This is a genomic window from Antrihabitans spumae, from assembly GCF_043944905.1.
GTDB classification, from domain to species: Bacteria; Actinomycetota; Actinomycetes; order Mycobacteriales; family Mycobacteriaceae; genus Antrihabitans; species Antrihabitans spumae.
Window position 1 is genome coordinate 1 of the sequence record NZ_JBIMSN010000052.1, and the last position, 56,527, is coordinate 56,527.

A 56,527-nucleotide genomic window follows, 5' to 3' on the forward strand; every position below is an offset into this window, starting at 1 on the left:
GGCTGCGCCGGGTGCTGTCGCCTGCCCACTCACCTACCCATTTTCGAGCCAGTCCTTTCGGAGCGCCCGCCCACCAAAAGGACTCACGAGCGGCGGAGCCGCCTTCCCCCGAATTGCAGCGGTCACAGCGCTGAAACACTCCCGCCACGTGAGGTTCGTAGAGTTCGTCGATCGGACTCCGCAGCACAGGTGGAGCGTAGAACGTCGGCAAGGGGTAGGAACATGAGTGGAAACGCAGTTCGCCTTCAGGCGATCAAAGACGTCGAGGCCTATGTGCCCCCTGCCGTCAGCTTCATCGATGCGGAGACGCCCGGTGAGGTGTTCGGCGAGAACGTCTTCAACAAGGTTGTGATGCAGAAGCGGCTGCCGAAGTCGGTCTACAAGTCCGTCATCGCAACGATCGAGCACGGCGAACCGCTCGACCCCATGGTCGCCGACGCCGTCGCATCGGCAATGAAGGACTGGGCTCTGGAGAAGGGTGCGACGCACTACGCGCACGTCTTCTACCCGCTGACCGGTCTGACCGCGGAGAAGCACGACAGCTTCCTCGAACCCGTCTCCGACGGTTCCGCGCTGGCAGAGTTCGCAGGTAAGACCCTCATTCAGGGCGAGCCGGACGCATCGAGTTTCCCCAACGGCGGTTTGCGCAACACCTTCGAGGCGCGCGGTTACACCGGTTGGGATGTCACGAGCCCGGCGTACGTCCTCGAAAACCCGAACGGCAACACACTGTGTATCCCGACGGTCTTCGTGTCGATGACCGGCGAAGCGCTCGACCACAAGACGCCGCTACTGCGCTCGCAGCAGTCGATGGGCCTGCACGCGCAGCGCATCTTGAAGTTGTTCGGGCACGAGAATCCCGACAATGTCGTGTCGTTCTGTGGGCCGGAGCAGGAGTACTTCCTCGTCGACCGCCATTTCTTCCTCGCTCGGCCCGACCTGCTGAACTCCGGTCGGACCCTGTTCGGATCGAAGCCGCCGAAGGGCCAGGAGTTCGACGACCACTACTTCGGTGCCATTCCCGAACGTGTCCTCGGATTTATGATGGACACCGAGCGGGAGCTGTTCAAGCTTGGTATTCCGGCGAAGACGCGACACAACGAGGTCGCCCCCGGTCAGTTCGAAATTGCTCCGATGTTCGAGCGTGGCAACATCGCAGCCGATCACCAGCAACTGCTGATGACGACGTTCAAGACCATCGCCAAGAAGCACGGCATGGAAATCCTGTTCCACGAGAAGCCTTTCGAGGGCGTCAACGGTTCGGGCAAGCACGTCAACTTCTCGCTCGGCAACGCGACTCAGGGCAATCTGCTTCTGCCAGGCGATAATCCGCACGACAACGCGCAGTTCCTTGTGTTCTGCGCAGCTGTCATTCGCGCCGTCCACAAGTACGGCGGGCTGCTGCGTGCGTCGGTCGCGTCGGCGACCAACGATCACCGTCTCGGCGCGAACGAGGCGCCGCCGGCAATCATCTCGATCTTCCTCGGCGATCAGCTTGCCGATGTCTTCGAGCAGATCGCGAAGGGCGCTGCCACCTCGTCGAAGGGCAAGGGCACCATGATCATCGGTGCCGATACGCTGCCGCAGCTGCCGACCGATCCGGGCGACCGCAACAGGACGAGCCCGTTTGCGTTCACCGGCAACCGATTCGAGTTCCGTGCGCCCGGTTCCATGCAGACCGTCAGCGGTCCGATGGTCATCATCAACACGATCATGGCCGAAGCGCTCGACTACATCGCGACCGATCTCGAAGCTGCGGTCGAGGCAGGTACCGAATTCGACACTGCTGTACAGAATTTGCTCACCGAGATCATCACCGAGCACGGTGCTGTCGTGTTCAACGGCGACGGCTACTCCGACAACTGGCAGGTCGAAGCGGCGTCGCGTGGACTGCCGAACCTGCGCACGACCCTCGATGCGCTGCCGGAGTTGGTGTCCGATTCCGCTATGGAGTTGTTCGCCAAGTACAAGGTCTTCAATCATCGAGAAATGCACAGCCGCTACGAAATCGGGCTCGAGCAGTACGCGCTGACGATCGGTGTCGAAGCGAGATTGACGATGGAGATGGGTTCGACGCTCATTCTTCCTGCGGCTGTTCGCTATCAGACCGAGGTTGCGCAGAATATCGGCGCTTTGAAGATCGCCGGCGTCGAGGCGGATCCCGCACCGCTCGAGGAAGTGACGGCTCCGCTCACCGCGCTGCGGACCGCGTTGGCAACCCTCAAGGCTGCCCTCGCGGAGGATGCGGCAGAGGACGCGTACGCCGAGGCGAAGCACGCGAAGGAATCGTTGCTTCCCGCGATGGCTGCAGTGCGTGCGGCGGCAGATGTACTCGAAGACATTGTGGCCGATGACCTTTGGCCGCTCCCCACGTACCAGGAGATGCTCTTCATCCTCTGAGTACATCCGCCGCGGTCGCTGGTCGCGCTGCCCGTCGTCACGCGTTGACGGGCAGTGCGACTACAACCTCGTGTTCGTTCGAGGGTAGGTAGTGCACCGTGACGATCCGGCCGACCTGCACGTGCTGAGCCGCGCCGGGCGGCAGAAACTTCTCGACCCGGGTGGTGAACATCGATCCGTCCGGACGGGTAACCGCAAGGCCGAGTTCGATTTTGGAGCTACCGTTGCGGATTTCGCCGGGGACGTTCAGGCTCTGAACCACCGCGGATGCGACGACTCCACGTGCTGCGATGTCCAGCTTCTCGGGTGTGGTGACACCTTTGCGGATCATGGCCTGATCGATGACGTACTGGGCCTGGGAGCGGTCGGGCGAGCGATCGATTTCGACGCGTTCGGTCCGTTCCGGAAGATAGCGCACCGGAAGTACGACGCCGGGTCGCAGCAGTGCCAATTCGGTGAACGGCACGATCATCTTTGCGTACGAGTCGAAGATCTTGCCGTCTGCGCTTTCGACGTGAAAGTCGATTCGAACTTCGGGCTGATCGTTGAGCCTCATGCCGGTCTGCCTGACCGCCCGGATCGTGCCGATGCCGATCAAGCCGCGTTGGTATGCGGCGCTGTTGCGTCCGGTAAAGGCGGACATGATGCTGTCGCCGGTGAAGGCGAAGGCGAAAATCAGTGCGGTGACCGCGACGATCGGCAGTGCCATCAGTCCGTTCGCCCAGGCGAGGGCGCCGGTGTCGTAGGGCGACGAGGACTGATAGGTCAGGCCGTTCCACAGGTAGTAGCCGACCGCGAGAATCGCGAATCCGACTGCTGAGCCCCGGATGATGTTCTTCATGATGCTTCCTTCGTGTGAGATGTCGGGGGTTTCGCGCCGCACGCGGGTTCGTCTGGTGGACAGACGAACCCGCGTGCTGTGTTGAGGTGGCGGTCGGTCTCGATCAGCCGACGATGGTCGAGCACGCGAAGGTGATGTCGAACTTGATGGTGTTCACCGCTGTCGGATTCGTCAGGTCCGGCGTTCCGACGCCTTCGCCGGTGATGGTGAAGGTGTTGCCGTCCTTCGAGAGCTGTGCCGATCCGCCGGGTGCGCCCTGGCCGTAGCCGACCGCGTAGGGCAGGCCGTTCGATCCACCCTTGTCGCCGGCGATGCCGACTGCCTGGACGGTGTCGCCGTTGAGAGTGGCACTGACCGCGAGGTTGCCGTAGGTGGCGTTGCTCAGGTCGGTCAAAGCGAGTGCCAACGTGTCACCCTGCTTAGCGCAGTTGGTCTCGAACTTCGCGTCGATGGCCTTGCCGTCGACCGACGCGGCGGACGATCCGCCTGCAGGCTTCGTGTCCGACGCCGAGTTCGGCGTGGAGCTGCCGGAGCTCGAGTCGTCGCTGCAGCCTGTGACCAGCAGTGCGACCGCTGCTGCTGCGGCGGCGAGTGCGGTTGTGTATGTGCGTACCGGCGTCTTCTTCATGATTCGTCCTTCACCTTCGTGAGGGGCGCTCGGCGCCCGTTCTCTCATCTGTTCGGCTCGCGGAGTGGAACCGATGAGAGAAACCTACGAAGCCGATTCGCCCTACCGATCCCAGGTTTGTGTGCCGCGACGGCGGCTGACCTCGGTTAACCTGGTCGAATGCGGACGGGAACGGGGCGAGCCGCGGCCGCTCGTCGACCGCGCGGCGCGGTGTTGGACGAGGTCTGGCGGGAGCTGGACGGTGTCGAAGCACTCAGCGGTCCGCAGGGTGGACCGCTGAGCAGGACTGTGAAGCTCATCCTCGACCCACTTGTGATTCGACCTGTTCAGAACCCTTTGTGCGCCGGGCCGATCGTCACCGCTGACGGGGCTGTCCTGCTCGCGACGCGTGTCCACGCGTCCGCGGACGTTCTGCGGGCCTGCGCCGAGTGGTTCACCGTTCTCAAGCAGGTTCGTCGGTCCCTGCGGATCACCGAGGGCAACCCGCAGGACATGTACTTCCAACGGTGTTACGAACTGGCGGTCACAACCGGTCGCCCTGATACTGCAGTTTCGACGGCAACAGCCGAACGCACGTTGCGCGAACTTCACGACGACACCGCTGGACGGACGACGCAGGCGCTCAAGGCTCATGTGAGCGAGCCCGCGAGGGCACGCGAGATTGCGAAGTTGATCGACATCGCCTGGCGACGGCGACCTTTGGCGGGTGGTAGTGATCTTGCGGAGCAGGTCGACGCGTTGCTCGACGTCGCTCCCTCGGGTCGGCTCGGCGCCGGCGGTGCTGCTGCCGACGAAATTTTCGACATACTGCTCGCTGCACACGCGGGAACGGGCTCGGGTATTCGGCTGTGGACGGCGGCGCTCGAGTACTCGGCTGCCGAGCTGGGATTGTCGGCTACGGCAGTACCGCAACGGCCGCAGGTCGGTTCGACAGCATCGACATCGACACTCGCTCTTCCGCTGGACCGCTCCCTGTACGAGCGGATCTTCACCGTCCTGCAGGGGTCGAGCGACCGCGCGGACCTACCGACCATTGCCGAGCTGGTCGATGCCGAGATTGCTCGAAGTTGTTCGCCATGGGCGTTTCTCGACGAATCGCTGCGTGTCGCTGCCACGGTCGGCACTGCGCTCGCGATCGGTTTGGTCGCGATAGGGACGGAAGACGACGGCGGTGCGACGATGGCCCATCAACTGGTGAACGGCCGCTGGCAGCGGGAAGCCTATGTGCTGCAGGCTCGTAGACTCGCTGTCCGTCCAGCGAATGCTTTCGAGGTAGTCAATCCGCTTACGGCACTTGCAGACGAACTCAGAACACCGTGGCGACCGTATCTGCGGCGACTGTGGGTTCGACTGCACGGACGTGATGTTCGTGATTCGGCGATCTACGCTGCCGAGGAGTTGTGGGACGTGCTCGACGGTGTAGCGCGCTCGGTCGTTCTGGACCATCGGATGCGAGTGAAACAGGCGCTTGGCGCCACTGCTGGAACCCTCGACAGCAGCGAATCGAGGGCAAGCTGATGGCCGGAACAGTATTCGTCCAGCGGCCGACCGCGTCGATGTGGGTCGTCGGGCCGTCCGCTGCGCCTGTACGCAACGCCGTCGCGGAGATCGATACCGCGATCCTCGAAGTTCCTGGCGGTCACCTGGAGTGGCGGCTTCTCGAAGAAGAACCAACTCCCACTGCGATATTCGACGATGTCGCACGAGCGCAGCAATGGCTGTGGGCTGTGTTCGGTGAGGAGGTCGCACTCGCGGTCGCCGACCTCTCCGTCGGCCAGGTGGCCAGCGAACCTGCTGTGCCGGAACTGGTTTCGCGTGCCCGCAGACTCGCTTATGCGCTGTGGGCGGCACGATGGTGGCCAGCGTCGATCATCGACGATATTCCGCCGCTGGACGCGGAACTGCTCGGACGCGAGATCGGAACACTTGCGTTGGAGTGTGAATCGATCCTCGACGACGAATTCGATCCGGTGCTACCTCCGCGCACCAGCAAAATAGTCTCCGGCGCCGACGATTACGCGCTGGCCGCTGGTTCTCTTGCGGTGGCAGAGCGGGGAACGCTTGTGCTCGTGTCGGGTATAGGCGGCGCCGACTGGCGGCAGACTCCGCCGGGAGTCGTCGACGCGTCCGAGCGTGCCCTCACGTGGGACCTGTTCCGGGACAACGGAACAACAACGATCAGAGTGGCCGTCGTCGCGGCGCCCGACCTCGATCCTGATTTGCCCGACTATCTGCATCCTCACGCTCGGATCGTCACGGCATCCGGTTCGCTAAACCTGCCACTTCGCCTTCGGGGTGACACGTGGCAGGCTGACGCTGCCGCACCACCCGGTGCGGAAACAGCTGTCACAGTGTCGATCTCGGTGCCAGGATTCGGCACCGAACAGGCCGATGCTTCGGGGGATGCTGTTGTGCGCGAACAGGTTCGGATGCTCGTCCGCGCCAGGCTGCGCCGCGTCACGACCGCGGACCCGTCCGGCACGACGGAGGAACCCCTGCTCGCCGAGGTGGCGGCGGTCGCCTCGGACCTGGACTTCTGACATGGCAGACCCAGGGCAGGACGAGGTCCGAGTGTTGCTCGAATCCGGTGCCGCTGCTTACGGCAACGGTGATATCGCCGGAGCCCTGCGCGCTTTTCAGGAGGCGGCGCGCGTCGCCACCGGCGACTGGAAGATCAGCGCGATGATCAACGCGGCCAGCATGTTCGACGAACTCGGTGACCACACCGGGTCCATCGCAACGCTTCGCGCTGCGCTGGAGGGGATGTCAGATGGGCCGAGCAAGGTGCGCCCCGCAGCGTTGATCAACCTCTCGCAGGCACTGCAGCACGTCGGCGAACTCGACGAAGCGCAAGATGCGCTGGAAGAAGCGCGTACATCGCTGCAGGACCGCGACGACCTCGGTCAGATGCAGGTTGCCTGCCTCCTCTCGCTGACGGCTGTCGCCATTCATCGTCAGGACTGGAGTCGCGCAGCGGAGATCGCAACCGAGTCGTTGGACGCGGCAATCCACTTCGCGCCCGAGTTGGCCGGCCACCCGCTGATGAACCTCGCTGCAATACATTTCGAGACGGGCAGAACTGCCCTTGCCGAGGACTTCGGCTCTCAGGCTCTAGCCGCGTTCGAGACGGCCGGTGACCAGAACGCCGTGGCCGAAACGCAGCAGAACCTCGGCATGATGGCAGCGCGGTCGGAACACTTCGACCTTGCGGAACCACTCCTGCTGCAGAGTCAGAGTTATTTCGAACAGTCGGGCAACGGGTATCGAGCTGGAGTCGGCCGAAAGACGTTGGCGTTCCTCGCCGAGGGGCGCGGTGACCGTGACCGCGCAGCCGAACTGTACGACCTCAGCCTGGAATACTTCGAGGTATCGGGTGCCACGCTGGATGCGGCGGATGTCCGAACCCGCTTGGCCACACTGGCATTCGATCGAGGTGCGGTCGCTGACGGCGAGCGTCTCTTCTCCGACGCCTTCGCCGCCTACTCCGAACGTGGCCTGGGATTGCACTGCGCGCAGATCGACTTCTGGCATGCGAGTCTGTTGGAGAAGCAGCTGGCGACACACCAGACCGATCTCGGGCTCGCGACCACGGCTGCTCAGTTGGCGGTACCTGCGGCTCTGGCGATCGATGCCGTCCGCTATACCCTGCCGAACGGGTATCAGCGGGAGCAGTGGAACCGCCGGATTGCCGATCCTGCGATGAGTCTCGCTTTCCGACTCGGCTATCGGTGTGGTGATGCGCGCTTGGTAGCCGACCTCGTCGAGACTCAGTGCGCCGGCACGACAGTCAAGGCGGAGTCCGGGTTGGCGTCGGGATCGGGATCGGGCGGACGGTCGCTCGACTTTCTGGAACTGCCGCCGAGCAGTTCGCGGGTCGTCGCCGGTTCGCTGCAGCTGGGTTCGGCTCTCGCGGGAGTTGCTGCGGGAGTTGGTCTGTCGGTCGAACAGCCCGCGCGTCTCGCGCTCGACCGCAAGGGACGAATCGCGCTTTCCGAGTACATCGATGCGGCTGAGCAGCGGTACGGCCGCGCAGTTCGCGACGAGAAGGTGTTGCGAGCATGGTGAGCACTCCGACTGCGATCGTGCGGATGGCCGACGCGGGTGATGTCTACATTTCGTGGCGTTGGGCAGACGATGTTCTTGCGGGCGGCGTCGGCGTGGTCCCGGAGGCTGATGTCGTCGAGGCGATTCGGGAACTTGCAGCCGCGTTACCGAACCCCTCTGCACCCGACAGCCTTGAGCAGACGCTAACGCTCGGCGCGCTGAGCAGCTTCGACGCTGAAGCCGAACTGGCCCAGCTACTTTCGCGAACATTCCTGCCCAACGCGCTGGCTACGCAGCTGCACGACCTGATGACCAACGGTGTACGTCCGCATGTCCGAATCCAGCCGTCACCCCGGACGGCGCAGGTGCCGTGGGAGCTCATCGCTCCCGATCCGGACGTGCGTCTCGTCGAGATCGCCGACGTCAGTCTGCTCCCACCCGTCAGCGTGACACAGGCTCCGGGGCGCGAGACCCGGGATTGGGCAAGCACGAAGCACCTGCCGATCGTCACAGTCCTGGATCCCAAGGTCCCAGGTTTTCGGGCAGATTCGATACTGGGTTCTGTTCTCGGGCGGCCTGATTCGGCAATGCCGGTCGCGGTACGGATGGCAACCCATGCGGAGGCGGGAAGACTGCGCCCCGCGGTGACCGATCCTGTTGCCGCCTTTCGGCGATCCGATGTCGACCGCGACTGGCTCGGCGAGGCACTGCGGGCTGGTGCAGGCAGGCTGCTGTACGTCGGACATGTCACTGCCGCCGCACCGGAATCGGGCCAGTCCGAGCTGGCGGAACTACATCTCGCGTGCACGGACTCGACCACCGGGTTTGCGCAGGCAACGCGGTCGCATCGACCCCTGTCCGCGCGTGATCTTCTCCTCGGCACCTACACGATCGAATCGAATCCGGTTGCAGGACAATATCTATGGCCGATGCCGAGCAGAGTTGCGTTGATAGCCTGTGAAAGTGGTGGCGACGGGCGTTTCAGCGAGGCGCTCGGCCTGGTGTCGGCTTTGATTCGCAACGGGTCAGAGCTTGTTACCGCGAGCCGCTGGTCCCTTCCGACTGATCTTGCCTTCACCAAGCTTGCGGGTGCTGCGTCGGGCGCGCGGCCGTTGCAGGAGGCGATCTGCGCGATCGATGCCGCGCACGACGACGATGACCCTGTGCGGTCGCTCGGAAGCTGGCAGCGTGAGCGGCTCGCGGTGTGGCGAGAGCTCAGGACGCCGGACGTGTCGCCGATCCTGTGGGGTGCGTTCGCGACCGTCCTAGCTAATTGACCCATCGGTAATATACCTTCGACTCAGCCGATGAAGGAGTGTGCATGACGTCAGCGAAGACGCGATCGTGGTGGGGTTGGGGCAACGTCGAAGACGCGGTCTCAGGTGAAGAACTCCACGGCCTGACCGCCCGAGCTGCGGCGATGCTTCCCAACGCCGACCTGACGTCACACGAAGCACCAGCCATCACCGACTTGAACCTGCCCGCGTCGCGCCTCAGCGTCCCCGCAACACTCGCGACCCTCTGCTCGGACGACCCCGCGGACCGCGCAGCGCACGCCCACGGGCAGGCGTTTCGCGATGTCGTCCGAAATCTGCAGGGCGACGTGCACCGCGTACCCGATCTGATCGTCCGTCCGACCAGCGAGAGCGACGTTGTCGACCTGCTCGACTGGTGCACACGGAGCAATATCGCCGTGATTGCCTACGGTGGCGGTACTTCGGTGGTCGGTGGCATCGAACCGCGGATCGACGATGACTACGCAGGTGTTGTCACACTGGATCTCGGCGGGCTCGACCACGTGCTCGAGATCGACAAAACCAGCCGCGCGGCACGCATCCAGGCGGGCATCCTCGGCCCGGCACTGGAAAACCGGCTACGACCAGAAGGCCTGTCACTGCGGCACTTTCCGCAGTCCTTCGAGTTCTCCACCCTCGGCGGCTGGCTTGCAACACGTGCAGGCGGCCACTTCGCCACCGTCTACACCCACATCGACGACCTGGTCGAATCGATGCGCGTCGTCACGCCGACGGGTATCAGCGAGTCCAGGCGTCTGCCGGGGTCGGGCGCGGGTCCATCACCGGATCGACTTTTCCTCGGTTCCGAGGGAACTCTCGGTGTCATCACCGAAGCGTGGATGCGACTGCAGGACCGCCCGCGCTGGCGTGCCAACGCATCCGTCGTATTCGACGACTACGCCTCGGCAGTGACGGCAACGAGAGCGATCGCACAGTCCGGGTTGTACCCCACCAACTGCCGTCTGCTCGATCCCGTCGAGGCCTTCATCAACGCAGGAACCTCCTCGCAGGGCGGCGTATTGGTACTCGCCTACGAGTCGGCACACCATCCGGTCGAGCATTCGATGGTCCAGACACTCGAGATCTGCCGAGAGCACGGTGGGCGTCTCCCAGATCCGGCTAGGTACTCCGATTCGGCCGACGCTCGTCCGGGCTCGGGAGCTTCCGACGCCTGGCGATCGTCGTTTCTGCGGATGCCGTATCAGCGCGACGCTCTTGCGTCTCGAGCACTGATCGTCGAAACCTTCGAAACCGCCTGCACCTGGGACCGATTCGACGAATTGCGCGCCGCGGTGACCACGGCTGCGAACGAAGCCATCGCCGCCGTCGGCTCGGTCGGCGTGGTGTCGTGCCGGTTTACCCACGTGTACCCAGACGGCGTCGCACCGTACTTCGGTGTGTACGCAGCGGGTCGGTGGGGGTCGACGGTCCAGCAGTGGGACGACATCAAAGCGGCTGTGTCGGAAGCACTTTCTAATGCAGGCGGAACGATCACCCATCATCACGCGGTCGGGCGCGACCACAGGCCGTGGTACGACAGGCAACGTCCAGATCCGTTCGCCACCGCGCTGACAGCCGCGAAGTCGGCACTCGATCCGTCCGGAATCCTCAATCCAGGAGTCCTGATCGATCCACGGTGACGTTCGCGCCGGATCCTTCTTCGCTATGCTCACGCCAAGCGGGGGAATCGGTACGGGGGAGATCGAATGAGTACACAACGTCGGATCATTGCCGCATGCGCGGGTGTGCTCGCGCTTGCCGGCTGCACCACATCGGTTGCGGGCACGCCTGCCGCGAAGAGCAGTCCGCAGGTGGCATACGCATCGAAACTCTCTCCGAAAGACCAGGCGACGCTGGCTTACTTCGCCGAGCTTCGAAATCTCGACCCCTGTGCCTTTCTGGACGAGGCAACGCTGAAGGATCTCGGCACCGTCCGGGAGTTCTCCGGCGACGCCTATTCGGCAGCGTGTAACGCGAAGGTCGAGGTCGACAGGAACTCGGACAAGTCACTGGATATATCGATCCAACTCGTTTCCAAGGACAACGGGTTCACGACCGGCGCCGAGACGATCACGGTCGGCGACACTGCGGTCGAGCAGAAGGTCGAGTACAAACCGGGAGATTCGTCGGCTTCGATCAACACCTGCCGTAACCAGGTTGCGTTCGACGGCGACTACTCGGTGCTGATCTCGGTGTTTCGCCGCACCAGCGACGCCGCCTGTGCCGAAGCGAATCAGCTGGTCGCACAGGCGATTCCGCTGCTCGATACCCGACCGCAGCGCGCAGATTCCGGTAAGCGCAAGTCCAACATCGCGACTGCGGTGCTGGATCCGTGCGAAGCGCTCGGTCGGCTGTCCGACGAAGCCGATGTTGCGTTGACCGAATCCGCCCAGCCGTGGGGATGCAGATTCACCGTCGACGGTACGGACGGGTCCATCCAGTACTCCGTCAACTCGAAAGACGGGTACGACAAGCCCTACGACGGTGAGCGTATCGACATCGACGGTCACGAGGCGGTCCGCACGCAGTACGGCGACACGTGCTCGGTCGAGGTGTGGGCGGGCTACCCGAAGGGCGACTTCGATCCGGTCGACTCCGACTACATCGCAACAACCGTTCGCGTGTCGTCGGACAACTGCGACAGCGTTCAGAACACCGCAGAGGTTGCGGTCGGCGCCTACCTCGATCGGTAGTCAGGAACTCCAACTACGCGCGGCCGCAACGAAACTGGTCACGAGAGTTCGTTCGTCGTCGTCGAAATCCGTACTGCGTTCTTTCTTGTAGTCCTCGGATTCGTATTCGATCTCGAAGGTGCAGCAGTCAGCCAGGTAGCCGTCGAGCCGCAGGCCCGAAATACTCGACGGCGAGAAGATGGCCGTGCCGTCGTCGATCGACGGCTTCACCTCGTTCTCGGGCGACACTTTCCGTTCGGAGTCGAGCAGTCGCTGCACAAATTTGCCGTCCTCGCGGCGGGCTTCGGTGTTGAGGATCCCCTCGGGGCCAAGGTAATCGCAGTACAGGTTGTCGTCGTCTACGCTTCCGCGGGCAGAGGTGACGTCTCCGACTATGGCGTCGACTCCTGAAATGCCGTCGCATTCGCCTGGCAACACCGACTTCGGCAGGTCGATCGTCTCGGGAAGCTTGTCGGCCACCTTCTGCGCGAGTTCGATCATCTGCTCGGGCGTGACACCCTCGTCGGCATCGTCGAGTAGCGGCTCCCACGCGAGGTAGAACTGCGTATTGCCATGCTGAACAGCGATGATGCTGTCGAACTCGGACTCGACCTGATAGGCCTTGTCGTTGCCGACCTCGGTGTCCCCGCCATCCGAGCCATATGGAGAATGCGCAAGGTCGGCAATATCGGGAGCCGCCTCACCAAGCGGCACACCCAATGTCAGACCGGTAGCGATGGCCGTTCCGAATTCGCAGGCGGCAATGCCACCAGGAACGTAGACGTTCGATGTGATCCGAGTTCGCAGCGAGATCGGCTCGTCCGATCGAACGTAGCTGCGCTCGACGTCGTCGACCGACAGCACCGAGCACAAGTCGAAACCAGCGCTGTCTGCGATCGGCACGGCGGTGCCGCGGACAGAGGAACATCCGGCAGCTGACGCTGCGAGCACCCCGATGCTCAGCACAGCGGTGTAGATCCTGGTGTTGCGCACGTAGTCCGTCCCCTCGGTACAACCCTCGACAGCCCCCGCAGCGAAGGTGAAGCAATTCTAACGGCCAGCACGGACAGCCCGTTATCCTCGAACGAGTACACGCTACTGGCCGTACCGCCTACTGTCGGACGCGACCGTCCTCATACTCATCAAGGTAAACCCGTGCATCGAACGATCCGAACAGCCGCAGCGCTCCTGCAGGCGATCGTGGCGCACCCATCTGTCCTCGTTGAACTTGGCCGCGAAGTGCTCGACGGGCTCACCTACGGCCGTTCCCGAGGAGAAGAGCACGTTCCGCCGGCCGAAGCGAACTTCTCGCGCGAGTTCGCGCGTCACTTCGGCTCGTCAACAGTGGTCTCGGCGTCGCCGGACGAGATCGTAGCTGTGACACTGGATTTCGACCGGTTCGGCGAATGGTTCGGCTTGCACGTCGGCTGGCCAGACGGTGCGCCGAGCCGCGACCAACTAGCCGTCGGTGCCGTCTTCGGCGAAACACTTCGCGTGAAAGGCACGAAAGCCACGCTCGCGTGGACGGTGACGAGGTACGACCCTCCCCACACCCTCGCGATCGAAGGCAGCGGACCACTGGATGCCGCTGTCGCACTGTGGATTTCAGCCACCCAGGAAGGATCGGGTGCACGACTTGTCGTGAGCGGCGGATTTGCTTGCGACGCGCTCAGAGGGCCGATGCTCGCAGTCGTCATGAAGGCTCTGCAGGATGCAGCCGACGAGTCGATGACGCGTGTTGCGGCACTGCTGAATTCGCCTGACGTCGACTCGAATCAGCCTGCCGTGGTGCGCAATCCGGCGGCGCAGTCCTCCTGACCGCAGGTCTGTGCTCGGTCGGCGAGCAACGCGCGTAATTTCTCCGGTATCTCGTCGCGCAATTCGACGAGGGCCGTCCACACCTCGGCTGGGGTTTCCGACGTCAGGGCCGCGACGAACTCGTCGAGGTCGTCCATTCCGTCGATGATGTCGAGAATGCGTTGCCGCCCGGCAACATCCTGGGCGAGCGCGATATCCACGAGGACGGGAATATTGTCGCTTACCGCAGCGGTCTTGACAGCCGAGAGCAGCTGTTCGGTGGTGACGTCGCCGATGCACTGCGCGAGAATAGGTTTGGCCGCATCAGGTAGTGCGTCGACGAGTGGCAGGGTCTCGCTCCACAGGTCGTGGCGCGCGCAAGTTGTGATGACGCCACGTAGCACGTCCTCCTCGCGCATGATGGGCAGGCCGGCCATGCGTCGCCGATTCGCATCGTCCATTGCCATCGCTATGGGGATCATCGCGTCTCACTGATCGGCATCGTCGGCTTGACGAACGAGGTCGCTGAGGCGCTCGTCGCTCTGCTCCGCGACCTGCGCGGCGATGAATGCCCGCTGCGGCGGTGGCAATTGCGCCGCCAGGGGCAGCAGATCGAGCCACAGATCTTTGTTGAGGGCGACGTCCACGATGGCAGACAAGGTCGATTCTGCATGGACGGCCGGATGCTGGGAAAATGTGACGAGGCTGTCGAAACTCATTGCGCGAGTGACCGGAAGCAACGTATCCCAGGCATCGAGGGATTGCGCTGCCGCAATGATTCCGCCGAGCACTTCGTCACTCTGCTGGGCCGTGATGTCACCGAGCCGAGCGCGGTTGTCCGAGTTGACGGTTGCGAGCAGATCTATCGCTTCGGCCCAGAGGTCGTGCTCGTGTGCGGCGGCAATGATGCCGGACAGACGGTCGGCAACGATCTCGAGGAGTCCGTCCATGCCGGATTTGTCCTCGAGCAGAAAGCCGACCGACAGGAGATCTGCGTCGCCCATGATGGGCGCCGCAGCTCGTAGCGACTTGTCCGGCAGGACGCCGACGAAACGTCCCATCGTGATGTGGTCGCCGACCTTCAGTAGCTCGCGACCCGACCTCGGCGACGACCTGTGCGGGCACGGCCCCGATCGTCGCCGCTGCCCGACGTGGATCGAGCTGGATGGAGGTCTCCGCGAGGAACTTGGTCGGCAGCTTCTGCGCGATCGCAACAGCACGCGCGGGTTCGACCGAACCAGCAAGGGCCGCACACAGCAGCGGGCCGAAGGCGAGCTCCGCGGCTTTCGCGCTGATCGCGGCCGGCACGAGCTTCGCTGCCGACGCAACCCGCTTGAGGCGCACCGCGTCGCCGTCGAAGAGTAGGTCGGTGGTGCGTTCTCTGAACTCGCGCAGTGCGCTCGGTGAAAGGTCGGCGAGGAAGGCGAGATCCGCGTCGGCAACGTTGAGCAGGCGGCCGAGCTTGGTGATCTCGGCAGAAGCGAGCAGCTTGTCGCTCACAGTCCGAGTGCCTTTTTCACAGCCGGACGCATCAATCGAGGTGTGTGCTTCAGCGACCCGGCTATCGCGTCGTCGAGAGAGGTGGATCGGTGCTCGACTGCCTTCGTGAGAAAGCCGTGGAGGCGTGCGAGATCGGCATCGGCGACGGTATCGAAGCCCGGCGGCAGCGGTGACTGCAACGTGCGAGCGAGTGCTTGTCCGGCGTCGGACATGAAGTCTCCTGACGGGTCGTTGCCAGCGGCGACGAACTCGCCGTTCGCTCGGACGCGACTCTAACCCGTGCCACCCTCACGTCCGAGGCGCGACACAGGAACGCGCTTCTTTACGGCAGGTCGGTCAGGACAGGTCGCGGAAGGTAAACGCGAAACCGAACACCGCAATAACTGCGGCAATGCCGTAGCCGATGATCGACAACCAGCCAGCGTGCTGATAGGCCGTCAAAGCGACGATGAACATGGCGAGGAAAACCATGAACATGCCGATGATCGGTGTTCTGCTCTTGAGCTCGTTACGTGCCATTCGGAGTCACCTCATCGATGCAGAGAGAGAAGTGCCTACAGCTAATACCGCGCCCCGCGGAATGGCAACCACCTTGGAGTGGGCGTTCAACCTGTGATGTTGGCCGTGAGCAGAAGTGCAAGCTCGTCGGTGACGTCGTCGAGCGGTGTAGTCGATCGCGAAGCTCTGCACAGGATCACGGCACCTTCTATCGATGCGACCGCCATGGTGGCCAAAGGTGCTGCGCGAGAGGGGTCGACGCCGTCGTCGACCAACGCCTGGGTCAGCGCGCTTCGCCACCGGGTGAAGATGGCGTCGACGGCTGGAAGTAGTTGCTGATCTTCCCGTGTTCCACCGACCGCGACGGCGACGACGGGACAACCTGCCGCGAAATCGCTGCCCTCGAGTATTTGCGTCCAGAAGCCCGCAAAAAGGCGGAGCGCGCCGATCGAACCGTCCTGCAGTGAATGGTCGATTATTTTCGTTATCGCTGTACCCGCAAATTCGAGTGATTCAGCGATGATCTGGTTTCTGCCGCCGGGAAAATGGTGATAAACGGAACCTCTGGGGGCGCCGCTACGCGCGAGTACAGCGTCGACCGTCGTACCGGCCGCACCGTGTTCGCGCAGCAGTTCAGCCGCGCTCACGAGCATGTTGTGTCGCGTTGTGCTCCGCGCCGCCACTTCGCCTCCCTTGTTCGTTCTCCTGGCATAGAGCCTAGTTGGTGCGATGCCAACTATGTTATGTTGCAGATCATAATTGGGGCGTGTCTCGATGTGGCGCAGTTGGAGGATTTCGATGGTCGGTCCAGGATCCAAGACGACGGCATGCGTGCTGTGCGAATGCAACTGCGGTATCAACATCGAACTGGAGGGTCGGCGGTTCGCGAAGATCCGTGGCGACAAGACACACCCGGCCTCGGAGGGATACACCTGCGAAAGCGTTGCGGCTCGACCTCTACCAAAACGGCCCGCATCGGATCACGTCCCCACTCAAACGGACCGACCACGGCGACTACGTCGAAATCGACTGGGATACAGCGTTGGACGAGATCGCGGCCAAACTCTCCCGCATCAAGTCGGCATACGGCGGTCGGTCGATCTTCTTCTACGGTGGTGGTGGTCAGGGCAACCATCTCGGTTCGGCGAACGCGCTTGCGTTGCGGGGTGCCCTCGAATCCAAGTATCACTCGAACGCGTTGGCGCAGGAGAAAACCGGCGAGATCTGGGTCGACGGCCGTCTCTACGGAGGTCATACCAAGGGCGACTTCGACAATGCCGAAGTGCTCGTCTTCATCGGCAAGAACCCATGGCAGTCGCACAGCTTTCCCCGCGCGAGGCCACTGCTCAAGCAGGTCGCGGCAGACCCTGCGCGTTCGATGATCGTCGTCGATCCGCGGGTCAGCGAAACGGCCGCCATGGCCGACTTTCACCTGCAGGTAGCCCCTGGCGGTGACGCCTGGCTGATCGCGGCGATGGTTGCGGTGATCGTGCAGGAGGACCTCGTCGACGGTACTTTCGTCGATGCCCACACAAGCGGCTACGGACCCGTGCGCGACGCGTTCGCAGCCGTCGACATCACAGCTTTCGCACTCACCTGCGGCGTTGCCGAAGAGCAGATCCGAGCCGCTGCTCGGCGCATCGCTACTGCCGAAAGTGTCTGTGTATACGAGGATCTCGGCATACAGCAAGCCCCGAACAGCACACTCGTCTCCTACTTGAACAAGCTCCTGTGGATACTGACCGGAAACTTCGGCAAGCCTGGCACGATGTTTCTCCACTCGTCTTTCGCATCGTTGACCGGCGGCGGAGGCGGTACGAATTCGGTGCGCAGAACACCGACGCGGTTGGACCGCGCGAAGAAGAAGGCAATCGAAACCGGAGTCACGGCCGCAGGTAAGGCGCTTGCGACGGCGATTCCGCGGCTCTCGAGAATCGGAAGAGTCACTGCCGCAGTCGAATCCGGATCCGGCAAGGTGCTCGACGTGATGGTTCCGTTCGCGGCAGGTCTACTCGCGTCGGGTGGTGGCGCCGGTGGGGGTGAGCGGGTCAGCCCCGTCACCGGCGCGAAGATCATCGGCGGGTTGGTCCCGTGCAATTCGATCGCGGACGAGGTACTCACCGACCACCCGGACCGATTCAGAGCGATGTGGATCGACAGCTCGAATCCAGCACATTCCATCGCGGATTCCAAGCGCTTCCGCCAGGCGATGCGAGCTCTCGAGCTGTCGGTGGTGATCGACGTCGCCTTCACGGAAACGGCCCGTCAGGCGGACTACGTATTACCTGCCGCAAGCCAGTTCGAAAAGCCGGAAGCGACCTTCTTCAACTTCGAGTTCCCGAAGAACGTTTTCCATCTTCGTAAGCCGATCCTCGACCCGCTGCCGGGCACCCTGCCGGAGCCTGAGATCTACGCGCGTCTCCTGCGCCGCCTCGAAGTCGTCGATGCGGCGGTGCTAGAGCGCCTGCGCAATGCCGCCCACGGTGGCCGTGACACCTTCGCGGCAACCTTCTTTGCGACCGTCGCCGCCGGGCCGCGGCTTGGCGGGATCGCGCCCTTCCTGCTCTACGAAACTCTCGGTGACACTCTGCCGCCGAAGCTGCGCGGCGCGGCGGTCCTGTGGGGAGTCAGTCAGATGTGCGCGCTGTCGAATCCCGAAGCGGTTGCGCGGTCGGGCTATTCCGGCAAAGGGCTCGCGCCGGGCAACAAGCTGTTCGACTCGATCATCGCGACGGACACCGGCGTCGTATTCACGACGGACACCTGGGACGACGTGTGGAACTACGTCAAACGGCCGGACAGGCGGTTCACGATCGACATCGATTCCCTGCTCACCCGAGTACGTGAACTCGGTGCGGCACAGTCGGTATGGACAACCGAGGAGTTTCCGTTCGTTCTCGCGGCAGGCGAGCGACGGTCGTTCACCGCGAATACGATCTTCCGCAATCCTGATTGGCGCCGCCGTGACAAACAGGGCAATCTTCGGATCAGCCACGAGGATGCGACAGCTCTGGCGTTGAACGACGGAGACAGTGCGCGAGTCGTGACCAGCAGCGGTTCAGCGACGGTCACCATCGAAGTCAGCGACATGATGCGAGCGGGAAACATTGCGCTGCCCAACGGGTTCGGTCTCGACTGCCCGACCGAGGACGGAACGCTGACGTCCGCTGGAGTATCACCGAACGAGCTGACGAGCGCGGGCCACAAGGACGACTTCGCCGGCACACCGTGGCACAAGCATGTGCCGGCTCGTCTGGAGGCGATCCGCTAGTTCGCAGTCAGTTACGCTGCGCTGTCAACTGCTTCTGCTCTTCGATGGATTCCGGCGTGCCGGGAACTTCGGTGCCATGCAGCGACAATCCCTTCGTCTCGATCAGGAAGTACGCAGAGACGATGCCGATGAGACACGCGCCGAGCATGTAGAACGCCGGAACGAGATTGTTGCCTGTTGCGCCGATGATCGCCTCGTTGACGGCGGATGCTGTTCCGCCGAACAACGAGGTCGCGACGTTGTAGCCGATCGCTACGCCGGCAAACCGCACGATTGTCGGGAACATCGCCGGGAAGGTCGCCGAAATCGTTGCCAGCTGGGGCGCGTACAGCATGCCCAGCACCGCGAAGCCGATGATTGCACCGGTCAGGCTTGTCCCGATCAGCAAGTACATCGGGATCACGGCGACGACGAGTGCCGCGCACGAGCCCATCCACATGGGCCGTCGTCCTATTCGGTCGGACAGGATTCCGAAGAACGGCAGGGTCACCAGCATCGCGATCTGGCCGAACAAGGGAACGAGAAGGGCGTCGGATTCCTCCATGTCCAGGGTCGTCTGCAGGTAGGTCGGCATGTAGCTGAGCAGCGTGTAGTTGACGACGTTCAACGCGATCACCAGGCCGAACAGCGTCAGAATCGACCGTGTGTAGCGCGTCAACAGATCCTTGAAGACGCCGCTGACCTGCTCCTTCGTTGCTTCCTTCTGCTCCAGTTCGCGGAAGACTGGGGTGTCTTCCATCCGGCTTCGCAGGTACATACCGATAAGGCCGAGCGGTGCGGCGACGAAGAACGGCAGGCGCCAGCCCCAGCTTTCCATCGAGTCGGCGTCCAAGATGTTGACCAGGAGGAGTGCGATCAGGTTGCCCATGGTGAAGCCGACGAGTGTTCCAACTTCGAGGAAGCTGCCGTAGAAGCCACGCTTCTTGTCGGGGGCGTACTCAGCCATGAACGTCGCAGCGCCGCCGTATTCACCGCCCGCCGAGAAGCCCTGCAGCATGCGGCACGCGTACAGCATGATGGGTGCCCAGATGCCGATCGTTTCGTAACTCGGGATCAGACCGACAACCAGCGTCGACGACGCCATGAGGATGATCGTCATCGCAAGGACGCGTTTGCGCCCGATCTTGTCGCCGAGAGGTCCCCAGAACAGGCCACCGATCGGACGAATCAGGAACGAAATCGCGAATCCGACGAGGGTGTAGAAGACGCCGTTGGAGCCCTCGGGAAACAGTGACGCCGCAATATGCGTCGTGAGATAGGCGTAGACGCCGTAGTCGAACCATTCGACAGCGTTTCCGATCGCAGAGGCGCCGATCGCTCTGTGCAGGACTTTCGGTGGAACATCCTTGGTGGTCGGCGGACTCGACTCTTGCGACATGGAAGAACTCCCGTCCCTGGTGGCACACGCGCTTGCACCCGAATTTGCGCTGGCTGACGTCCCCGCAGGGACGTCAGCCAACGTCACGACGGTCCTGCATACCCCTGCTTCGTCGGCTGTAAACCCCGTGCGGGCGCACTACCGCAAAGCAAACGACGCCCACCGCAGCGTGTTCGGCTGCGATGGGCGTCGAGTGTGGGTTGTTGGCTAGTTCGATCCGCCCTCGAAACGTTTGTCGACGAATGCGGCGAAGTCGGCCTTGCCCGGAATCGCCTGTGCCTCCGTGAACGCGTCGGCGATCTCCTGCCCGGACGCTCGTGTCTGCGCTGGCGATCGATTTCGCACCTGCTTCCCGCTCGGCGATGAGCCACAACTTCTAGTCGAGCAACCGCCACAGCGAGTTTCTGATGTCCCGGTTCACGCGGCGCTGGATGGTCGGTAGCACCTCGGACAAGGACGGCCGCAGCTTGCGACGGGAGCGTTTGTCGTCGTACATGTCTGTGTCGGCTTCGTGGAGGGCATCCTCGAATCGGCCCTGCGGCACCAAAATTGCCGTTCCGACGGAAACGGAGGGAATCACTTCGTCGCCGTTCGGCATAACGAGCGCTGCTTGAACACAGCGGCGGATGCAGTCGGTATAGAGACCGTCGATGTCGGTGCCCTGCGAAGGGACGAGGATGACGAATTCGTCGCCGGACAGCCTTCCGACAACGCTGCCGCTCGGGGCGAACAGCGTCAGGGCTCGGCCGATGGTCTCGAGGAGCAGATCGCCGCCTGCGTGTCCGTGTGCGTCGTTGACCAGTTTCAGATTGTCGACGTCGACCATCATCACCAATGTGTCGACAGGCTCGGCATCCTGCAGGGCCCGACGAATACCAGCGCGGTTGAGTAGGCCGGTCAATTCGTCCCGATACGCGGCATGCTCGAGGGCGCGGATGTGAGCGCGTTCGGTCGTCCAGTCGTCGACGACAACCATGACGACGATTTCGTCGCCGTGCCGTACCGACGCCTTACGGACCCGAGCCCAGATCGTCGAGCCGTCCTTGTGGAGCAGGCGTCGTTCGGTAGCCAGTGAGGGTGCAGCGCCGGACAGCAACTCGGCAGCATCTCTGTCGCGGCTGGGTCGGTCGTCGGGATGGACAACCTGCGCATGCAACTGGAGGGCTTCCGGCAGCGTGTAACCGAGCATGTCGGCGAACGCCTGATTCGCTTCTCGTACGTTGCCGTCGGCACCATGAATCACGAGTCCGGACGACACGCTGGCCATCAGCGCCTGGTAGACCTCGGCGTCGTATGCGCCCCCAACCATCCGACCTCCCGGCCCGTATCGTCGATGTCCGATTTCGCCAGATTGCGGCGAGTTAGCTATGAGCATAGGACTGGTGTGTGACACGGGCACGTCCAGTGCGTGCACTACGGCGGCACGTCACACTGACCTGGAATTATGCCGCTGCAACGGAAAAGTGTCGAGGTGAACGGATGTCGTCGGAGTACAGAGCTGGTCTGGTCGAATTCAACGAACTCGCCTACGCCAGCGCGCTCGAACAACTCATCGCGGTGTGTGCAGCTCCGACCTGGGCACACAACGTGGTCACCGGGCGACCGTTCGCTGATTCTGATCAGCTGTTCGAGCACGCCGAAAAGTGTTTGCGGGCTCTGCCTGATTCGGACATCGACCAGGCACTCGATGGCCACCCGCGCATCGGCGGCGACGTGCGCAACGCGAATTCCGCGGCCGAGCAAGCCGCCGTCACTGGGGCCGACACAGAGGTGCGGGCGAAGCTCGCCGATCTCAATGCCGATTACGAAGCCCGATTCGGCCACATTTATCTGGTCTTCGCAAGCGGGCGTTCAGGCGAGGAGCTTCTGCAGATCCTGGTGGCGCGGTTGGGCAACGACGCCGCGACGGAACGCCTGACCATCCGGAACGAACTCGTGAAGATCAATCGCCTGCGTGTCGCGCGGTTGCTTGGTCAGCCGACGGCCAGCTGACGCGTCACGTCGTAGTCTTTCGGGTCGAAGTTGGTCCGTTTGCCGTATTCGCTCATCTTGCCTGGCCAGTTGGCGACAACACGTCCGCTCGCCTCTCGGTACCAGCTGCTGCACTTCGTCCACACGGTCTTCTCGAGCCGCTTCTGAATCTCTGCGTCGTAGCTTTGCTCGACCTCCGGTTTGACCGCGACGTAGAACGCCTTCTTCCGCTTCAAGAATTCGACTGCTTGTCGGACGTAGCGCGCCTGCTGTTCGTGCATGTAGATGATCGATCCCGAGCCGAGGTTGGTGTTCGGTCCGTACATGACGAACATGTTCGGGAAATGCGGCACCGCGAGTCCGTAGTAGGCGCGGGCACCGTCGGACCAGACTTCACGAAGCGATTTGCCGCCGATGCCGTGAATATTCATCGGAGCCAGGAACTGCGTCGCCGCAAATCCGGTGCAGTAGACGATGACGTCCACCGGATGACTGACACCGTCGTCGGTCACCACCGCGTTCGGCGTGATCTTTTCGATGTGGCTCGTCTCGATGTGGACGTTCGGCTGCCCGACCGCGGGGTAGTAGTTGCTGGCCATCAGGCCGCGCTTGCACCCTGCCTGGTAGTCGGGAGTCATCTTGGCGAGCAGTTCGGGGTCGTCGATTTGAGATTCGCGATGGCTGGTCGCCCACGCGGTGAGAAAGTCGGCGACCTTGCCGTTCCCTTCCAGGCCCGACGTCACAAATTCGTAGAACGCCCACCAGCCGAGACGCTCGGCGCGGTGGATGCCAGGCAGCTTGTTGACTACCGGCAGCTTGGTCAGCGCCGCAACCTTGGGCGGAATGTAGTAATTCTCGAACTTCGGGATGATCCACGGTGCCGATCGCTGGAAGACGGTCAGGCTGCCGACCTTCGGCTGTATCGCCGGGATGATCTGAATGGCGCTCGCACCTGTTCCGACAATCGCGACGCGCTTTTCGGTCAGGTCGACGTCGTGGTTCCACTGCGCCGAATGAAACGAAGCGCCGCGAAACGATGCCATTCCTTCGATTGTCGGCATTACCGGTCGTGACAACTGGCCCACTGCGGGCACGAATACGTCGGCCTCGATGACCTCTCCGGTGGACGTTTGCACGCGCCACACGCCGGAGTCGGCGTCGAAGTCTGCCGAGGCGACTTCGATGCCGAAACGAATATGGTCCATAAGTCCGTTGCGTTCGGCGACATCGTGCATATAGGCGAGGATGTCGGCTTGGCCCGCAAACCGCTTGGGCCAGTTCGCGTTCTGCTCGAAGGAGAACGAATACAGATCGGACGGCGCATCACATGCTGCACCGGGGTAGGTGTTGTCGCGCCACACGCCGCCGAGTCCGTCGGCCTTGTCGATGATCGTGAACTCGTGGTGGCCATGGCGCTTCAGTTCGAGCGCGGCCGCGAGTCCGCCGAAGCCGGCGCCGACGATGAGCACTGATGGTGTACGAGTCATGACACCAACGGTATGGAGTCTTGCTAGCTGGCCGCAGAGGCTCGCGGCCGATAAATCGATATTTTCGGCCAGCTTTCGGGTCAGATGTCTTCGATGAGGCTCAACTGGTTGCCGTCCGGGTCGGAGATCGTCGCCAACCGCTGGCGCCCCTTCGCCACCGTGATCGGTTCCGTTGCGTCGATACCTCGATCGGCGAGATCGGCGAGGTGACGATCGAGATCGTCGTCGACGAAATTCAGCGCGGTCCGTCCAGCTTTGTCGGGGCTGTGAAACACCTGGACGACGGCGTAGTCGCCAAGTTGCCATTCCGAAAGGCCGTCCATCGGGTGGCGATCGGCCGCACGATCGAAGAACGTCGTGTACCAGCGCTCGGCTGCGTCGAAATCGGAAACCGGGACGACCGGTAGAACTGCGGAGATGGTCACGGTGATACCTCTTCTGTTGGTGTAGTACGAGACGTCGGTGCTGGCTGACTGCTATCGACATACCCTGAGCAACATGAGCGAACACACGGCATGTCGATGACGACGCCGTTCAGCTACGAGGCCCTTCCGATGCGGGTGATCTTCGGCGCCGGTCAGCTGGAAGCGATCGCTGCCGAGGTCGAACAGCTGGGATTGCGCCGCGTCATGGTGCTGTCGACCCCGAGAGGTCGGGACTTGGCGCAACGCGTCGCCGATCTGCTGGGTCCGGTTGCGGTCGGAATCTTCGACGGTGCGCGAATGCACGTTCCGGTAGAGACCGCAGCAGCTGCCGGCGACGCGGTGAATGTTGTTGGCGCAGATGGCTGTGTGGCGATCGGCGGCGGCTCGACCATCGGGCTCGGCAAAGCGCTTGCGTTGCGAAACGGCCTGCCGATCATTGCCGTTCCCACGACCTATGCAGGATCGGAGATGACGCCGGTCTGGGGACTGACAGAGAACTCCCGTAAGCAGACCGGGCGCGACATCCGAGTGCTCCCGCGGTCGGTGATCTACGACCCTGAGCTCACAGTCGCTCTGCCGCAAAATGTTTCGGGGACAAGCGGATTGAATGCGATCGCGCACGCGGTCGAAGCGCTGTACGCACCGGATCGGTCGCCGATCATGTCGCTGCTGGCCGAGGACGGGGTCCGCAGTCTTGCTCGCAGCCTGCCGCGGGTCGTAGCCGACGGAAGCGATCTCGACGCGCGATCCGATGCGCTACGTGGCGCCTGGTTCTGCGGCGCATGTCTCGGAGCGACGACGATGGGCTTACATCACAAGATCTGTCACGTTCTTGGCGGGACGTTCGACCTCCCGCATGCCGAGACCCACGCTGTGGTGCTCCCCTATGTTGCGGCAATGCGCCTGGCCGAAGAGCCGGACGCCGCTGCGGCAATGCGGCGCGCTCTGGAAACAGATTCGCCTGCACAAGCTTTGGCGGACTTGGCCGCCTGGGTCGGGGCGCCGACGTCGCTGGCCGAACTGGGTCTGCAAGAAGCGGACCTGGACGTTGTCGTTGAGGCGGTGCTGGCCAACCAGTATTCGAAGCCCGTCGCGAAGGGCGAGCTCGAAACTTTATTGAGGCGGGCGTTGCATGGTGGGCCCGATGGGCCTACGCCTACATAATTCGAATGATTTGACAGTTTCCCGCCGATTTCCACGAATTTTGTAGGCTCAGGCCCATTCTCACCGATTCCAATCGACCCGCGCGGCCATGTCGAGCAGCCGCTGTCGTCGTCGGGGATCAGTTTCCCCTATCCATGCGATCCGCCCATAGATATGTGCGCGAAAATCGGTGTGGCCGTCGGTGTTCTGTTCATGCGCACCGGTCCGCGCGCAGTTGTGCAGCAGCGCCCGCAGCGCGTCGTACGCCTCGCGGGGCGCGCGTGGTTGCGAGTTGACGACGAGGCCGGCAAGTAGTTGGCGCTGATGGGTCCGCCTCACCGACGTCTTACGTCGATTCACCGTGAATCCTTCGTCGTCGACCATGTGCGAGACCGCCCACAGCAGTGCATCCACGTCGGTGGTCGACGGCCCAGACAGTGCGAGGTCGTCGGCGTAGCGGGTGTAGGTGAGATTGTGCTTCGTTGCGTACCCGGCGACGCGACGGTCGAGATTGCGGGCGATCAGGTTTGCGAGGCGGGGTGACGTGGGTGCGCCTTGAGCAAGGTGCGGCATGCGAAGCAGGCTGGCGTGTTGGTTGTCGATGCCGCGCAGCGCGGAAACAGCTGTCGCGGTGGTGCAGATGTGTGCGAGCACATTTGCAATCGCGTAGTCGTAGCCGATCGCCCGATACACCGCGCGGACCCTGCCGACCCCGATGCTGGAGAAGAAGTTGCGCAGGTCGATGCGTACAACAACGTCCGATCCGGCATGCGGATCGGCGAACGATGCTGCACTGCAATCTTTCTCGAATCCGTGGCACGCAGGGTGCGCGGGAACCGATGCGAGAACCTTCCGTGCGATGGTCCGCTGCATCTCGCGCAGCCTCGGTTCGGGTGCCTCGATCAGCCTGATCCCGCTTGCCTTCGGACGCCGCAGGTACCGATAGTGCGTCAGTGGTTCTGTTGAGTTTCGCAGCCAACTGCCACGGTCTGCGAACCAATCCAGTTCTGCAGGAGTCACATTCAACATGCTTGCCACCGACCGCAGGTCCGGGAGCTCCGGAACGCCGAACCGCAGGTCGTGCTGAACCGGCTCGACAAGATTGACGACTCGTTGCAGGACAGGCAGTTCCGCAAGGATCGAACGCAGGCTTGTGCGCCGATCGACGGGTTCGGTCGGCACCAATGCGATCACTCGACGGGCAAGTTCCTCCGCGCGGACAGCGTTCACGAAGGATCCGAATACCTCTGCGAGGTCCGACCTTTGCCAGGTTCGGTCGGCCGCGTCGAACTCGTCGGCAAGTAGGTCGGCCAGCTGTGGTGGTACCGCGCGGCGAGTCATGACATGTGAGGTGGAGTGGGGCGACCTGATTCCTTCGTCCTCGGCGCCGCTATGCGCGCGGAGCGCGCGGGCCGGCTTCGGACGCAGTGCCCAACTGATCTGTCATACCCAGGGGTTGCCCCTGAGACGGGTCCGATCGACCCACTCTCGCCCCACCTCCACCGCACAAACCCACCATGCCACAGGTCGCTGTAACGACCGCGACCTCCCGACGATCTAGGGGCGTCCGTCGCACACTTCGAAAGAGGGATCCGTTGACCAATCCGCCGTTCTACACGCCGCCGAACGCGCCCGATCCGTGGGCACGTCCGGAACCACCGAAGAAGCGCAAGGTGTGGCCGTGGATCGCCGGAGGCGGTGTCGCGGTCGTAGGAGTGCTTGCAATCATCGGCAACTCGGTAGAGAGCGAGACCGAGAAAAATCCTGCGCCGCCTGTCGCGCCCGTTGCTGCCACAACGACCACGATCACGCCCACTGCGACAACGACATCTGCGACAGCGACGACCACCGTCACGACGGTTCCGCGCACGACAGTTCCGCCCACGACGACGTTCGAGCAGATTCCACTACCGGTGACGACCACCCGGATCACGACGACCATTGCGCCGCAGCCACTTCCGCCGCCACCAATTCCGGAGATCACGACAACCGTGCAGCCTGCCCCTGCGCCCTCCGTCGACCCCGAACCGCCTGCAGGGGTGTACTACGAAGATTGTGACGCGGTGCGTGCGGCAGGCGCGGCACCGCTGCATCGCGGGGAACCAGGCTATCGATCGGGGCTTGACCGTGATGGCGACGGACGGGCATGCGAACCGTCGCGCCGTTGACGGAAATGAGGCCGCTCGGTCCTGGATTCTGTAGCCTGCAATTTTTGCTGTATCGAGTGGGGGACAATGGGCTTTTACGATTCTCGATGTATGTTGACGGGCATCAGCCTCATCGATCGTGCGGTCCTTGTTGTTCTGAGTAGCGACGACGATTCGTATCGCCCTATTTCGCTTGGGGTACCTGGTACCTACGACCGGTTGGGCTCGATTGATTCAGTCCAACCCGACACGAACACTGTGCTCGTCACCGAGTACTTTCACGATCGACTTCGTGACGGCAGGTTTGTCGTACATCCGACCGAATGGGTCGGCGACCCGCCGTTCGCTGAAATCGAGGAACTTCTCTATCTATTCGAACGCAACGAGTTGGTCTACACCGGTATGGGGCCTCCGGTTGCGGAACTGGATGGCGCCCTCATCGTATTCGCGCTGTTCGCCGAGCGGGTGTGGAACAGGTTGTGCGCCAATACGCGATCCAGCCGCGAATCTGGAGTCGACGTCTTTCGGAGAGTTTTTGGAACATCATCGCCCGCAGACGAGATCTATCGCGGACGGATATCCGACGTTGATACCGAGCTCCGCGAATTGGCGAAGATTGGCACATTTATCGCCGAACGCGCGATGTCGTGGGCACCTGCAGGTGAAGTGTCGCAGCGATACCCCACTGAAATGAGAGGTCAATATCACGAGGATGATGCGCGCGAGTTTTTACGCGAGGCTCGACTCGACTACCACGATTGTCCTGCGGTGCTGGCGGGACTGGATGAGCATGAACGCGATATCGAAGAATATTTCGAGACAGGCTGATGCCGACGAACACATTAGTGGTGCGCTTGTCGTGCCATGTTCGCTGAGATCACAGCCAGCTTCTCCGGATTCATCAGCCACATGACTTGATCGATCCCGTTGTCCGAAGCGGTCACGGTTGCAACCGCGATCGCTGTGTTGTCGCGCGAGATCAGCACGGAGGCCTGTCCGTTTGTGTCGAGCCAGGTCAACTCGACGCCGATCCAGAAGTGTGAGGCAAACGCCTTGACGTACTTCGCAACTCGGGACCGGCCGAAGACAGGAATGCGCGAGGCGCGGACGATTCCGCCGCCGTCGGAGTAGCTGACCACGTCTTCGGAGAAGAGTTGTTCGAGTGACTCGAGATCGCCTGACCGGGCTGCGTCGATGAATGCGGCGAGCAGACGGCGATGTTCTGTGGGGCTGACGGGAGTCTTTCGTCCGTTGCTGATGTGTTTGCGCGCACGCGAAACGAGTTTGCGAACGGCAGGCTCTGTCGTCTGGAGGATGTCGGCTATCTGTCTGTACGGGTAGTCGAACGATTCGCGCAACACGTACGCGGCACGTTCGGTCGGCGAGAGCTGTTCCAGTAGAACCAATACCGCGAACTGCAACGCTTCGCCATGCTCGGCGCCCAGTGCCGGGTCCGCGCTGGTGTCCACCGGCTCGGGAAGCCATGGGCCAATGTAGGTTTCGTGTCGCGCACGCGCGGACTGCGCCGCGTTGATAGCGAGTCGGGTTGTTGTCGTCGACAGGAACGCGATCGGGCTCCGCACTGCGCTGCGATCGTAGGACTGCCACCGCAGCCAAGCATCCTGAACGATGTCCTCGGCTTCTGCCACGCTGCCGAGCATTCGGTAGGCGATCCCGAAGAGTCGGGGACGAAACTCGGTGAAGACGGCCGCAGCCTGGTCGAGGTCCGTCGATGGACCGCCCTGTTCCGCTGGTGCTGCAGACATCTCGCCAGACTCCTCGCCATAGAACCGCACGTACACACCTGTCCGTCACATAACCGCGGTCTGTCCGGTCAACTCTTCGACCGTACTTTCAGGTCCAGGCGCGACGAAAGGGTTCACCATGAAGGTAGTTGTCATAGGCGGTACCGGGCTCATCGGATCGAAACTTGTTGTCGGGCTCGCGGAACACGGTCACGAGGCCGTCGCGGCCTCGCCGAACACAGGTGTGAACACGATCACGGGCGAGGGTCTCGACGACGTACTCTTCGGCGCCGATGTTGTTGTGGACGTACCCAATTCGCGTCGTTCGAGGATGCCGCCGTATTGGAGTTCTTCGAAACGTCGACGAAAGATGTGCTCGCTGCCGAGGCGGCGGCAGGCGTCGGGCACCACGTTGCATTGTCGGTCGTAGGCACGGCGAACCTGGCCGAGTCGGGCTACTTCCGCGCGAAGATCGCACAGGAAAAGTTGATCGCAGAATCATCCGTCCCCTACACGATCGTGCACGCAACGCAGTTCTTCGAGTTTGTGAAAAGTATTGCCGGAGCAGCGACGGACGGCGATGTCGTTCGACTTTCGTCTGCACTGATTCGACCGATCGCAGCGCGGGATGTCGCGACTGCCGTCGGTCGAGTGGCGACGGGAACTCCGCTCAACGGAATCGTCGAGATAGCCGGACCCGAGACGTTCGGTCTCGACGAACTGATCAGGCATGGTCTACGTGCAGATAGTGATCCGCGTGAAGTCGTGACCGATCCGACCGCACGCTACTTCGACGCGCTTCTGGACGAGCGCACGCTGCTGCCAGGTGCCGGTGCGCAGATCTTCGATACGCGATTCGAGGACTGGGTGGTGGCGCAAGCTGGGCGAGCAACGTAGGCGGCTTCGTCGCTTGTGAGCACTTCCGGAGGGCCCGACCACCAAAAGGACTCACAAGGTGCGTAGCGCCCTGTCGCGTGCGGATGCTGTGGCAGGCAGTAGTGGCAGTCGGACGAAGCTGCTCGGAATGATGCCCTGTGCCGCCAGAACCGACTTGATCACAACAGGATTCGGCTCGGCGAACAATGCAGAGGTCAGCTCGACGAGGCTGTGACCACGCTGCTGTGCCCGAGCCGTCTCGCCGGCACGCCAGGCGTCCACGAGGGCGGCAAAGGCGGCAGTAGCAACGTTGGCCGATGCGGTGATCGCTCCCGTCGCGCCGAGGGCCAGGAGCGGCGACGCATACAGATCGTCCCCGGCAAGGACAGCGAATCCATCAGGCACACAGGACATCATCGCCATCGTCGCATCGTCGATACCACCGACGGCATGCTTGAAACCGATGATGTTGGGAATGCGCGCAAGCTGAAACAAGGTGTCCGCGTCGAGGCCGACGCCCGTGCGATACGGAATGTTGTAGACGATCAGTGGCGCCGGGCTGGTCCCGGCGAGTCGCGTGAAATGAGCGACGATCCCGGCTTGGGACGGTCGGGTGTAATACGGGACGACCGACAGCGCGGCCGTCACTCGCAAACCGAGTTGTGCAACGGCAGCCACCGACTCTGCGGTCGAATTCGACCCCGCGCCCGCGATCAGCGGAACGTCACGCTCCTCGCAGACCCGAACGCACACGGCAAGTACCCGACTACGTTCGTCGGCGGTCAATGTCGAGGTCTCTGCGGTTGTGGCAAGTGCAACGAGGCCGGTTGCGCCGCCGTCGAGTACCGAATGGGCGAGTCGCTCCAGCGCGGTGAATGCGATGTCACCGTCGTCCTCGAACGGTGTCACCAGTGGGACGAACAGTCCTGAGAGAGTCATGTCATCCAGACTGAGCCGTTGCGAGCGTCACGTCCATTTCACGTTTGCACCGAGGAGCGTAAGATCAACTGATGCTGGATGTCCGGAAGCTACGCCTTTTGCGTGAACTTGCCCATCGTTCAACGATTGCGGCCGTGGCCGAAGCGCTGTCGTACACACCGTCCGCCGTCTCGCAGCAGTTGACGGCACTCGAACGCGAGACCGGCGTAGCACTCCTCGAAAGAACGGGTCGCCGCGTTGTTCTCACGCCTGCGGCACACGCATTGGTAGCGCACACCGAGACGATTCTCGCGGCACTCGAGCAGGCGTCCGCAGACCTTGCCGCCAGTCGAACCGTCCTCACCGGCGCACTGCGGATCGGCGCCTTCCCCACCGCGGTCCGAACGATTCTGCCGCCGGCGCTCGTCGACTTGAGTCGCAACCATCCCGATCTCGAACTGATGGTGACCGAGCTGGACCCGGCAACGGTCCCGGACGCGATCCGAACCGACGCCTTGGACATCGCGCTACTCCAGGAGTACGACTACGTACCCGCCGAGCCCGATCCGGCATTGGAGACCGAACACCTCCTCACCGAGACGATCTATCTTGCAGCGCTGGATGCCGACCCTCTTGCATCGCGTCGAGACGATTCCTGGATCCTCGGCACTCCAGGCACGTTGTGTCACACGATGACCGTTCGTGCTTGTCAGGCAGCAGGTTTCACGCCACGAGTGCGTCACCACGCCGACGATTTCAGCACGGTCCTCGCGCTGGTTTCAGCAGGGCAGGGCGTGGCACTGGTACCCGAACTCGGCGCGTTGACCCGGCCGCCGAACGTCGTCCTCGGAGCGTTGGCTGCCCGGCGGACGACCCAGATGGCGTTCAGGCGTGGCAGAGGGTCCCATCCCGGCGTCGTTGCGGCGCGTAATGCGTTGCGGGCGTCCGCATCCGCGATCGGAGACGGCTATTCGTAGAGCCTGGCGACAAACGCTCCGATGTTGGTCTGTACTCGCTCGGCCTTTTCCTCCGGCGTCAGATCCTCCTTGTACCGCGTGCCCATCGAGGGCTTCTTCTTGCCCCGCGCGTAGAGCGGACACGCCAGATCGGTGCACATGTAGGTGCCGATCGAGTTGCCGCGACGGCCGGATTCGCCAGCCTTGTGAGCGGTCAGCAGAGCAACTCCACCGCCGGAGTGGGTGGTCAGGCAGATCGAGCACATCTGCTTCTTGCCGGATCCGCCGGTCTCGTAACGCAGGAGGACTCCGACAGCTCCGTCGTCCTGAGGGACCACGAAATAGGCCCGCCCGGGCATCGACGGGTCGGTCCAGCCGAAGAAGTCGAGATCGTCCCACGGGCGCTCGTCGAGGTTGCGCGGCACCGGTAGTCGTTTGGCTGCACCTTTGGAGCAGTTGACGAACGACGAGCGGATCTCGCGTTCGGTGAGCGGTTGCATTGTGGTTCGTCCGTTCCGGTTCTTGGGTCGAGGCGGAACTCAGGTTACGGAGGTCCAGGATCGGCGTCCACGCCTTTTCGCGTCGCACGCAGTCATGTCAGGTCGACTGAGTCCCGGCCAAGCCTGCTTCGAGTCGACCAATTGCGATGTGGTCGCGCAGCAGTTCGAGAACTCGCGCGACAGCGAGATTCGAACGCAAAGTCGCCCTGGTACGCACCGCGATCCGACGTGTCGGTGTCGGGTCGACGAGCGGAACAGCGATGACGGTCGGAGGTAGCTGACCGCAGCCGAGAACCGGCACAACCGTGATGCCGACCCCTTCCGCCACAAATCTGATACCGGTCGCATAGTCGTGCGTTTCGATGTGGAACGTCGGCATGAAACCTGCTGCAGCGCAGGCACGTAGCGTCGCCTCGCGACACGGACCGCGCGCGACGTCGTTGTCGACCCAGCGCTCCGTTTCCAGTTCGGAAACCTTGATCTCTGCGCGATCGGCGAGTCGATGGTCTCGCGGAAGCACGACGACATACGGCTCTTCGAGTAGCGGATGTACGTCGTACTCGGTGCTACTGGCGAGCGGACTGCCTTCCACGAATATCTCGATGTCGGGATCGGGGGTTGCGTCCACCACCAACTCGACCAGACGCAGATCTATGCGCAACCCGGGGAACTCGGTGGTGATCGTCGCGATGATCGGTGGGATCCACGCGGACCCGGCAGAAGCGAAATAGCAGACCGACAGTCGCCCGGTATGTCCGTCGCGCACATCGGCGACGAACGATTCGAACTCGGCCATGCTCTCCAGAACTCGTCCGGCCTCGTGCGCGATCGCGCGACCCACTGCGGTTGGTACCACGCCGCGGCCGTGTCGTTCGATGAGGCTGAGGCCCGTTTCCCTCTGCAATACGGTGAGATGCTGGCTGACTGCAGACGGTGTGTAGCCGAGCGTTGCGGCTGCCCCGTTGATGGAACCGTCGGCGACAACCGCCCTGAAAACACGGAGTCGGTGCAAATCGATCATCGCTTCAATGTACAGCAATACTGATGTGAAGTAAAGAAGAAATCGTTTGTGCTTACGTGTCTGAAGGTCGAGAGTGGACGTATGACAACAACCGCGTCCGAGCCGACGACGACTGACGAACCCATAAGTCGCGGCCGCTTGCTCGACCTGCCTGGTGTGCCCAGCCTGCCTGTGCTCGCGGTGGTCGTCACCGTGCTGCTGTGGGCGTCGTCGTTCGTCGTGATCCGATCCGCTGGAGAGCAGTTCTCGCCAGGCCCGATGGCCCTGCTTCGGCTGACCGCGGGAACTGTTGTGCTGGTGGGGATCGCGTTGCGATATCGCCGACCACTGCCGCGCGGTCGCGCTCTCGGCTTGGTCGTCGGCTACGGACTGGCCTGGTTCGCCGGCTACACGGTCTTGCTGAACTGGGCCGAGCAGCATCTCGACGCGGGCACTGCCGCACTGCTCGTCAACTTCGCACCAATCCTCGTCGCCGTGTTCGCCGGGCTGTTCATGTCGGAAGGCTTTCGTCGCCCCCTGGTTGTCGGCATTGCGATCGCCTTCATCGGTGTGGTCACGATCGCGGTCGGCGGATCGGGCGGCGGAGCCAACGACTCGCTCGGCATCGTCCTCGGTCTGATCACTGCCGTTCTCTACGCGGCGGGGGTGCTGATGCAGAAGGTTGCCCTACGGACCGTAGATGCGGTGACGGCGACCTGGGTCGGGTGCTTTGCGGGTTTCCTTGCGCTGCTACCGTTTTCGGGAGCGGCGATCAGCGAGGTGTCGCAAGCGCCGGTCTCGTCGATCCTCGCTGTCGTCTACCTCGGCGTCGGGCCGACTGCCATCGCCTTCACAACCTGGGCCTATGCCCTCACGCGTTCGGATGCAGGCAAGATGGCCGCAACCACCCTCGTTGTCCCGGCCATCGCGATCCTGATGTCCTGGGTCTTCCTCGGTGAGGTTCCGACCATCTTCGGCTTCGTCGGTGGTGCGCTGTGCCTCGGCGGCGTGTGGCGGCTACGCCGCTCGTGAGTCCTTTCGGAGGTCCCCGCCCTCCGAAAGGACTCACGAGGCGCGGAGCGCCCTAGGCGAAAATTGCGAACAAGATCGCCGCGACGGTGAAGCTCACGACCGACAGGATCGTCTCCAGGACGGTCCAGGTCTGGAGCGTCCTGCTTGACGGTCAGGTTGAAGAACTTCGAGATGATCCAGAAGCCGCCGTCGTTGACGTGACTCAAAACGATCGAACCTGCGGCGATCGCCATCGCAATGAGGGCGACAGCCATCTGCGAGTAGTTCTGTTCCGCCACGAGCGGGGCGACGATACCGCCGGTTGTCACGATGGCCACCGTTGCCGACCCCTGTGCGATGCGGAGGCCGCAGCTGATGATGTATGCCAAGACGATGATGGGAAGTCCTGCAGCAGACATCGTTTCAGCGAGTGCCGACCCGATTCCTGTGGCGGATATGACCTTTCCGAAGAAGGCACCCGCACCGACCACGAGCAGCAACATGCCTACCGGACGCAGCGACTCTCCGGTGAGCGTGCTGAGGTCCTGCACACTCGATCCCCGCCGAACCCCGAGCACGCAGAAGGCGACCAGGACAGCAATGAGCAGGGCAACCGCGGGCGTACCGAAGAACGTGAGCACCTGCAGCAAGCTCGAACCCTCGTCGAGCAGTTGTGTTCCGAAGGTCGCGCCGAGAATGAGGACCAAGGGGATCGCGATGATGGCGCCGATCAGACCGACCGACGGTGGTGCGGTAACAGTCTTCGGCGGGTGCGGCTTCACGATTGTTGCGCCACCCGCGCCGCCGCCTTCGTCGCCGGATTCACGGTCGGGTGTGACGAGGAACTCGGGCGGGACCTCGACGTGGATCCGCTTGCCGATGTAGCTACCCCACACGATGCCTGCGGCAATGAATCCTGGTATACCGCAAACGAATCCCATGAAGATCAGCCAGCCGAGGCTCACTTCGAGCAAGCCGCCGAGTGCGACCGGGCCCGGGTGCGGCGGTAGGAACGCGTGCGTCATCGACAGGCCGGCGAGCATGGGCATTGCGTACAGCACCAGCGATTTGCCGCCACGTTTCGCCGCGACGTAAACGAGGGGCGCGAGTACGAAGATGCCGATATCGAAGAACACAGGGATGCCGAAGATCAGGCCGAGCAGACCCATTGCGACCGGCGCGCCGCGTTCGCCGAACACTCCGAGCAGCTTGGTGGTCAATACGTCTGCACCGCCGGATTTTTCGAGGATTGCGCCGAGCACTGTACCCAGACCGATGATGACGGCGATATGCCCGAGGATGCTGCCGAACCCCACCTCGAGCAGCGACTCGTTGCTCTTGATCGCGGTACCGACGATCTGCGAAACCGGCAGTCCCGCAGCAAGAGCCAGCGCGAGACCGGTGATGAGCAGCGCGATGAACGGCTCGAGTTTGACCTTGATGATCGTGAACAACAAGACGGCGATTGCAAGGCCACAGAGCACCAGTAGACCCGGCGTGGACGTGCGTAGCCAATCGATTATGGAACTCATGGATGGACCTTCCAGTGCATTCTTCTAGGAGATGGACGAGACGAACGAGGCTGCGCGAGCAGAGATGTCGGACCACCGACCGTCGGCGACGGCGGCCGGCGAGACGACATCGGTGCCTGCGGTGACGGCGACGGCACCATTGGCGAGGAAATCGGCCGCATTACCTGCGTTGACTCCTCCGGAAGGGATAAGTGCCACATCAGGAAAAGGCCCGAGCAGGTCTTTGAAGTAGCCGGGTCCGAGTGACCTCGCCGGAAAGATCTTGACTGCGGCAGCGCCGAGATCCAGTGCAGTGAGAACTTCGGTCGGCGTGAAGGCGCCCATAACCACCGGGATGCCATGTTCGGCTGCAACCTCGGCGACAGCTGGACGTACGCCAGGTGTCACCAGAAACTTGGCGCCACAGTCGATGGCGGCGCGAGCCTGTTCCGCGGTGAGGACTGTGCCGAGGCCGAGGACCGCACGCGAGGAGTCGGCGGCTGTGCGCAGGTATTCCATAACCCCGGGCGTAGTCAAGGTGAGTTCGAGTGCACGAATTCCGGAGTCGGCCAGCGCATCTGCAAGTGCGACAGGGTCGGAGATGGTGGGTGCGCGAACGACTGCGAGCACTCGATCCTCGAGTATCACATCCATCGCTGTCAGTCGTGCGGTTGTCATCGGGTCTCCTTGGTGGACGGGTTCATGCGGAGGGCGCGGCCTGCGAGATTGCCTGTCGGCGCGCCGTTTTCGATTGCGCACACACCATTGACCAGGACGTGGCTGATCCCGCGGGCCTGCTGCTTGGGGTTGTCGAACGTCGCGGTGTCGGTGATCGTCTCGGGATCGAAAGCGACGAGGTCGGCCGCGTAGCCGGGTCGGATCAGTCCGCGATCATGCAGCCGTAGGCGTTCGGCAGGGCGTCCGGTCAGGTGATTGATGCAGTCCTCGAGGCCCAGCAGGCCGACGTCGCGGACGTAGTGGCCGAGGTAGCGAGGGAACGTTCCCCACGCACGCGGGTGTGGTCGTTCTCCGACGAGGATCGCGTCGCTGCCGCCCATGTGCTTGGGGTGCAGCATGATTGCACGGACGTTCTCTTCGTGCCCGACGTGCTGCAGAATCGTCGTCGCAAGTTTGTCTCGACGAAGCAGGTCGAAGAACACGTCGACCGGTGACAGTGCCCGCTCTGCTGCGATTTCGACGACCGTCTTGCCGACGTAGCTGTCGAGTTCGGGATTCGCGACCCCACTGAGCTGGATCGTCTCCCACTCGACGGTGACGCCATGGCAGCCGTCCGAGCCATGCACGTTCACATCCTTCGCAATGCGCTCCCGCAGCGCCGGATCTTCGAAGCGTTCCAACGCGGCGTCCGGCCCACCCGACATTGCCCAACTGGGTAGCAGCGCCGACAACGTCGTCGCCCCGGGTAGGTACGGGTAGGTGTCGAGGGTGATATCGCACCCCGACTCGATTGCCTCGTCGACGATGGCGAGGAATTCCGGTGCACGACCTCGATTTACGCCGAAGTTCATGGTCGCGTGTGTCAGGTGCAGTGCGCAGCCTGTCGTGCGTGCCAACTCGATCATTTCGGCGTATGCCTCGAGCGCGCCGGCTCCGTAGGAACGAGTGTGGGGCGCGTAGAAGCCACCGAAGTCCGCGACAACCTCGCACAGCGCGGCGAGTTCGCCTGTGTCCGCATACATTCCAGGGGTATAGGTGAGACCGCTCGACATTCCGACGGCACCTTCGGTGAGGCCCTGGGCTAGCAACTCCTGCATATGTTGGATCTCGCGTGGAGTCGCCGGTCGCTTGTCCGCGCCGACCGCAAGGAGGCGCAGCGTGCCCTGCGGCACGAGGTAGGCCGCGTTGGGCGTGATGCCGCGGTCGAGCCGGTCGAGATAGCCGGCGACAGTTCGCCAGGAGAAGTCGAGATCGGCGGGATTGCCGTTCCAGCCTGCTATTTGGCGCCGGATGACGTCGAGAGCTCGGTCGTCGATCGGAGCGTAGGCGATGCCGTCCTGACCGAGGACCTCGGTCGTGACGCCCTGGCTGATCTTCGCGAAGTGGCCGGGATCGGTCAGTAGCCGCAGATCGGAGTGCGCGTGCATGTCGACGAAGCCGGGAGCAAGGACGGTGCCTGGTCCGGGTTCGATGGTCTTCGTGGCCTCGACGCCTGACCGTGGAGCGACGATCTCGGCGATGCGTCCCGCATCCACAAGCACATCGGCGCGGTATCGCGGGGAGCCGGTCCCGTCGACGACGTCGACGTCTCTGATCACTAAGTCGGTCATGGTGTTTCGCTCTGTCTAGAAGAAGGTGTGGATGAGGTCGACGATGCGGTGGTGTTCGGCGTCGGCGTCGTCGAGCACCGGGATCAGTCGCCACTTGTCGAAAGCTGTGCAGGGGTGGGAAAGTCCGAGTCGGACGACGTCCCCGATCGCAACGGCATCGGCTTGCCTGCCGGGCAGCCGGAGAAACGCATGCTGATCGTTGAGCGCGGAGATGGTTGCTCCCGAATCGAGCACTCGAGCGTCCGGTCCAGCGATACGTTGCGGCACCGGCAACCCCTCGTCGTAAGGGAGGTCGCGCTTGCCCGCATCGAGCAGCGCGAGTTCGGGTTCCGGGTGGGAGACAACTCTCGCCCAGCCGTGCATCGCCGATCGCAAAGCATGTTGGGATGGCGATTCCATGCGGGCCTCGATCATCGGCGAGATGCCCGCATAGAACCCGTCGTCGTGAATTATGTATGCGCCGGAACGGAGTACGACCGAGGTGTCGACGCCGTCGCCGTGATCGCCGGAGAGTTGGGCGAGTCGATCCACGACGAGGTCTTGGTACGCGCTACCGCCGGCGGTGACGATCGCGCGCTCGGTATAGATTCCGGCGCTGCGTATTTCATCGTGAAGACGGGCGAGGGCGTCGAGATAGCTGCGTACGTTGGCAAGTCCGGAAGCGGTGCGGTCGTGGCTCAGTGCCCCTCGTAGCCGCCGACGCCAGTGAGCGACAGGTGAGACGACTTCGCCACCGCGTGAGCCACAGCCAGGGCAGACTCGACCGATCGCGCGCCGGTACGTCCGTGCGGACCGCCGAGTTCGACGATCACGTTGACGTGGGCCTCGCCCGCCGCGGCCTTCAACGTGTCGTCCATCAGCGCGACGGTCTCGACGCTGTCGGCCCAGCAGTAGAAGTCGAAGGATGGGTCGCGGTCCAGCTCCTCGGCGATCCACCGCAACCCGACGGGATCGACCAGTGCGTTCGCGAGCATGATGCGCTGGACGCCGTAGGACCGGGCGAACTGCACTTGCCAGATGGTCGCGAGCGTTATTGCCCACGCGCCGGCGTCCAGCTGCCTCGACCACAGTTGCGGCGCCATCGTCGTCTTGCCGTGCGGTGCGAGCAAGACACCAGCCTTGTCGGCCCACTCGGCCATCGTGGCGACGTTCGAATCGATGGCAGCGTTGTCCAGCGTCAAGGCTGGAGTGATCAACTGCTCGAAAGTAGGCACGGTGCCGAGGAATTCGTCGACAGTCGAGCCCCAGGCGGCGGGTGGCAGACCCTTGTGCTCCGGTCCGAGGGTGCGGTTGCGGAGTGCTGCTACTGCCTGAGCGTCGATCACAGTCTGGATCCTTCCGGCTGTCGTTCTAGCGTTGCGTATTATGCAACGCATATTGCGTATTTTGTTCGACATGGCTATTCTGCAATGAACAGCTCGTGAAGCGCAAGGGTTCGGAGGAGATTGATGTGACGTCGCCAACATCGGTTCGGCCACGGGTGGTCACCGTCGGAGAGGGTCTGGCAGTGCTGGTCGCGCAGCCAGGACCGCTGGAGGATTCGGCTACCTTCGAAAGAACCGCAGGTGGGGCCGAGGCGAATGTCGCAACCGTTCTCGCACAGCTCGGCGTCGATGCTTCCTGGGTGTCGCGTGTCGGCGACGACGGTTTCGGTCGCTACCTTGTCGCGCAACTGGCGCGGCGCGGCATCGATGTCTCTGCCGTGGTGACCGATCCTGCTCGCCCGACGGCGGTCTATGTCAAGGAGCGCGGAATCGGTGACGGCCCACTCGGCGCGGGTGAGAGCCGGATGCTGTACTACCGCAATGGATCTGCGGCGAGTGCGTTCAGTCCCGTCGACCTCACCGCTACCCCGGCCGCTGGGTTGTTGAATCACGCGAATGTCGTCCACTTCACGGGGATAACCACGGCGTTGTCGGACTCCGCTACGCAGCTGACCGAGGTGCTGATCGCCCTGCCCCGTGGGGCCCGCCAGGTGAGTTTCGACCTCAACTACCGACCCGCACTGTGGGCGGCGCGAGGCCTTGCGGGGACGGAGGTCGCCGAGATCCTCGCCCGACACGTCCGTGGGTCCGATGTCGTCCTGATGGGTGCGGACGAGGCGGGCGCTGTGTTCGGGACGGAAGACCCCGCCGAACTGCGACGACTGTTTCCGGAGCCGACGCACCTAGTGGTCAAGAACGACGCACATACGGTCACCGGGTTCTGGCGGAACGAGCGAGTCGACGTTCCCGCATTGCGTCTGGACGTTGTGGAACGGATCGGTGCCGGGGACGCGTTCGCCGGCGGTTTCCTTGCAGGGTTGCTGCAGGGCCGGGACCACCAGGAGCGACTGCGGTTCGGGCACCTTTGCGCCGCAGCGGCTTTGACGGGACACGGCGATGTCGCCGAATTGCCGCAGGTAGCCGAACTGCACGCACTGGCGACGGTGCCTACGCCGGAATGGGCGCGGATGGACTACCGACCCGGCCTGCGTGTGCCAGAGAATGTGGCGTTATGAGCCAAAGCCTCCTACGTGCACTGACGATTCTCACCGCTCTCGGCGAGGATTCGAAGTCGCTCGAGCAACTCGCGACCCAACTCGACGTCCACAAATCGACGGTGTTGCGTCTGCTGCGGACGATGGAGTCCGAGCGCTTCGTCTTTCATGACGACGAGCATCGATATCTGCTGGGTTCCCGGTTCTTCGAACTGTCGAATCGTGCACTCGAACAACGCGACATTCGAACGCTTGCCAGGCCGCATCTGAGTGCGCTCAATTCGAGCACCGGACAAACGATTCACCTTGCAACCTACGAATCCGGCGAAGCCGTCTACATCGACAAGTTCGACGCGATACAGAGTGTTCGGATGTATTCACGAGTGGGTCGTCCTGCGCCGTTGCATTGCACTGCGGTCGGCAAGGTGTTGGTCTCGGCGCGGCCTCGGTCCGAATGGCGCGCAATCGCCGAGAGCATCGAATATCCGAAGTTCACGGAGCGAACCATTCTGTCACCCGATGCGTACCTCGACGAGCTCGAACATGTTGTGGCGCAGGGCTATGCAGAGGATCACGAAGAGCACGAGAGCTTCGTCAACTGTATCGGCGTTCCGATCCGCGACGGAACCGGCGCAGTGGTCGCAGCCGTCAGTATGTCCGTTCCCGACATGTTGCTCGACCACGATCAAGTGTTGGCCACACTGCCGCAGGTGCGTGCCGCCGCGGCAGCGGTATCAGCCGAACTCGGCTGGAGTCCGGACATTCAACACATTCAACCAGCTCCCAAGAAAGGCATTCGATGACCGGCAAGATTGCAGTAAGTACCACCGACGCCCCCGCACCTGCACACACCTTTTCCCAGGGTGTTCGCAAGGGTCCGTTCGTTCAGGTCTCCGGGCAGGGTCCGGTGGATCCTGCGACGAACGAGTATCTCTTTCCAGGAGATGTTGGTGCCCAGACGATTCGCACGCTGCAGAATGTCAAGGCGATCATCGACGCGAGCGGCGCAACCTTCGACGATGTTGTGATGCTTCGCGTCTACCTGACCACGCGCGACGATTTCGCCGCAATGAACGACGCCTACGGCGAATTCGTCGTTGCAAACACTGCCGGCGATGTGCTCCCGAGCCGAACGACTGTGTTCACCGGTCTCCCCCGTGAGCAGATGCTCGTCGAAATCGACGCAATCGCGGTCATCAGCGACTGATTGCTGTTTGCTCGTTGTTAATGTTGCGGTCAGGGCTTGTTTTTGTAAGCCGATCAAAGCACCTTGTAGGTATGGCGATCCACGACGATCCGGCCCTGATCGATTCCTCTACCGGTGACGAACCCGGTCCGAAGCGCCATGGCCCTGTGCCCGTCGACCGCATCGTCTTCGCGGTGACCGCCGCGATCGCTGCGGCGATTCTGGTGTGGGGCCTGGTGTGGCCGGACAACCTGAAGAGTATTTCCGATTCGATTCTCACCTGGCTCGTCGTAAACCTCGGCTGGCTCTTCGTCGTCGCTGCGTCCGGTTTCGTGTTGTTCGCAATATGGTTGGCGGTCAGCAGGTTCGGGAAGATCCCGCTCGGTAAGGACGGCGAGAAGCCCGAGTTCAACACCATCAGCTGGATCGCGATGATGTTCAGCGCCGGAATGGGTATCGGCCTGATGTTCTACGGCGTCAGCGAGCCTCTCACCCACTTCGTCACGCCGCCGCCTGGTACCGAGCCTGGTATCGGAACGGCCATGGCAACGACGATGTTCCACTGGAGTCTGCATCCCTGGTCGATCTATGCGGTCGTGGGTCTGGCGATCGCGTACGGCACCTATCGCATGGACCGCAAGCAACTGATCAGTTCTGCGTTCATTCCGTTGCTCGGCAGGAAGCGTGCGGAAGGCCCGATCGGCAAGGTCATCGACATCCTCGCGATCTTCGCGACGATGTTCGGTACGGCGGCGTCCCTCGGTCTCGGTGCGCTCCAGATCGGTTCAGGCGTAGAGGTGCTCGGCTGGATGGACGCGGCAGGGACGTTGCTCCTGGTCGCTGTCGTGGCTGTTCTCACGCTGGCGTTCGTTGCGTCCGCGGTGTCGGGCGTTGCCAAGGGTATTCAGTGGCTGTCGAACACGAACATGGTTTTGGCGCTGATCCTCGCGATCTTCGTCTTCGTATGTGGACCAACGGTTCTGATCCTCAACCTGATACCGACGGCGCTGGGTGACTACGTCTCGCAGATCACGGGGATGTCCGCTCGCACGGCCGCTGCCGGCGATGACGAGACCGCAAAGTGGCTGTCGTCGTGGACGATCTTCTACTGGGCGTGGTGGATCTCGTGGACCCCCTTCGTCGGCATGTTTCTTGCTCGCATCAGCCGTGGCCGCACGATCCGGCAGTTCGTCATAGGCGTGATCCTTGTGCCAAGCATTGTCAGCTTGCTGTGGTTCTCGATCTTCGGCGGTTCGGCTATCGGTCAGCAGCGTGACGGCGCCGATCTGGCGGGCAAGGGCAGCCCCGAGTCGCAACTATTCGGCATGCTGTCGGAGTTGCCGATCGCAGGCATCTCGTCGTTCCTCGTCATGGTGCTTGTCGCGATCTTCTTCGTTTCAGGTGCGGATGCGGCGTCCATGGTGATGGGCACACTGTCCCAGCGGGGAACGCTGGAGCCGTCGCGGTGGACCGTTGTGTTCTGGGGCGTACTGACCGGAGGCATTGCGGCGCTGCTGTTGTGGAGTGGTGGTTCCGATGCGCTCAGCGGACTGCAGACGATGACGATCATCGCGGCTGCGCCGTTTGCGATTGTCATGATCGGGCTGTGTGTATCCCTCTACCGCGACCTGAGCAGCGATCCACTGATCATCGAAGGTCTGCGACGTCGACGAGAGCTGGAGGAGGCGGACGTCGGCGCTGCGAAGAAATGAGGACGGGGCACTCGGCAATGTTTCATGTGAAACCTCGCGGAGCTGGCGAAACGCGCGGTAGATCGACCTCGGTCACGCGCCTCTGGCGAGGTCGAGCAGCGTTGCGACGTCCAGTTCGGTCGGAGTTTCCATCGTTCGATCCGAGATGCGACGAAGACCATCGGCGACCACCCAGACCGTGCCCTTTGCATCGATGGTGACGCTGGGATCTGGACTGAAAACGGGTGCGCTGACTACCGGTTCGACGTTCGCGTCGAGAAGAGTGAACAACCAGGCTTGCCGTGCGGCGTCGTTGGGAACGGGACCGTCGAGTGGCCACCAGCCCGAACGACCTGATCCGTCCGGTGGATGATCGACGATCCAAAAGTGTGGACCTACCTGGCCGCCGTAGATGGGCGACCGGGGAAGCGTGCCGACGGCGCGAAGACTCAGATCGTCGGCCGCGATGAACAGTTTCGCGTCCTGGCACACACGCAGCGGTTCCCCCGCAAGTAGGGCGCGATAGCGGGATCCGAATGTCGTTGCGGGTCCTAGTTTTACATCGCCACCGACGCCGACTCGAACGAGACGGTCCCGCGCTGTCGTGTGGTCCTTCTGGTCGGGCTCGCGCAGGAGGACCACAAACGATCCGTCGTCGGTGACGATCGACTGAACCAGACCCTTGGGAGCTTCGACAACAATCGGTTCGTCGTCCGGTGTGTGCAGCGTCCATGGTCCGCGTGCGCTGCACGCGAGCAGCGTCTCGCCGATCGCGGCGCCAGCTCTGACGGCAACACTGTCGATGCGGCGTGGAGGTTGACCGTCGCCGCAGCGATACGTCCCGTCCCTACCCGCCACCCAGCAGCCTGTCGGCGTAGCCCAGACGGTTCTACCGAGTTCGCTGGCGATAGCGCCGGGTAAAAGCTGTTCTACAGCAACGCCATTGGATATCTGGACGACAAGCGGTAACTCGCGATCGAGCACCCAGAGGGTGTTCGCCGCACTGGACACCGCACCCGGGACGATGCTCTGACGAAGCGGCAGATCAGGTACGTCATCGAGATCGAGCTCGATCAGGGCGCCTACTTCGCGGTCGAATTCGCGCGGCTTGTCTTCGGTCGACTCAACTCGGTACGTATCTCCCCTATCGAAGAATCGAGGTGCTCGATCGACTTCACGAAGCTTCCGATATCCACCGAGGAGTCGCCACGAACGGCTCTCGCCAGGTTTCGGTTGAAATCGCTCGCTGACAATCTGCACACGGCGTACTCGTCCCCGAACCCGCCCGTCGGTGTCGTATCCCATTACGCCGTAGAACTTTCCGGTGAGTTCCACCGCACCGGTCAGCGGTCGGTCGCCACGCCACGATGCGGTCCAGCCGTCGCCACGAAGAAGTCCTCTCCATTGCCAGCGGTGCATGGCGTCGAGGCCCGTTCGTTGCAGGACGGGATTGTGCTCGTTCGGCTCGAGGACCGCTCGTATGGTTACGGCATCCCCGCAGGAGGATGGCAGTTCGACGAAGCGCAACGGAAACTCGATGACGGCGCCCACCTGCGGCGGGGTGATCTGACCGTCTTCGATCGCAACTTCTTGGATCAGCACGGAGATCGTGCGCTGCGGCCTACTCGCGCTCATGCGCCTTTCTGCTGTGTCATGCCATCGAGGCTAGCAAAGTCTTCCCAGTTGGCAAGGTCCGCAGACCTGTCCCAAACTGGTTGTCGCAGTTCGTTCGGTCCGCTATGTCTTGCTACGCACCTTCTCGATGGATCGCGTGAAGATGTCGTCGAACTCGGGCTGAGAGTCTTTGCCCTGATGTGCGACGACCAGGACCGAATAGCCGGACACCGACGCGAAGCCGAGCGTGACCTCCGTGTTGGACCAGTTCGGATTTACGGGGTCGGTCACTTCGGACACGATGGCGGCGTCCTCGTCGACGACCTTGAGCGGAAGGTCCATTCGCTCTGTCCGAACGGTTGCCTCGTATGAGTGTGTGCTGCTGCTGGATTGGCGTACGTAGGTCGAGCACGTTCCTGTGTGCGCTTCGGCGACTCTAGTTGGATCCCCAGCTGTCTCGCTGACCAAGACTATGTACGTTCGCTCGCGATCGATTACTACACCGACCGCCGAGGCGTCTTCAATCAGCGATATCCGAGCCTCGTCTGCATACCTCGAGTGCTCCGCGCACTCCGTTGGCGTATAGGTCTCGGAATCCGAACGGGATTCCCCACTGTTGATTGCGTCGAGTGCCACGCTGAGGACGAGCTGTTCCTCGCCTTCGAGCACGTCGACCTCCGAACCCGTCGGCAGATCCTCGATCGACGGCAGAAGGTCGTCGCGAGAAGCTGGCGAGTCGTGTTCCTCAGCAGTGCATCCCGCGATCAGCAACGCGCAAGACCCCAGTGCCACAACCCATCGCATCGACATTTTGCCTCCCCACTGCCCGTCAACACGACGACCCATTGCCCTGACGCTACGCGTCGTGTCTTCCCTCCTTCTCGGCGACGAACTCCCGAGCCTCCAACAGGTATGCCAAGCATGAACTTTCGTCGAGGTCGGCGAGCTGAACCCACTCTTTCATCGGCCGCCCTGGCCGTGGTGAGCATGGTGTGCCCACACCGTTGGAGATGAGCTCCGAAACCCGTGTGCGTGGGAGTTTGACGATGACGTCGGTTGCTGTGACGAAGGCGTAGAACTTCCCCGACGTCTTGAGGCCAGGCGACTGCAGCATGCGTCCCTCCTCGTCGCCGCCGTGTAGGTCGAGTACGCGGTCTCGCGCGGCGGCGAATACAACGCCAATCGAATTCTGCTCGTGCACTTCAGTTCTCCTGACTCTTCGTGAGCTGCAGGAAGGTGTCTCGTCGTTGCCGTCGATGGCTCCGCTCCTGTGCTGTCGCGTTGCCTGCCAGCGATTCGTCCAGTTCCGCAATGGCCTCCGTGTATCTATGCTCACGAGCGAGCAGTTCGGCACGAACCGCATGGAGTCGAGAACTCGACGCAAGCCCGTCCAGCGCTGTCAAACCGATTGCAGCTCCGAATGTTTCGGCCACTGCTACCGCCCGACCCAGTCGAGCGGCCTCACTGGGAGCGATCGACAGCAGCAGATCGTAGAGCCGCACAATCTCCGCCCAGTCGGTTGCCTCGTAGCTTGATGCGCGAGCGTGCTCCGCGGCGATGGCTGCCTGTAGTTGGTACGGATCAGCCTGCCGCTCGGTGCGAAGGAGTGAGTCGTTCAGCAGCGCGATACCTCGGGCGATGGCAACACCGTCCCATCTATTCCGGTCGGCGCGGTCGAGCGTCACCACGTCGCCGTAGTCGTCCAGACGCGTCGATCGGCGCGCTTCGGTCAGCAGTAGCAACGCCAAAACCGCTGCAGGCATTGGCTGTTCGGGAAGCAGATCGCAGAGGAGCTCGGCGAGCCGCACAGCCTCCGCGCAGGCGTCCACGTCGTATGCGTAATCGCCCTCCAGCGGCGCGTGACCCGCGGTGTAGAGGCTGTGCACCACGCCGCACACGGCGGGCACGCGATCTGGAAGGTCGTGCTCTGCCGGTATCCGATAGGGAATGTGCGCCGCTGCGATCTTCTGTCGACCGCGCGTAAGTCGTTTGTTCACAGCGACTTCGGTGGTCAGCAGCACGCCGGCAATCTGCGCGGGCGACAGACCGCACAGTGTTCGCAATGCCAGCGCGATTCTGGTGGGCGGAGACAGCGCGGGGTGGCAGCAGGTGAAGATCAGCCTTAGCAGGTCGTCGTGCACGATGGACTCCTGTGGCAGGTCTGGTGTCTCGAGCTCACGTAGGCGAAGTGCGTCGAGTTCCTTGGCCGGTCTGGCCCGCTCGCGTCGGAGAATATCGATCGCCTTTCGTCGCGCGGCGACAGTGAGCCACGCCCTCGGCTCCGGCGGTACACCATGCGTCGGCCAGGTCGCGAGGGCAACGAGACTCGCTTCCTGGACCGCGTCTTCGGCGATCTGCACGTCGCCGACGGTTCGAATCAAGGTCGCCAGAATGCGGGCACCCTCGACTCGGATCGTCTGTGCGAGCGTGATTTGTTCTGTTGCCACGGCGATTCAGTTGGCTGCTAGGACCGGGCGGACTTCGATGGCTCCGACGCCCCAGGCAGCGGGCAACTCGGCGGCGATCGCGATCGCATCGTCGAGGTCCGCCGCTTCGATCAGGTAGTAGCCGGTCAACGCTTCTTTTGTCTCGGCGTACGGTCCGTCGGTCGTGATGACGTTTCCGCCTCGCGCGCCTTCGACGCGGACGACAGTCGCCGTACTTGTCGGATGCAGGACGGCGGCGGCCTTGATGCTTGCGGCGTTGTCCTTTGCGAACTGCACGTATTCGGCCAGCTCAGCTGCTTGTTCGGGGGCGAACCAATCCACGTCCGCCGTGTAGGTCAATGCGAGGTACTGCGGCATCGGATTCTCCTTCGTCGACTGTCAGGTTCCAGTTTGGTCCCTCGGCAAAGGAACGAACGGGCGGACGCGAGGAGGACATCTGTCGCAGATGGAGTTGTGAACAAACCGGACCTAAGAGTTCGTCAAAATTGCACACCTAGGGTTGCTTGCAAACCGCTAGCACGCAGCTAGCATGGAAGTAGTGCGCACATTCGCATGTGATCTGGACTTCGGGTCCGGAGCGGAGAGGCAATGTTCTACCTGCTGATAGCAGCCGCAATCGTGGTCGCCTCGATTGTGGGAGGCCTGGCGCTCCCGGCTGCAATGACGTGGTGGATCAGCCGAGGTATGACAGCGGCCGCGGCTCGCGCCCTCGCCGAGGATTCGATGAAAGACGAGCTCGTCGACAAAGCCGCCTGACGGCCTGCCGAGCGTGCGTACTACTCGTCACCTGCTCGCGTCGGCGCTGTCCTGAAGCTTGGTCTTCCAGAGCCTGATCGTTTCGGTGAAGCCGAACGACGACTCGGTCACGCTGGCTATTCCGGTTGCGCGACCGACTGCGAGTCCACTTCCGAGTGCAAGCACCGAAATTGTTGCAATATCGGTCATTTCGAGCAAGGAACCGTCGTCCGCCGCTCCGAAGTTATCGGTGATGATGCTGCCGACCACGGACTTGATCAGGCTGACATATTCCAGCATCGATGCTCGCTGTGCAGGATCGCGCCATGCCGCGAGCATGTACTCGGCTACGAGGAACGTGAGATCGTGCTGACTGGTCAGCGTCTCCCACCACTCGGTGAGCAGGTCGAGTTTGGCGTCGAGTGAGTTTGCGGTGGCGAGTGACATGCCCAGATCGGTGAACGACTGCAGGTACCGACGTCGGATGACTTCCAAGCACAGAGCGTCTTTGCTTGCGAAGTTGCCGTAGATGGACCCCTGGGTCCGCACTGCTTTCGAGGCGATTTGCGCGACCGTTGTTGCGTGAAAGCCGTTGGCAATGAACAACTCTTCGGCAGTCTGCAGGATCAGTTCACGCGTCTGCTCTTGCGCTTCGGCTCTGCTCATCGGCTTGGGATTGGTCATTTGTCTCCCTTCCCTCCGTGCGGTTCGGCACCGGTCGCAGGGATAACCGCGGGTAACCAGGAACGCATCGAGTTCAGGATAGCAATGCTACACAGATTGCAGGCAAGATTCCATGGGTATTGGGGTAGTAAAACAATTCAAATTGCAATACTATACTGAAACGTCCAAGCCTGACCCTTGGCGACACACTTCAACGACGAAGGAGCCGGAGATGGCCGCAATATCGCACCATCCAGTGACGAGCTGGCAAGCTCGGCTCGTCGGTCGCGGTATGCGAATTGCGGTCCGACCTCTGCTGGAGCACGCCCCGCTGACAGATGGGGTTTTGGCTCGACTGCATTGGGTGGATCTGGTGGGAAGCATGCTGCCGCTGCCCGAGGGTGCGGCAGCGGTCCGACGGAGCTTCGGTGATTTCGATGCTGAATTCGTCACGGGCGCAGGCGTGTCCAGTTCGACGCCCTCGATAGTCCTCTACTTTCACGGCGGGGCTTTCGTTGCGGGCGGTCTTCGTTCGCACCGGAGACTCGTCTCTCGGATCTCGTCGGCCGCGGGTTCGCCTGTGCTGCAGGTGAATTACCGCCAGCTTCCTGCAGTGACGCTCGAGCACACCGTCGACGATTGTCTCCGCGTCTACCGCGAACTCCTCGACGACGGGTATCCGGCAAGTCGGATAGCTTTCGCAGGCGACTCAGCGGGCGGCTATCTCGTCTTCGCCGTCGCGCACGCCGCGATCGCGCAGGGATTGCCGGTGCCGGCTGCCATCGCGGCGCTCTCGCCCTGGGTCGACCTGACCTGCAAGTACAGCACGGATCATCCGAATGCCCGAACCGACAGCTACCTTCCCATTCGGCAGCTTTCTGCGATCGCGAAACGGCTTGCGCCAGGCGACGACCCACTGCTGGCCCTGCTGGAAGCCGACCTCGCGCGGATGCCTCCGACCTTGATCCAGGTCGGCTCGACGGAGGTGCTCCGATCCGACGCCGAACTTGTGACCGATCGGCTCTCTTCGGCGGGAGTGCAAGTAGCACTGCAGATCTGGGATGGCCAGATCCACGTATTTCAAGCAGCCGCAGACCTGGTGCCCGAGGCGAGCGCCGCGATCGGCGAACTCGGTCGCTTCATCGAAGACAAGCTCGCCGGCCCCTTGCGCATCGCGAACAAGAAAGTAGCCACATGACGAACCTCCGCACCGACGCAGCTCCGAACGCTCGCAACTCCGCGACTCCTTCGCCTGATCATCAGACGATCATCATCGGAGCCGGCCCAGGAGGTATCTGCGCCGGCGTCAGGCTGAAGCAGAACGGCCTCGACGACTTCGTCATCCTGGAACGGGCACACGAGGTCGGCGGAAGTTGGAGTGACAACGACTACCCGGGAATCGGCGTCGACGTTCCCGGAGTCACCTACCAGTACTCGTTTGCGCGAAATGCCAAGTGGTCTCGGCTCTTTCCGAAGGGAGCCGAAGTCAAGGCCTACCATCAAGACGTTGCAGAACGCTTCGGTCTGATGCCGCACCTGCGCTTCGGAGTGACAGTCGTGCGAGAGGTCTGGGACGAGACCAACCAACTGTGGGCTATCCACACCGCTGACGGCGAGGTTGTCACCGCACGATTCCTCATCTCCGCCGTTGGTGCCTATATCGTCGCCAAGGAGGATCCCGGCATCGCCGGGTTCGCGGACTTCGGGGGCAAGATCTTGCGTCCGACCGATTGGGATCACGACTACGACCTCACCGGTAAGCGCGTCGCGGTAATCGGTACCGGCGCGAGTTCCGTTCAGATCACCCCTGCCATTGCTCCCGAAGTTGCGCACCTCGATGTGTACCAGCGGACCCCGGTCTGGTGTGTCCCCAAGCCGGACCTCACGATGCGCCCGTGGATGCAGAAAGTTCTCGGAATCCCCGGCGTGGGTGCGGGATTGAGCGGCGTATCGCTTGCCGCGGTCGACGTCGTGCTGCGGTCGGTCATCTACACGCCGCCCGCTGTGTTCGGTCCCGCAGCCCGTGGATTCGACGCTGCCGCGCGGGCCGCATATCGCTCCTATCTCCGACGAATCGTTGTCGACGAAGCGGATCGTGAGGCGCTGGCGCCGAAGTACGGCCTGCTCGGCAAGCGTCCGACGACGTCGAACCTGTTCCTGCAGGCGTTCAATCGCGACAACGTCGATCTCGTCACCACTCCGATCGCCAGGATCACCGCCGATGCGATCGAGACCGACGATGGTGTCACCCATCCGATCGACGCCCTCGTTGTGGCTACCGGCTACGAACTGTTCTCCGATCCCGAGAGTTACCGCACCGGAACGATAGTCGGCCGGGAGGGGTTCGACCTTGGCGAGTTCTACGCAGAGAACCATCTGCAGGCCTACGAAAGCGTCGCTGTTCCAGGGCTGCCGAACCGTTGGATGCTTGTCGGACCCTACTCGTGGACCGGAACCGGGTGGCACGCGCTCGTGGAAATCAGTGCAGGCCACGCCGTTCACGTCATTGCGGAGGCGATTCGACGTGGCAAGTTGGACGTCGAGGTCTCGGCTGCGGCGCACAGCAAGTACCACAACATGATTCGTAAACAGGGACGCAACGTCCAGTACTACTTCAACACGATCAACAAGGGTCTTCGAACCTATTACGTGAACTCGCAGGGTGATATGCCGTATATCCGTCCCACGTCTTTGTTGAGTGCGCGGCGCGCGAGCAAGCACGTTCGCTTCGACGACTACGAATTTGCGGATACCGCAGCGAAGTCGACGAGCGACCGCGACACAGCGAAGGCGAGTGCCTGATGAACCAAGCACCCGACACAGCGCTGCTCGATCATCAGGTGGTGATCGTCGGTGCCGGCTTCGGCGGCATCGGTGCCGCAATAGAGCTGAAGCGAGCCGGCATCCACGACTTCGTGATAATCGACAAAGCGACCGATATCGGTGGAACCTGGCATGCCAACACCTATCCCGGTGTTGCAGTGGATATTCCGTCGATCTACTACAGCTTTTCCTACGAACCACCCAAGACGTGGTCACGATTCTTCGCGCCGGGTCAAGAAGTCAAGGCCTACGCAGCTCAGTTGGTCGACAATTACGCTCTGCGACCACACCTTCGGCTGAACACGACTTTGAGTGCGATGGAATGGAACGAAGCGGCGAGCACCTGGACCGCGACGTTGTCCACCGGAGAGACGGTGACGTCGAGATTCGTGATCGGAGCAGTCGGCGGACTGGAACAACCCAAGTTGCCTGATATCGATGGTGTCGACACCTTCGAAGGCAAGGCCGTGCACACCGCGCGATGGGATCACGATTACGACTACCGCGGCAAACGAATCGCCGTCATCGGTACGGGTGCCACTGCGCTGCAATTGATCCCGGAGATCGCGCAGATCGCGGGCCAGGTGGACGTATTTCAGCGCACGCCGATCTGGGTGGCGCCGAAGCCCGACTTCGCGATGGCCGCTGCCTCTCGCACAGCACTTCGATTCGTGCCTGGCCTGCGCCGGTCCGTTCGAGCGGGTGTCGTTCTCGGTATCGACGTCGGTCTGACAGTCGCCAACTCCATGCACGACAAACTGCCCTTCGTCCTCGATGCGGCAGGTGCTGCGTTGAAGCTCTGGTACAAGTCGCAGGTGCCCGATCCCATCTTGCGTGAGAAGCTCACGCCGACATATGCATTGGGTTGCAAGAGGCCGTCGGTGTCGAATCGGTACCTCGCAACGTTCAACCGAAGCAACGTCGAGCTGATCACTGATCCGATCACCCGTATCACCGCGACCGGCGTCGTGACCGCCGACGGCCGCGAACATCCGACGGATGTGATCGTCTACGCAACCGGCTTCAAGGTTATGGAACGTGGTTCGACGCCACCCTTTCCGCTCCTCGGTCGAAACGGTGTGGATCTCAACGAATGGTGGGACCGAAACCGGTATCAGGCATACCAGGGCGTCAGCGTTCCCGGATTCCCGAATTCTTTCTTGATCACCGGGCCGTACGGATTCGCGGCGGGGTCCTACATCGCCATGATCGAGTGCACGAGCCGGCATGCCGCGCGAGTGATCGTCGAGACGCTACGTCGCGGTGAGACGACGGCAGAGATCAAGCAGAAGCCGCACGACGACTACTACGCACTGTGCCGCAAGCGTGGAGACGGGTCGTTGTGGCACAGTGGATCCTGCGCTGGCTCGAACACGTACTACCTCAACTACCAGGGTGACCCGGCACCAATCCGGCTGTCGACCCACGCCGAGATGTGGTGGGGCAATAAACATTTCCCTCTCGACAACTACCAGTACTCGACGACAGCCTCGTCCACCACCGTGCCCAGAACACTTGCGAGCGGGAAGGTGTGACGTGTCCGACCCCAAGCAGCGTTCCACGACATCGGACCTGGGCGACGTCCTGGGCCACGACCTGCCGGTGCTTGCTCAGTTGACCAGCGAACAGAGCGCTGACCTCGTCGCTCTTGTCGAACAGACTCGAACCAGTCAACAGAAAGCGCTCGACATGGCGATTACCCACATGCCGCTATCCCTCCACTCGTCGGCGGCCGCGTGGGTGGTGCCCTCAGACTCGATCATCCGGAGAAGGGCCAGGCCGTCCTCGCAAAACTGCGGCCGACATACATGGCGGATGCGGCGCCGTTTCTCGACCCCCGTGCCGTCGCAGATCTGGCGCCGACCATCCCCGCAGAACTGCTGCTGGATGTTGCGCGAGAACTGTTGCACCGTAATGAATTCGCGCTCGCCGGAATGTTCCTCGAGTTCACCACACCCGAACAGGTCGACGTACTCGTCGCGGGTGTATCCGACAACGCGGGTTTGCTGCATGCTGCGGCGCGCGTCCATCCGTCGGACAAGTTGAGCGCGATCGTTCGGCGGATCCCAGAAGTGCGTATGCGTGAAGTACTCAGCGCGGCCTCTGGATCACGCGACCTGCACGCGGTCGCAAGGTCGATCCTTTCTCGGATCGACGACGATCTCGCGCAGAAGTACGGGACCGAATTCGAGAACATCAACGAGAAGGAACGCAGTCGATGAAGACAGTCGTGATCACTGGCGCGGGCAGCGGTATAGGCCGAGCAATTGCCAAGCGGTTTGCCAAAGACGGGGCAAACGTCGTAGTCGCCGACATCAACGAACAGACTGGCCCGGAGACGGTCGAGTTGATCACCGCCAAAGGCGGACGCGCGGAGTTCAGGCGCCTCGACGTTGCCGAGGTCGCAGATTGGGAAGCGTTCACGGAATCGGTGTGCGACGACCATGGCGTCCCGGACGTCATCGTGAACAACGCAGGAATCCTCATCGCCGGTGGGTTCCTCGAGCAGAGCGGTGCCGATTGGCGCCGAATGATCGCGATCAACATGATGAGCCCGCTCGTCGGATCGCGGCTGTTCGGTCAACGGATGGTCGATGCCGGGGTTCGCGGGAACATCGTCAACATCTGTTCCGTCGGCGCGTTTATGCCAACAACAGTTGCCCCGTCGTACACCACAGCGAAAGCCGGCGCATGGTTCGGCACCCAAGCGTTGCGTGCGGAACTGGCGCCGCACGGTATCGGCGTGAGCGCAATCTGTCCTGGGCTGATTTCAACGAACCTGGCCGCCAACGGAAGTCGTGGTGGGGTCGACAAAGCCGAAAGTGACAGTTGGGCAGCCAAACTCGGTAGTGGCCAGCAGTTCATCGGCAGGTCACCCGACCGCGTTGCCTTTGCGGTCAGCCAAGCGATCCGATGGAACATCTCCACAGTTCCGGTCGGGTTGGAAGCATGGGGAGGCTGGTATCTCTCCCGAATTTCACCGTCAGCAATGCGCGGCGTGATGAGTCTCGGTCGGATGAGCCTCGCCGACTTCGGCACCGAACTCAGCGGCAAGATCTTCGGCAAAAAAGTCGACAGCGCAGGTCAGCGATTCGTCGCTGACGAAGTGAGCGGAGCAGCGAAATGAAGACCGTCATCGTCACCGGCGGTGGTGCCGGAATCGGGCGCGAGACCGCAAAGTTGTTCGCACGAGGCGGGGACCGAGTCGTCATCGCGGATATCGACCTCACCGCTGCAGAAGATGTCGCCATCGAGATCATTGCCGACGGTGGCGTCGCGGTCGCTTACAAGCTCGATGTGTCCAACGAAGAGCAGTGGGAGCAGTTCGGCGCGTGGATCGCCGCCGAGTTCGGCGCGCCCAACGTACTTGTCAACAACGCGGGGATCATGGATCTCGGCGGATTCCTCGAGATGAGTGCGGCGCAGTGGCAACGGACGATCGACATCGACCTGATGAGCGTCGTCTACGGGTCACGGGTGTTCGCGAAACAGATGATCGATGCCGGTGTGCGGGGCCACATTGTCAACATCTCTTCTGTCGCAGCGTTCTTCCCGTCCAAACTCGAACCGGCCTACGGAGTTGCGAAGGCCGCGGTGCTTGTGGCCACCCAGTCGCTGCGAGTCGAGTTGGCGCAGTACGGAATCGGGGTCACTGCCATCGCGCCGGGAGCTATCAGGACCGATCTGATCGCCCATGGCAACCGCGCGGGCCTCTCGCGCGAAGCGGAACAAGATTGGTCGGCCAAAGCGAGTGCGGCGCAACGACTTGCGTTTGCGGGTCCAGACAAGGTCGCACGCGTCATCCATCGCTCCGTTCGGCGCAACTGGGCGATCGTGCCTGTCAACCCCGAAGCCTGGTCGATGTATTTCTTGTTCAGGCTCTCACCCGACTTGGTTCGTATAGGTTTGGGAATTCTCTCGTTCGAGAGGGCGGAAGCGCTCCTTGCGCGATTCTCTCCGTTGATCGACCGTCTCGCGGCGGTGAAGTGATCAGTGACCAGGAAATGCCTGCGAGATCGTCAGCGAGGCGGCGAGCAGCCGGGAGCCCGCCGGCTCGGCCGGATCGATGCCGGTCAACTCTGCGACCCGACGAAGCCGATAGCTGAACGTGTTCGGATGAATGTGCAGTTCGTCGGCTGCGCTCTTTCGGTCGAGTCCGTGCCGGATGTGAGAGTGCAGGGCCTCCAGCAGATGCGGTTGCTCGCGAACGGGGTCGAGTTTGCGGCTGATCCTGTCGCGAGCCGTGCCAGGTCGGGTGACTTGGTACTCGAGCAGCATGTCATCGATCCGGTAGAGCCCGGGAGGTCGGCCGAGTTGCCGAGCCAGTGCCGCGACTTCGGCTGCCTCGACGGCTGCTTTGGGCAGTGCAGCAATGACAGCGGGTTCGGATTCGCCCGCGAAGAGGTTGTCGTTAAGCAGCTTTGCAATTCCGTCGACCAGCAGGTCGGTCTCGTCGTCCGGCTCGATCGGAAGCAGGAGAACGCCGGAATGACCGTCGAATGTGGTCAACACAGGTACCCGCGCGTAGTTTTCCGCTATTCGTTGAGCGTCGCGAACGCGTCGCCGTGTCAGCACTGTCTCGACGGC

53 protein-coding genes and 4 pseudogenes (1 of these 57 cut by a window edge) are annotated in these 56,527 nt (G+C 62.6%); 28 read left to right on the top strand and 29 right to left on the bottom strand.

What is annotated here, in order from left to right; all coding sequences use genetic code 11:
• Positions 1–222 precede the first annotated feature (222 nt).
• Positions 223–2,400, top strand: coding sequence for a glutamine synthetase III family protein (locus ACHIRB_RS11900; RefSeq protein WP_395115318.1), 2,178 nt, complete (start codon positions 223–225; stop codon positions 2,398–2,400).
• Between the two features lie 37 nt (positions 2,401–2,437).
• On the opposite strand, the gene ACHIRB_RS11905 is transcribed toward ACHIRB_RS11900, so the two are convergent.
• Together ACHIRB_RS11905 and ACHIRB_RS11910 are read right to left on the bottom strand one after the other, a co-directional pair.
• Positions 2,438–3,241: a hypothetical protein gene (locus ACHIRB_RS11905; RefSeq protein ID WP_395115317.1), complete on the bottom strand. Its 804-nt coding sequence runs from the start codon at positions 3,239–3,241 to the stop codon at positions 2,438–2,440.
• Positions 3,242–3,344: 103 nt separating this feature from the next.
• Complete coding sequence (locus ACHIRB_RS11910) at positions 3,345–3,869, bottom strand: lipoprotein LpqH (protein WP_199703728.1); 525 nt, start codon at positions 3,867–3,869, stop codon at positions 3,345–3,347.
• Between the two features lie 159 nt (positions 3,870–4,028).
• Here ACHIRB_RS11910 and ACHIRB_RS11915 point away from each other — a divergent pair, with 159 nt between their 5' ends.
• The 6 genes from ACHIRB_RS11915 (at position 4,029) to ACHIRB_RS11940 (ending at position 11,901) form a co-directional block, all read left to right on the top strand.
• On the top strand, positions 4,029–5,387 hold the full coding sequence (locus tag ACHIRB_RS11915; protein ID WP_395115316.1) for a hypothetical protein: 1,359 nt from the start codon (positions 4,029–4,031) through the stop codon (positions 5,385–5,387).
• A complete protein-coding gene (locus tag ACHIRB_RS11920; RefSeq protein ID WP_395123945.1) occupies positions 5,387–6,409 on the top strand; it encodes a hypothetical protein in 1,023 nt (340 codons plus the stop codon). Before ACHIRB_RS11915 ends, ACHIRB_RS11920 begins: the two co-directional genes overlap by 1 nt.
• Before the next feature lies 1 nt (position 6,410).
• A complete protein-coding gene (locus ACHIRB_RS11925) occupies positions 6,411–7,934 on the top strand; it encodes a tetratricopeptide repeat protein (RefSeq protein WP_395123946.1) in 1,524 nt (507 codons plus the stop codon).
• The gene (locus tag ACHIRB_RS11930) at positions 7,928–9,190 is read left to right on the top strand and encodes a CHAT domain-containing protein (RefSeq protein ID WP_395115314.1); all 1,263 of its coding nucleotides are present in this window, start codon (positions 7,928–7,930) and stop codon (positions 9,188–9,190) included. The genes ACHIRB_RS11925 and ACHIRB_RS11930 overlap by 7 nt, the downstream gene beginning before the upstream one ends.
• Positions 9,191–9,234: 44 nt before the next feature.
• Positions 9,235–10,848 carry an FAD-binding oxidoreductase gene (locus tag ACHIRB_RS11935; RefSeq protein WP_395123947.1) on the top strand — a complete coding sequence of 538 codons (1,614 nt, stop codon included), beginning with the start codon at positions 9,235–9,237 and terminating at the stop codon, positions 10,846–10,848.
• Positions 10,849–10,914: 66 nt separating this feature from the next.
• The gene (locus ACHIRB_RS11940; RefSeq protein WP_395115312.1) at positions 10,915–11,901 is read left to right on the top strand and encodes a DUF3558 family protein; all 987 of its coding nucleotides are present in this window, start codon (positions 10,915–10,917) and stop codon (positions 11,899–11,901) included.
• Here the strand turns inward: ACHIRB_RS11940 and ACHIRB_RS11945 are convergent, their stop codons facing one another.
• Positions 11,902–12,873 (bottom strand): hypothetical protein, encoded by a 972-nt coding sequence (locus tag ACHIRB_RS11945; protein WP_395115311.1) that lies wholly within the window; start codon positions 12,871–12,873, stop codon positions 11,902–11,904. It abuts the gene before it with no gap.
• Between the two features lie 162 nt (positions 12,874–13,035).
• Between ACHIRB_RS11945 and ACHIRB_RS11950 the strand changes: the two genes are divergently transcribed.
• Positions 13,036–13,698 (top strand): SRPBCC family protein, encoded by a 663-nt coding sequence (locus tag ACHIRB_RS11950; protein ID WP_395123949.1) that lies wholly within the window; start codon positions 13,036–13,038, stop codon positions 13,696–13,698.
• Here ACHIRB_RS11950 and ACHIRB_RS11955 read toward each other — a convergent pair.
• The 5 genes from ACHIRB_RS11955 to ACHIRB_RS11975 all read right to left on the bottom strand — a co-directional run bounded on the left by ACHIRB_RS11955 (position 13,656) and on the right by ACHIRB_RS11975 (position 16,328).
• A complete protein-coding gene (locus ACHIRB_RS11955; RefSeq protein WP_395115309.1) occupies positions 13,656–14,159 on the bottom strand; it encodes a hypothetical protein in 504 nt (167 codons plus the stop codon). The genes ACHIRB_RS11950 and ACHIRB_RS11955 overlap by 43 nt on opposite strands.
• 6 nt (positions 14,160–14,165) lie before the next feature.
• Complete coding sequence (locus ACHIRB_RS11960; RefSeq protein ID WP_395123951.1) at positions 14,166–14,738, bottom strand: hypothetical protein; 573 nt, start codon at positions 14,736–14,738, stop codon at positions 14,166–14,168.
• A gap of 435 nt (positions 14,739–15,173) precedes the next feature.
• Positions 15,174–15,389 carry a hypothetical protein gene (locus tag ACHIRB_RS11965; RefSeq protein WP_395115307.1) on the bottom strand — a complete coding sequence of 72 codons (216 nt, stop codon included), beginning with the start codon at positions 15,387–15,389 and terminating at the stop codon, positions 15,174–15,176.
• Between the two features lie 124 nt (positions 15,390–15,513).
• Positions 15,514–15,696: a hypothetical protein gene (locus ACHIRB_RS11970; protein WP_199703738.1), complete on the bottom strand. Its 183-nt coding sequence runs from the start codon at positions 15,694–15,696 to the stop codon at positions 15,514–15,516.
• Positions 15,697–15,782: 86 nt separating this feature from the next.
• Positions 15,783–16,328, bottom strand: a complete 546-nt coding sequence (locus ACHIRB_RS11975) for a TetR/AcrR family transcriptional regulator (protein ID WP_395127700.1) — start codon at positions 16,326–16,328, stop codon at positions 15,783–15,785.
• A gap of 145 nt (positions 16,329–16,473) precedes the next feature.
• On the opposite strand from ACHIRB_RS11975, the pseudogene ACHIRB_RS11980 reads away from it, so the two are divergent.
• Positions 16,474–18,946 (top strand): annotated as a pseudogene (locus tag ACHIRB_RS11980) (molybdopterin-dependent oxidoreductase).
• A gap of 7 nt (positions 18,947–18,953) precedes the next feature.
• Here the strand turns inward: ACHIRB_RS11980 and ACHIRB_RS11985 are convergent.
• Positions 18,954–20,324: an MFS transporter gene (locus ACHIRB_RS11985; RefSeq protein ID WP_395123952.1), complete on the bottom strand. Its 1,371-nt coding sequence runs from the start codon at positions 20,322–20,324 to the stop codon at positions 18,954–18,956.
• Here ACHIRB_RS11985 and ACHIRB_RS11990 point away from each other — a divergent pair.
• Complete coding sequence (locus ACHIRB_RS11990; RefSeq protein WP_395123953.1) at positions 20,323–20,535, top strand: hypothetical protein; 213 nt, start codon at positions 20,323–20,325, stop codon at positions 20,533–20,535. The two genes, ACHIRB_RS11985 and ACHIRB_RS11990, sit on opposite strands and share 2 nt — an antisense overlap.
• On the opposite strand, the gene ACHIRB_RS11995 is transcribed toward ACHIRB_RS11990, so the two are convergent.
• Together ACHIRB_RS11995 and ACHIRB_RS12000 are read right to left on the bottom strand one after the other, a co-directional pair.
• Positions 20,532–20,669, bottom strand: coding sequence for a hypothetical protein (locus tag ACHIRB_RS11995; RefSeq protein ID WP_395123954.1), 138 nt, complete (start codon positions 20,667–20,669; stop codon positions 20,532–20,534). The two genes, ACHIRB_RS11990 and ACHIRB_RS11995, sit on opposite strands and share 4 nt — an antisense overlap.
• Positions 20,670–20,700: 31 nt before the next feature.
• Positions 20,701–21,633, bottom strand: a complete 933-nt coding sequence (locus ACHIRB_RS12000) for a GGDEF domain-containing protein (protein WP_395115304.1) — start codon at positions 21,631–21,633, stop codon at positions 20,701–20,703.
• Between the two features lie 170 nt (positions 21,634–21,803).
• On the opposite strand from ACHIRB_RS12000, the gene uraD reads away from it, so the two are divergent.
• Positions 21,804–22,316, top strand: coding sequence for a 2-oxo-4-hydroxy-4-carboxy-5-ureidoimidazoline decarboxylase (uraD, locus tag ACHIRB_RS12005; RefSeq protein ID WP_395115303.1), 513 nt, complete (start codon positions 21,804–21,806; stop codon positions 22,314–22,316).
• On the opposite strand, the gene ACHIRB_RS12010 is transcribed toward uraD, so the two are convergent.
• Both ACHIRB_RS12010 and ACHIRB_RS12015 read right to left on the bottom strand, forming a co-directional pair.
• A complete protein-coding gene (locus ACHIRB_RS12010; protein ID WP_395115302.1) occupies positions 22,298–23,782 on the bottom strand; it encodes a flavin-containing monooxygenase in 1,485 nt (494 codons plus the stop codon). The two genes, uraD and ACHIRB_RS12010, sit on opposite strands and share 19 nt — an antisense overlap.
• Positions 23,783–23,862: 80 nt before the next feature.
• Entirely contained in the window at positions 23,863–24,207 is a 345-nt protein-coding gene (locus ACHIRB_RS12015) for a VOC family protein (protein WP_199703746.1), read from the bottom strand.
• Between the two features lie 96 nt (positions 24,208–24,303).
• Between ACHIRB_RS12015 and ACHIRB_RS12020 the strand changes: the two genes are divergently transcribed.
• Positions 24,304–25,371, top strand: a complete 1,068-nt coding sequence (locus tag ACHIRB_RS12020) for a maleylacetate reductase (RefSeq protein ID WP_395115301.1) — start codon at positions 24,304–24,306, stop codon at positions 25,369–25,371.
• A 60-nt stretch (positions 25,372–25,431) separates the two neighbouring features.
• Here ACHIRB_RS12020 and ACHIRB_RS12025 read toward each other — a convergent pair whose 3' ends face one another.
• On the bottom strand, positions 25,432–26,691 hold the full coding sequence (locus tag ACHIRB_RS12025) for a reverse transcriptase family protein (protein ID WP_395123955.1): 1,260 nt from the start codon (positions 26,689–26,691) through the stop codon (positions 25,432–25,434).
• Positions 26,692–26,945: 254 nt separating this feature from the next.
• On the opposite strand from ACHIRB_RS12025, the gene ACHIRB_RS12030 reads away from it, so the two are divergent.
• Entirely contained in the window at positions 26,946–27,518 is a 573-nt protein-coding gene (locus tag ACHIRB_RS12030) for an excalibur calcium-binding domain-containing protein (RefSeq protein WP_395123956.1), read from the top strand.
• A 90-nt stretch (positions 27,519–27,608) separates the two neighbouring features.
• A complete protein-coding gene (locus ACHIRB_RS12035; protein WP_395127694.1) occupies positions 27,609–28,325 on the top strand; it encodes a hypothetical protein in 717 nt (238 codons plus the stop codon).
• A gap of 14 nt (positions 28,326–28,339) precedes the next feature.
• Here ACHIRB_RS12035 and ACHIRB_RS12040 read toward each other — a convergent pair whose 3' ends face one another.
• On the bottom strand, positions 28,340–29,263 hold the full coding sequence (locus tag ACHIRB_RS12040; RefSeq protein WP_395123958.1) for an RNA polymerase sigma-70 factor: 924 nt from the start codon (positions 29,261–29,263) through the stop codon (positions 28,340–28,342).
• Between the two features lie 118 nt (positions 29,264–29,381).
• Here ACHIRB_RS12040 and ACHIRB_RS12045 point away from each other — a divergent pair.
• Positions 29,382–30,139, top strand: a pseudogene (locus ACHIRB_RS12045) (SDR family oxidoreductase).
• Between the two features lie 51 nt (positions 30,140–30,190).
• Here the strand turns inward: ACHIRB_RS12045 and dapA are convergent.
• Positions 30,191–31,057, bottom strand: a complete 867-nt coding sequence (gene dapA, locus ACHIRB_RS12050) for a 4-hydroxy-tetrahydrodipicolinate synthase (RefSeq protein ID WP_395123959.1) — start codon at positions 31,055–31,057, stop codon at positions 30,191–30,193.
• A gap of 71 nt (positions 31,058–31,128) precedes the next feature.
• On the opposite strand from dapA, the gene ACHIRB_RS12055 reads away from it, so the two are divergent.
• Entirely contained in the window at positions 31,129–32,013 is an 885-nt protein-coding gene (locus ACHIRB_RS12055; RefSeq protein ID WP_395123960.1) for a LysR family transcriptional regulator, read from the top strand.
• Here ACHIRB_RS12055 and ACHIRB_RS12060 read toward each other — a convergent pair.
• Both ACHIRB_RS12060 and ACHIRB_RS12065 read right to left on the bottom strand, forming a co-directional pair.
• On the bottom strand, positions 32,004–32,492 hold the full coding sequence (locus ACHIRB_RS12060; RefSeq protein WP_395123961.1) for an FBP domain-containing protein: 489 nt from the start codon (positions 32,490–32,492) through the stop codon (positions 32,004–32,006). The genes ACHIRB_RS12055 and ACHIRB_RS12060 overlap by 10 nt on opposite strands.
• A 97-nt stretch (positions 32,493–32,589) precedes the next feature.
• The gene (locus ACHIRB_RS12065; RefSeq protein WP_395123962.1) at positions 32,590–33,513 is read right to left on the bottom strand and encodes a LysR family transcriptional regulator; all 924 of its coding nucleotides are present in this window, start codon (positions 33,511–33,513) and stop codon (positions 32,590–32,592) included.
• 81 nt (positions 33,514–33,594) lie between these two features.
• On the opposite strand from ACHIRB_RS12065, the gene ACHIRB_RS12070 reads away from it, so the two are divergent.
• A complete protein-coding gene (locus ACHIRB_RS12070) occupies positions 33,595–34,524 on the top strand; it encodes a DMT family transporter (protein WP_395123963.1) in 930 nt (309 codons plus the stop codon).
• A gap of 52 nt (positions 34,525–34,576) precedes the next feature.
• Here ACHIRB_RS12070 and ACHIRB_RS12075 read toward each other — a convergent pair.
• The 4 genes and pseudogenes from ACHIRB_RS12075 to ACHIRB_RS12090 all read right to left on the bottom strand — a co-directional run bounded on the left by ACHIRB_RS12075 (position 34,577) and on the right by ACHIRB_RS12090 (position 39,678).
• Positions 34,577–36,035: pseudogene (locus ACHIRB_RS12075) on the bottom strand (GntP family permease).
• A 24-nt stretch (positions 36,036–36,059) separates the two neighbouring features.
• On the bottom strand, positions 36,060–36,692 hold the full coding sequence (locus tag ACHIRB_RS12080; RefSeq protein WP_395123964.1) for a bifunctional 4-hydroxy-2-oxoglutarate aldolase/2-dehydro-3-deoxy-phosphogluconate aldolase: 633 nt from the start codon (positions 36,690–36,692) through the stop codon (positions 36,060–36,062).
• Positions 36,689–38,302: an N-acyl-D-amino-acid deacylase family protein gene (locus ACHIRB_RS12085; protein WP_395123965.1), complete on the bottom strand. Its 1,614-nt coding sequence runs from the start codon at positions 38,300–38,302 to the stop codon at positions 36,689–36,691. The genes ACHIRB_RS12080 and ACHIRB_RS12085 overlap by 4 nt, the downstream gene beginning before the upstream one ends.
• A gap of 15 nt (positions 38,303–38,317) precedes the next feature.
• Positions 38,318–39,678: pseudogene (locus ACHIRB_RS12090) on the bottom strand (type III PLP-dependent enzyme domain-containing protein).
• 74 nt (positions 39,679–39,752) lie between these two features.
• Here ACHIRB_RS12090 and ACHIRB_RS12095 point away from each other — a divergent pair.
• From ACHIRB_RS12095 to ACHIRB_RS12110, 4 genes are all read left to right on the top strand, one after another.
• Positions 39,753–40,802, top strand: a complete 1,050-nt coding sequence (locus ACHIRB_RS12095; RefSeq protein WP_395123966.1) for a sugar kinase — start codon at positions 39,753–39,755, stop codon at positions 40,800–40,802.
• Positions 40,799–41,584: an IclR family transcriptional regulator gene (locus ACHIRB_RS12100; protein WP_395123967.1), complete on the top strand. Its 786-nt coding sequence runs from the start codon at positions 40,799–40,801 to the stop codon at positions 41,582–41,584. Before ACHIRB_RS12095 ends, ACHIRB_RS12100 begins: the two co-directional genes overlap by 4 nt.
• On the top strand, positions 41,581–41,988 hold the full coding sequence (locus ACHIRB_RS12105) for a RidA family protein (protein ID WP_395123968.1): 408 nt from the start codon (positions 41,581–41,583) through the stop codon (positions 41,986–41,988). The genes ACHIRB_RS12100 and ACHIRB_RS12105 overlap by 4 nt, the downstream gene beginning before the upstream one ends.
• A gap of 71 nt (positions 41,989–42,059) precedes the next feature.
• Complete coding sequence (locus tag ACHIRB_RS12110; protein WP_395123969.1) at positions 42,060–43,679, top strand: BCCT family transporter; 1,620 nt, start codon at positions 42,060–42,062, stop codon at positions 43,677–43,679.
• Between the two features lie 72 nt (positions 43,680–43,751).
• Here the strand turns inward: ACHIRB_RS12110 and ACHIRB_RS12115 are convergent, their stop codons facing one another.
• From ACHIRB_RS12115 to ACHIRB_RS12135, 5 genes are all read right to left on the bottom strand, one after another.
• A complete protein-coding gene (locus ACHIRB_RS12115; RefSeq protein WP_395123970.1) occupies positions 43,752–45,293 on the bottom strand; it encodes a hypothetical protein in 1,542 nt (513 codons plus the stop codon).
• 102 nt (positions 45,294–45,395) lie between these two features.
• Positions 45,396–46,118: a hypothetical protein gene (locus ACHIRB_RS12120; RefSeq protein ID WP_395123971.1), complete on the bottom strand. Its 723-nt coding sequence runs from the start codon at positions 46,116–46,118 to the stop codon at positions 45,396–45,398.
• Between the two features lie 10 nt (positions 46,119–46,128).
• The gene (locus ACHIRB_RS12125; protein WP_395115282.1) at positions 46,129–46,473 is read right to left on the bottom strand and encodes a hypothetical protein; all 345 of its coding nucleotides are present in this window, start codon (positions 46,471–46,473) and stop codon (positions 46,129–46,131) included.
• A gap of 1 nt (position 46,474) precedes the next feature.
• Complete coding sequence (locus ACHIRB_RS12130; RefSeq protein WP_395115281.1) at positions 46,475–47,719, bottom strand: RNA polymerase sigma factor; 1,245 nt, start codon at positions 47,717–47,719, stop codon at positions 46,475–46,477.
• 6 nt (positions 47,720–47,725) lie between these two features.
• Positions 47,726–48,076 (bottom strand): YciI family protein, encoded by a 351-nt coding sequence (locus tag ACHIRB_RS12135; protein ID WP_395115280.1) that lies wholly within the window; start codon positions 48,074–48,076, stop codon positions 47,726–47,728.
• 231 nt (positions 48,077–48,307) lie between these two features.
• Between ACHIRB_RS12135 and ACHIRB_RS12140 the strand changes: the two genes are divergently transcribed.
• Positions 48,308–48,475, top strand: a complete 168-nt coding sequence (locus tag ACHIRB_RS12140) for a hypothetical protein (protein ID WP_395123972.1) — start codon at positions 48,308–48,310, stop codon at positions 48,473–48,475.
• A gap of 27 nt (positions 48,476–48,502) precedes the next feature.
• On the opposite strand, the gene ACHIRB_RS12145 is transcribed toward ACHIRB_RS12140, so the two are convergent.
• Positions 48,503–49,138 (bottom strand): TetR/AcrR family transcriptional regulator, encoded by a 636-nt coding sequence (locus ACHIRB_RS12145; protein WP_395123973.1) that lies wholly within the window; start codon positions 49,136–49,138, stop codon positions 48,503–48,505.
• Positions 49,139–49,349: 211 nt separating this feature from the next.
• Between ACHIRB_RS12145 and ACHIRB_RS12150 the strand changes: the two genes are divergently transcribed.
• The 6 genes from ACHIRB_RS12150 to ACHIRB_RS12175 all read left to right on the top strand — a co-directional run bounded on the left by ACHIRB_RS12150 (position 49,350) and on the right by ACHIRB_RS12175 (position 55,930).
• A complete protein-coding gene (locus ACHIRB_RS12150; protein ID WP_395123974.1) occupies positions 49,350–50,315 on the top strand; it encodes an alpha/beta hydrolase in 966 nt (321 codons plus the stop codon).
• Entirely contained in the window at positions 50,312–51,919 is a 1,608-nt protein-coding gene (locus ACHIRB_RS12155) for a flavin-containing monooxygenase (protein WP_395123975.1), read from the top strand. Before ACHIRB_RS12150 ends, ACHIRB_RS12155 begins: the two co-directional genes overlap by 4 nt.
• Complete coding sequence (locus ACHIRB_RS12160; RefSeq protein ID WP_395123976.1) at positions 51,919–53,475, top strand: flavin-containing monooxygenase; 1,557 nt, start codon at positions 51,919–51,921, stop codon at positions 53,473–53,475. The genes ACHIRB_RS12155 and ACHIRB_RS12160 overlap by 1 nt, the downstream gene beginning before the upstream one ends.
• A gap of 201 nt (positions 53,476–53,676) precedes the next feature.
• Positions 53,677–54,162: a hypothetical protein gene (locus ACHIRB_RS12165; protein WP_395123977.1), complete on the top strand. Its 486-nt coding sequence runs from the start codon at positions 53,677–53,679 to the stop codon at positions 54,160–54,162.
• Positions 54,159–55,067 carry an SDR family NAD(P)-dependent oxidoreductase gene (locus tag ACHIRB_RS12170; protein WP_395123978.1) on the top strand — a complete coding sequence of 303 codons (909 nt, stop codon included), beginning with the start codon at positions 54,159–54,161 and terminating at the stop codon, positions 55,065–55,067. Before ACHIRB_RS12165 ends, ACHIRB_RS12170 begins: the two co-directional genes overlap by 4 nt.
• Complete coding sequence (locus ACHIRB_RS12175) at positions 55,064–55,930, top strand: SDR family NAD(P)-dependent oxidoreductase (protein ID WP_395123979.1); 867 nt, start codon at positions 55,064–55,066, stop codon at positions 55,928–55,930. The genes ACHIRB_RS12170 and ACHIRB_RS12175 overlap by 4 nt, the downstream gene beginning before the upstream one ends.
• Here ACHIRB_RS12175 and ACHIRB_RS12180 read toward each other — a convergent pair whose 3' ends face one another.
• Positions 55,931–56,527: the 3' end of a PucR family transcriptional regulator gene (locus tag ACHIRB_RS12180; protein WP_395123980.1), read on the bottom strand. Its footprint extends 618 nt past the window's final position; only the last 597 of its 1,215 coding nucleotides appear in the window; its start codon lies beyond the right edge, outside the window; its stop codon occupies positions 55,931–55,933.

Coding starts and splice junctions, on each gene's coding strand:
- ACHIRB_RS12115 (WP_395123970.1), bottom strand. CDS start 45,293: ATGAGCGCGAGTAGGCCGCAGCGCACGATCTCCGTGCTGATCCAAGAA.
- ACHIRB_RS11970 (WP_199703738.1), bottom strand. CDS start 15,696: ATGGCACGTAACGAGCTCAAGAGCAGAACACCGATCATCGGCATGTTC.
- ACHIRB_RS12120 (WP_395123971.1), bottom strand. CDS start 46,118: ATGGGTCGTCGTGTTGACGGGCAGTGGGGAGGCAAAATGTCGATGCGA.
- ACHIRB_RS12010 (WP_395115302.1), bottom strand. CDS start 23,782: ATGACTCGTACACCATCAGTGCTCATCGTCGGCGCCGGCTTCGGCGGA.
- ACHIRB_RS12105 (WP_395123968.1), top strand. CDS start 41,581: ATGACCGGCAAGATTGCAGTAAGTACCACCGACGCCCCCGCACCTGCA.
- uraD (WP_395115303.1), top strand. CDS start 21,804: ATGTCGTCGGAGTACAGAGCTGGTCTGGTCGAATTCAACGAACTCGCC.
- ACHIRB_RS12055 (WP_395123960.1), top strand. CDS start 31,129: ATGCTGGATGTCCGGAAGCTACGCCTTTTGCGTGAACTTGCCCATCGT.
- ACHIRB_RS11975 (WP_395127700.1), bottom strand. CDS start 16,328: ATGCTCGTGAGCGCGGCTGAACTGCTGCGCGAACACGGTGCGGCCGGT.
- ACHIRB_RS11985 (WP_395123952.1), bottom strand. CDS start 20,324: ATGTCGCAAGAGTCGAGTCCGCCGACCACCAAGGATGTTCCACCGAAA.
- ACHIRB_RS11940 (WP_395115312.1), top strand. CDS start 10,915: ATGAGTACACAACGTCGGATCATTGCCGCATGCGCGGGTGTGCTCGCG.
- ACHIRB_RS12020 (WP_395115301.1), top strand. CDS start 24,304: ATGACGACGCCGTTCAGCTACGAGGCCCTTCCGATGCGGGTGATCTTC.
- ACHIRB_RS12135 (WP_395115280.1), bottom strand. CDS start 48,076: ATGCCGCAGTACCTCGCATTGACCTACACGGCGGACGTGGATTGGTTC.
- ACHIRB_RS11910 (WP_199703728.1), bottom strand. CDS start 3,869: ATGAAGAAGACGCCGGTACGCACATACACAACCGCACTCGCCGCCGCA.
- ACHIRB_RS12040 (WP_395123958.1), bottom strand. CDS start 29,263: ATGTCTGCAGCACCAGCGGAACAGGGCGGTCCATCGACGGACCTCGAC.
- ACHIRB_RS12035 (WP_395127694.1), top strand. CDS start 27,609: ATGTTGACGGGCATCAGCCTCATCGATCGTGCGGTCCTTGTTGTTCTG.
- ACHIRB_RS12065 (WP_395123962.1), bottom strand. CDS start 33,513: ATGATCGATTTGCACCGACTCCGTGTTTTCAGGGCGGTTGTCGCCGAC.
- ACHIRB_RS11955 (WP_395115309.1), bottom strand. CDS start 14,159: ATGATCCCCATAGCGATGGCAATGGACGATGCGAATCGGCGACGCATG.
- ACHIRB_RS12170 (WP_395123978.1), top strand. CDS start 54,159: ATGAAGACAGTCGTGATCACTGGCGCGGGCAGCGGTATAGGCCGAGCA.
- ACHIRB_RS11935 (WP_395123947.1), top strand. CDS start 9,235: ATGACGTCAGCGAAGACGCGATCGTGGTGGGGTTGGGGCAACGTCGAA.
- ACHIRB_RS12150 (WP_395123974.1), top strand. CDS start 49,350: ATGGCCGCAATATCGCACCATCCAGTGACGAGCTGGCAAGCTCGGCTC.
- ACHIRB_RS11915 (WP_395115316.1), top strand. CDS start 4,029: ATGCGGACGGGAACGGGGCGAGCCGCGGCCGCTCGTCGACCGCGCGGC.
- ACHIRB_RS12100 (WP_395123967.1), top strand. CDS start 40,799: ATGAGCCAAAGCCTCCTACGTGCACTGACGATTCTCACCGCTCTCGGC.
- ACHIRB_RS12085 (WP_395123965.1), bottom strand. CDS start 38,302: ATGACCGACTTAGTGATCAGAGACGTCGACGTCGTCGACGGGACCGGC.
- ACHIRB_RS11925 (WP_395123946.1), top strand. CDS start 6,411: ATGGCAGACCCAGGGCAGGACGAGGTCCGAGTGTTGCTCGAATCCGGT.
- ACHIRB_RS11930 (WP_395115314.1), top strand. CDS start 7,928: ATGGTGAGCACTCCGACTGCGATCGTGCGGATGGCCGACGCGGGTGAT.
- ACHIRB_RS12155 (WP_395123975.1), top strand. CDS start 50,312: ATGACGAACCTCCGCACCGACGCAGCTCCGAACGCTCGCAACTCCGCG.
- ACHIRB_RS12060 (WP_395123961.1), bottom strand. CDS start 32,492: ATGCAACCGCTCACCGAACGCGAGATCCGCTCGTCGTTCGTCAACTGC.
- ACHIRB_RS12080 (WP_395123964.1), bottom strand. CDS start 36,692: ATGACAACCGCACGACTGACAGCGATGGATGTGATACTCGAGGATCGA.
- ACHIRB_RS12145 (WP_395123973.1), bottom strand. CDS start 49,138: ATGACCAATCCCAAGCCGATGAGCAGAGCCGAAGCGCAAGAGCAGACG.
- ACHIRB_RS11965 (WP_395115307.1), bottom strand. CDS start 15,389: ATGTCCGACGCCGGACAAGCACTCGCTCGCACGTTGCAGTCACCGCTG.
- ACHIRB_RS12175 (WP_395123979.1), top strand. CDS start 55,064: ATGAAGACCGTCATCGTCACCGGCGGTGGTGCCGGAATCGGGCGCGAG.
- dapA (WP_395123959.1), bottom strand. CDS start 31,057: ATGACTCTCTCAGGACTGTTCGTCCCACTGGTGACACCGTTCGAGGAC.
- ACHIRB_RS12160 (WP_395123976.1), top strand. CDS start 51,919: ATGAACCAAGCACCCGACACAGCGCTGCTCGATCATCAGGTGGTGATC.
- ACHIRB_RS11900 (WP_395115318.1), top strand. CDS start 223: ATGAGTGGAAACGCAGTTCGCCTTCAGGCGATCAAAGACGTCGAGGCC.
- ACHIRB_RS11905 (WP_395115317.1), bottom strand. CDS start 3,241: ATGAAGAACATCATCCGGGGCTCAGCAGTCGGATTCGCGATTCTCGCG.
- ACHIRB_RS12000 (WP_395115304.1), bottom strand. CDS start 21,633: ATGGTTGGGGGCGCATACGACGCCGAGGTCTACCAGGCGCTGATGGCC.
- ACHIRB_RS12025 (WP_395123955.1), bottom strand. CDS start 26,691: ATGACTCGCCGCGCGGTACCACCACAGCTGGCCGACCTACTTGCCGAC.
- ACHIRB_RS11960 (WP_395123951.1), bottom strand. CDS start 14,738: ATGGGACGTTTCGTCGGCGTCCTGCCGGACAAGTCGCTACGAGCTGCG.
- ACHIRB_RS11920 (WP_395123945.1), top strand. CDS start 5,387: ATGGCCGGAACAGTATTCGTCCAGCGGCCGACCGCGTCGATGTGGGTC.
- ACHIRB_RS11990 (WP_395123953.1), top strand. CDS start 20,323: ATGGAAGAACTCCCGTCCCTGGTGGCACACGCGCTTGCACCCGAATTT.
- ACHIRB_RS12140 (WP_395123972.1), top strand. CDS start 48,308: ATGTTCTACCTGCTGATAGCAGCCGCAATCGTGGTCGCCTCGATTGTG.
- ACHIRB_RS12110 (WP_395123969.1), top strand. CDS start 42,060: ATGGCGATCCACGACGATCCGGCCCTGATCGATTCCTCTACCGGTGAC.
- ACHIRB_RS12070 (WP_395123963.1), top strand. CDS start 33,595: ATGACAACAACCGCGTCCGAGCCGACGACGACTGACGAACCCATAAGT.